The organism is Pseudoalteromonas sp. 20-92 (genome assembly GCF_030847595.1).
Classification (GTDB): domain Bacteria; phylum Pseudomonadota; class Gammaproteobacteria; order Enterobacterales; family Alteromonadaceae; genus Pseudoalteromonas; species Pseudoalteromonas fuliginea.
Window position 1 is genome coordinate 57,672 of sequence record NZ_JANJGQ010000017.1, and the last position, 42,251, is coordinate 99,922.

Annotated in this window: 42 protein-coding genes (1 of these 42 only partly in view); 26 read left to right on the forward strand and 16 right to left on the reverse strand. The window is 38.6% G+C overall.

The window, feature by feature from the left end:
* From NRL14_RS14275 to NRL14_RS14330, 12 genes are all read left to right on the forward strand, one after another.
* Positions 1 to 3,345, forward strand: partial view of an RHS repeat-associated core domain-containing protein gene (locus NRL14_RS14275; RefSeq protein ID WP_306724949.1) — the 3' portion only. Its footprint begins 1,413 nt before the window's first position; only the last 3,345 of its 4,758 coding nucleotides appear in the window; the start codon falls outside the window, past its left edge; its stop codon occupies positions 3,343 to 3,345.
* Positions 3,346 to 3,354: 9 nt separating this feature from the next.
* Positions 3,355 to 3,741 carry a hypothetical protein gene (locus NRL14_RS14280; RefSeq protein WP_306724950.1) on the forward strand — a complete coding sequence of 129 codons (387 nt, stop codon included), beginning with the start codon at positions 3,355 to 3,357 and terminating at the stop codon, positions 3,739 to 3,741.
* Between the two features lie 202 nt (positions 3,742 to 3,943).
* Positions 3,944 to 4,300 carry a hypothetical protein gene (locus NRL14_RS14285; protein WP_096794304.1) on the forward strand — a complete coding sequence of 119 codons (357 nt, stop codon included), beginning with the start codon at positions 3,944 to 3,946 and terminating at the stop codon, positions 4,298 to 4,300.
* 263 nt (positions 4,301 to 4,563) lie between these two features.
* Entirely contained in the window at positions 4,564 to 5,436 is an 873-nt protein-coding gene (locus tag NRL14_RS14290) for a hypothetical protein (protein WP_306724951.1), read from the forward strand.
* Positions 5,433 to 6,158, forward strand: a complete 726-nt coding sequence (locus tag NRL14_RS14295; protein WP_149605995.1) for a hypothetical protein — start codon at positions 5,433 to 5,435, stop codon at positions 6,156 to 6,158. Before NRL14_RS14290 ends, NRL14_RS14295 begins: the two co-directional genes overlap by 4 nt.
* A gap of 322 nt (positions 6,159 to 6,480) precedes the next feature.
* Positions 6,481 to 7,254: a ChaN family lipoprotein gene (locus NRL14_RS14300; protein ID WP_007377077.1), complete on the forward strand. Its 774-nt coding sequence runs from the start codon at positions 6,481 to 6,483 to the stop codon at positions 7,252 to 7,254.
* A complete protein-coding gene (locus NRL14_RS14305; RefSeq protein WP_149605994.1) occupies positions 7,248 to 7,826 on the forward strand; it encodes a hypothetical protein in 579 nt (192 codons plus the stop codon). The genes NRL14_RS14300 and NRL14_RS14305 overlap by 7 nt, the downstream gene beginning before the upstream one ends.
* A gap of 257 nt (positions 7,827 to 8,083) precedes the next feature.
* On the forward strand, positions 8,084 to 8,842 hold the full coding sequence (locus tag NRL14_RS14310) for a ChaN family lipoprotein (RefSeq protein ID WP_306724952.1): 759 nt from the start codon (positions 8,084 to 8,086) through the stop codon (positions 8,840 to 8,842).
* 4 nt (positions 8,843 to 8,846) lie between these two features.
* Positions 8,847 to 9,431 carry a hypothetical protein gene (locus NRL14_RS14315; RefSeq protein WP_007377074.1) on the forward strand — a complete coding sequence of 195 codons (585 nt, stop codon included), beginning with the start codon at positions 8,847 to 8,849 and terminating at the stop codon, positions 9,429 to 9,431.
* 60 nt (positions 9,432 to 9,491) lie between these two features.
* Positions 9,492 to 9,758 (forward strand): hypothetical protein, encoded by a 267-nt coding sequence (locus NRL14_RS14320; RefSeq protein WP_306724953.1) that lies wholly within the window; start codon positions 9,492 to 9,494, stop codon positions 9,756 to 9,758.
* 321 nt (positions 9,759 to 10,079) lie between these two features.
* Positions 10,080 to 10,598 (forward strand): DUF6795 domain-containing protein, encoded by a 519-nt coding sequence (locus NRL14_RS14325; RefSeq protein ID WP_306724954.1) that lies wholly within the window; start codon positions 10,080 to 10,082, stop codon positions 10,596 to 10,598.
* 27 nt (positions 10,599 to 10,625) lie between these two features.
* Complete coding sequence (locus NRL14_RS14330) at positions 10,626 to 11,792, forward strand: lipase family protein (RefSeq protein ID WP_008134123.1); 1,167 nt, start codon at positions 10,626 to 10,628, stop codon at positions 11,790 to 11,792.
* 543 nt (positions 11,793 to 12,335) lie between these two features.
* On the opposite strand, the gene soxR is transcribed toward NRL14_RS14330, so the two are convergent.
* Complete coding sequence (soxR, locus tag NRL14_RS14335) at positions 12,336 to 12,818, reverse strand: redox-sensitive transcriptional activator SoxR (protein WP_149613837.1); 483 nt, start codon at positions 12,816 to 12,818, stop codon at positions 12,336 to 12,338.
* Between the two features lie 74 nt (positions 12,819 to 12,892).
* Between soxR and NRL14_RS14340 the strand changes: the two genes are divergently transcribed.
* The 6 genes from NRL14_RS14340 to NRL14_RS14365 all read left to right on the forward strand — a co-directional run bounded on the left by NRL14_RS14340 (position 12,893) and on the right by NRL14_RS14365 (position 17,931).
* Positions 12,893 to 13,366, forward strand: a complete 474-nt coding sequence (locus NRL14_RS14340; RefSeq protein WP_149605988.1) for a flavodoxin family protein — start codon at positions 12,893 to 12,895, stop codon at positions 13,364 to 13,366.
* Positions 13,367 to 13,638: 272 nt separating this feature from the next.
* On the forward strand, positions 13,639 to 14,148 hold the full coding sequence (locus NRL14_RS14345) for a DsrE family protein (RefSeq protein ID WP_306724955.1): 510 nt from the start codon (positions 13,639 to 13,641) through the stop codon (positions 14,146 to 14,148).
* Positions 14,148 to 14,771 (forward strand): SGNH/GDSL hydrolase family protein, encoded by a 624-nt coding sequence (locus NRL14_RS14350; RefSeq protein WP_306724956.1) that lies wholly within the window; start codon positions 14,148 to 14,150, stop codon positions 14,769 to 14,771. Before NRL14_RS14345 ends, NRL14_RS14350 begins: the two co-directional genes overlap by 1 nt.
* Positions 14,772 to 14,859: 88 nt before the next feature.
* Positions 14,860 to 16,398, forward strand: coding sequence for an EAL domain-containing protein (locus tag NRL14_RS14355; protein WP_306724957.1), 1,539 nt, complete (start codon positions 14,860 to 14,862; stop codon positions 16,396 to 16,398).
* 75 nt (positions 16,399 to 16,473) lie between these two features.
* Positions 16,474 to 16,992, forward strand: coding sequence for a hypothetical protein (locus tag NRL14_RS14360; RefSeq protein WP_373462535.1), 519 nt, complete (start codon positions 16,474 to 16,476; stop codon positions 16,990 to 16,992).
* Positions 16,993 to 17,241: 249 nt separating this feature from the next.
* Entirely contained in the window at positions 17,242 to 17,931 is a 690-nt protein-coding gene (locus NRL14_RS14365) for a helix-turn-helix transcriptional regulator (protein ID WP_306724958.1), read from the forward strand.
* A 65-nt stretch (positions 17,932 to 17,996) separates the two neighbouring features.
* On the opposite strand, the gene NRL14_RS14370 is transcribed toward NRL14_RS14365, so the two are convergent.
* Genes NRL14_RS14370 through NRL14_RS14385 form a run of 4 tightly spaced genes read right to left on the reverse strand, consistent with a single transcriptional unit; the run spans position 17,997 to position 21,124 of the window.
* Complete coding sequence (locus tag NRL14_RS14370; RefSeq protein WP_007378428.1) at positions 17,997 to 18,770, reverse strand: CsgG/HfaB family protein; 774 nt, start codon at positions 18,768 to 18,770, stop codon at positions 17,997 to 17,999.
* The gene (locus NRL14_RS14375) at positions 18,770 to 19,192 is read right to left on the reverse strand and encodes a curli assembly protein CsgF (RefSeq protein WP_033015061.1); all 423 of its coding nucleotides are present in this window, start codon (positions 19,190 to 19,192) and stop codon (positions 18,770 to 18,772) included. The genes NRL14_RS14370 and NRL14_RS14375 overlap by 1 nt, the downstream gene beginning before the upstream one ends.
* Positions 19,182 to 19,583, reverse strand: coding sequence for a curli production assembly/transport protein CsgE (locus NRL14_RS14380; protein ID WP_149605981.1), 402 nt, complete (start codon positions 19,581 to 19,583; stop codon positions 19,182 to 19,184). The genes NRL14_RS14375 and NRL14_RS14380 overlap by 11 nt, the downstream gene beginning before the upstream one ends.
* Before the next feature lie 38 nt (positions 19,584 to 19,621).
* Complete coding sequence (locus NRL14_RS14385) at positions 19,622 to 21,124, reverse strand: curlin (protein ID WP_007378425.1); 1,503 nt, start codon at positions 21,122 to 21,124, stop codon at positions 19,622 to 19,624.
* Between the two features lie 582 nt (positions 21,125 to 21,706).
* Here NRL14_RS14385 and NRL14_RS14390 point away from each other — a divergent pair.
* Complete coding sequence (locus NRL14_RS14390; protein WP_306724959.1) at positions 21,707 to 24,211, forward strand: S8 family serine peptidase; 2,505 nt, start codon at positions 21,707 to 21,709, stop codon at positions 24,209 to 24,211.
* Between the two features lie 102 nt (positions 24,212 to 24,313).
* Here NRL14_RS14390 and puuE read toward each other — a convergent pair whose 3' ends face one another.
* From puuE to xdhA, 8 genes are read right to left on the reverse strand one after another with little or no spacing between them, the layout of a single operon-like run.
* Positions 24,314 to 25,246, reverse strand: coding sequence for an allantoinase PuuE (gene puuE, locus NRL14_RS14395; RefSeq protein ID WP_306724960.1), 933 nt, complete (start codon positions 25,244 to 25,246; stop codon positions 24,314 to 24,316).
* Between the two features lies 1 nt (position 25,247).
* A complete protein-coding gene (locus NRL14_RS14400) occupies positions 25,248 to 26,459 on the reverse strand; it encodes a urate hydroxylase PuuD (protein WP_306724961.1) in 1,212 nt (403 codons plus the stop codon).
* Between the two features lie 5 nt (positions 26,460 to 26,464).
* Positions 26,465 to 27,829, reverse strand: coding sequence for a guanine deaminase (gene guaD / locus NRL14_RS14405; RefSeq protein WP_306724962.1), 1,365 nt, complete (start codon positions 27,827 to 27,829; stop codon positions 26,465 to 26,467).
* Positions 27,830 to 27,831: 2 nt separating this feature from the next.
* Entirely contained in the window at positions 27,832 to 28,182 is a 351-nt protein-coding gene (gene uraH, locus NRL14_RS14410) for a hydroxyisourate hydrolase (RefSeq protein WP_007378419.1), read from the reverse strand.
* Complete coding sequence (gene uraD, locus NRL14_RS14415) at positions 28,179 to 28,679, reverse strand: 2-oxo-4-hydroxy-4-carboxy-5-ureidoimidazoline decarboxylase (protein ID WP_007378418.1); 501 nt, start codon at positions 28,677 to 28,679, stop codon at positions 28,179 to 28,181. Before uraD ends, uraH begins: the two co-directional genes overlap by 4 nt.
* Positions 28,676 to 29,566: a xanthine dehydrogenase accessory protein XdhC gene (xdhC, locus tag NRL14_RS14420; protein WP_007378417.1), complete on the reverse strand. Its 891-nt coding sequence runs from the start codon at positions 29,564 to 29,566 to the stop codon at positions 28,676 to 28,678. The genes uraD and xdhC overlap by 4 nt, the downstream gene beginning before the upstream one ends.
* Entirely contained in the window at positions 29,559 to 31,898 is a 2,340-nt protein-coding gene (gene xdhB, locus NRL14_RS14425; RefSeq protein ID WP_306724963.1) for a xanthine dehydrogenase molybdopterin binding subunit, read from the reverse strand. The genes xdhC and xdhB overlap by 8 nt, the downstream gene beginning before the upstream one ends.
* On the reverse strand, positions 31,885 to 33,384 hold the full coding sequence (gene xdhA, locus NRL14_RS14430; protein ID WP_306724964.1) for a xanthine dehydrogenase small subunit: 1,500 nt from the start codon (positions 33,382 to 33,384) through the stop codon (positions 31,885 to 31,887). Before xdhA ends, xdhB begins: the two co-directional genes overlap by 14 nt.
* Before the next feature lie 225 nt (positions 33,385 to 33,609).
* On the opposite strand from xdhA, the gene NRL14_RS14435 reads away from it, so the two are divergent.
* Together NRL14_RS14435 and NRL14_RS14440 are read left to right on the forward strand one after the other, a co-directional pair.
* On the forward strand, positions 33,610 to 33,852 hold the full coding sequence (locus tag NRL14_RS14435) for an ATP-binding cassette domain-containing protein (RefSeq protein ID WP_306724965.1): 243 nt from the start codon (positions 33,610 to 33,612) through the stop codon (positions 33,850 to 33,852).
* Between the two features lie 43 nt (positions 33,853 to 33,895).
* On the forward strand, positions 33,896 to 34,492 hold the full coding sequence (locus NRL14_RS14440) for an RDD family protein (protein WP_306724966.1): 597 nt from the start codon (positions 33,896 to 33,898) through the stop codon (positions 34,490 to 34,492).
* 284 nt (positions 34,493 to 34,776) lie between these two features.
* Here the strand turns inward: NRL14_RS14440 and NRL14_RS14445 are convergent, their stop codons facing one another.
* The gene (locus tag NRL14_RS14445; RefSeq protein ID WP_306724967.1) at positions 34,777 to 35,985 is read right to left on the reverse strand and encodes a hypothetical protein; all 1,209 of its coding nucleotides are present in this window, start codon (positions 35,983 to 35,985) and stop codon (positions 34,777 to 34,779) included.
* 315 nt (positions 35,986 to 36,300) lie between these two features.
* On the opposite strand from NRL14_RS14445, the gene NRL14_RS14450 reads away from it, so the two are divergent.
* The gene (locus NRL14_RS14450; RefSeq protein ID WP_007378411.1) at positions 36,301 to 36,936 is read left to right on the forward strand and encodes a trimeric intracellular cation channel family protein; all 636 of its coding nucleotides are present in this window, start codon (positions 36,301 to 36,303) and stop codon (positions 36,934 to 36,936) included.
* Between the two features lie 2 nt (positions 36,937 to 36,938).
* Here the strand turns inward: NRL14_RS14450 and NRL14_RS14455 are convergent, their stop codons facing one another.
* Positions 36,939 to 37,373: an N-acetyltransferase gene (locus NRL14_RS14455; RefSeq protein WP_306724968.1), complete on the reverse strand. Its 435-nt coding sequence runs from the start codon at positions 37,371 to 37,373 to the stop codon at positions 36,939 to 36,941.
* A 97-nt stretch (positions 37,374 to 37,470) separates the two neighbouring features.
* Positions 37,471 to 38,937 (reverse strand): DASS family sodium-coupled anion symporter, encoded by a 1,467-nt coding sequence (locus NRL14_RS14460; protein ID WP_306724969.1) that lies wholly within the window; start codon positions 38,935 to 38,937, stop codon positions 37,471 to 37,473.
* 284 nt (positions 38,938 to 39,221) lie between these two features.
* Here NRL14_RS14460 and NRL14_RS14465 point away from each other — a divergent pair, with 284 nt between their 5' ends.
* The 4 genes from NRL14_RS14465 (at position 39,222) to NRL14_RS14480 (ending at position 42,107) form a co-directional block, all read left to right on the forward strand.
* Complete coding sequence (locus NRL14_RS14465) at positions 39,222 to 40,061, forward strand: DUF417 family protein (RefSeq protein ID WP_306724970.1); 840 nt, start codon at positions 39,222 to 39,224, stop codon at positions 40,059 to 40,061.
* Positions 40,062 to 40,077: 16 nt separating this feature from the next.
* Positions 40,078 to 40,329, forward strand: coding sequence for a Rho-binding antiterminator (locus NRL14_RS14470; RefSeq protein ID WP_306724971.1), 252 nt, complete (start codon positions 40,078 to 40,080; stop codon positions 40,327 to 40,329).
* Positions 40,330 to 40,703: 374 nt separating this feature from the next.
* Positions 40,704 to 41,621 carry a hypothetical protein gene (locus tag NRL14_RS14475; RefSeq protein WP_306724972.1) on the forward strand — a complete coding sequence of 306 codons (918 nt, stop codon included), beginning with the start codon at positions 40,704 to 40,706 and terminating at the stop codon, positions 41,619 to 41,621.
* Between the two features lie 102 nt (positions 41,622 to 41,723).
* Entirely contained in the window at positions 41,724 to 42,107 is a 384-nt protein-coding gene (locus NRL14_RS14480) for a DUF6678 family protein (RefSeq protein ID WP_306724973.1), read from the forward strand.
* Positions 42,108 to 42,251: the final 144 nt, after the last annotated feature.

A 42,251-nucleotide genomic window follows, 5' to 3' on the forward strand; every position in this document is an offset into this window, starting at 1 on the left:
GCGCAAGGGCAAAAGCTCAGTGAAATAAAGCCCGACAGCAGCACAACGCGCTATAGCTACACACCTTTCGGCCAATTAGAAACAATAACGCAGCCAGATGGTAGCCAAACCCAATTTGCCTACAACCAACTTGGGCAACGTGTATTAACTACCCTATCTGATGGCCAAACCATTACGCGTAAATACAGTGTGGCTGGCTTATTACAAAGCGAAACCTTTGGTGATGGCCGCACCACATTATACAGCTACGATAAGCTCGGCCAGTTAACTCAGCATATAAATAAAAATGGCCAAATCACCAAGTTTATTTGGAACGAACAAGGTGAGCTATTAGCAAAACACCTTAACGATGAGCTAATACGTTACAGTTACGACAATTTAGGTCGCGTAAATGCCACACTTAATAACGCAGGTTTACTCACTCAATATAAGTACAATGAGCACGGCCAGCTTACACAAACCATTGCCTTTGATGAAAAAGAGCCTGAAAATAAACAGCATCAATATTTTAGTTACGACGAAGCAGGGCGGTTAATTAGCTCGCAAAACAGCAAAGGCGACACCACAGAGCAACACTTTGAAGGGCTAAGCCAACCGCATTGTGTTATTCAGCCCGATGGCAGCGCACTGCATTTAACGTACGACAAAGAGCGAAACTTAACAGCCATCGAGCGAAGCGACGGCCACGTATACCGCATAAGTTACGACGCGAACGAAAACCCAACACAAATAACCGGGTTTGATGGCACGCTACAGCAATATAAATACGATGCCTGTAACCGCTTAGCCTCTGTAACGCAAAGCAACAAACGCCACGTAAAAATAGAGCGCGACAGCCTAGGCCGTGTAACTGCGCAGCATGCAAGCCTTGCCAGTGACTCACATATCGTTAATAACGCCAATTATTACAGCTACACAAAGCAAGGTAAAATAGCGCGTGCACATAATGCGCAATCAACTTTAAAGCAGCAGTTTGATAAAGGCGGGCGGTTACTGCGTGCTGAGCAAGTACATAACCAGCAACAAGCGCATACCTTACAATACAGCTACGATGACTACGGCAGAAGGCAATCACTGACCTTGCCAGATTCAACCACGCTTAAATACAGCTACAACCAGTTTGGCCAGCTAAGCGGTATTAACTTACTGCAAACCAACAGCAAAGAGGTTGAACTTGCACAGCCGCTCGTAACATTAAGCTACGACAGCCAAGGTAATATTAAAACCCAGCAGTTTGGTAACAACATTACGCTTACTCAACGGTTTGATGTATTTAACCGTTTAACGCAGCAACAGCTTACACACCCAGCGCAAGTATTATTTGATACCTGTACATATAATTATGACAGCGTAAACCAGCTGATTGCCCGTAAAAACGAAGGTGTAAGCAGCAAAAATATCAATTTTGAATACAACAGCCTCGGCCAGTTAATACAACAAACACTGTCAAGCTCACGTGCTGATACAACCACACACTACCAGTGGGATAGCTTTGGTAACCCGCAAAGCCAAACAGTTCAATCAAACACAAACGATGCAGACAGTAATGAGCAAAATACTACAAATACAGATGCTAGCACATCTATTGATTTAACACGCGCCAACCATAGCGAATACAGCGATTTAGCGCCAAATAGTAGTAAAAATAATAGTAAAAATAGTAGCAACGCTGACTCTGTAGTAAACAATGAAAGCACTAGCAACACCACAATAAACAGTGCCACCGACGCCGACCGCCTAACACACTTTGGCGACAGCGACTTTTACTACGACGAATTTGGTAACCAAATACGCGAAACCGGCAAAGGCATAAAAACCCGCCGCGAATACAACGCGTTTAACCAGTTAAGCTGTTTTAACAACAACGGCACGCTCACCCAATACGACTACGACCCACTAGGTCGTCGTATCGCCAAGCACACCGAGCACGGTAAAATTGACTACATTTGGGATAACGACCAGTTAATCGGCGAATGCCAACACGGTGAATATACCTGGTATATCAACCTACCAAATCAATTTCACCCAGTAGCACTAATTAAAAAAGGTGAGGTGTACTACTACCACCTAGACCAACTGAATACCCCACGTTTTGTTACCAATAACAAAGCAGAAGTCGTGTGGGAAAACCAAGCCGATGTGTATGGCTATGAGGAGCCAGAAGCAGAGTCTGACTTTAATAAAGAAAGCAGCTTCACGCAGCCAATACGCTTTCAGGGGCAATATTTAGATGAGGAGAGCGGCTTACATTACAACCGCTACCGCTACTACAGCCCTAAACAACAAAGATTTATAAACCAAGATCCGATTGGCTTAGTGGGTGGCATAAACCACTATCAATATGCGCCTAACCCGGTTAATTGGGTGGATCCGTTTGGGTTGAGTTGTAAAGACGGTCAGAAGAAAAATGTATTTGCAGGACACGGTTCGATAGATGTTACAAAGCCTGCGACCGTTCCGATGGGAACTAGCTTAACCGTTTATTCATGGGATGGTGCAACTATTACCGATGATTTGGGCAGCAAAATTGAAGATGGTAGTGTTTCAAGTGGTGTTTTCAAAAAAGTATACACTGAAGGTGATGTAATCCCAGGGTATATGCTGCATCCAAATTGTGGAAGTTTGAATATATCATCTAATTCAATTCAGGTTACTGAAAGTAAGCATATATCTGAACTGCTCGCTGAGAATATGGGTGAATACCACTGGGCTGCTTGTACTTACATTGATGGGCATGAAAATTCGAATGTTATTCATGATGAAGAAGGCATATTTAAAGAAGAGTCAGGACAGTATTCACAGTTGAATGGTGATAAATGGGATGCATTAACTGAAGAAGGCGATGCAGAAAAAAGGAACTTTAATGAGCGTTCAGGGACAGAAAGCATAAGTGATTTAGAACGCACTAATATTGATATGAATATCAATGCATCAAAAGCGGTTGCTAATATAACTGCTCCTATAGACTTTGATGGGCATATTTTAAATGCTGAAGTTAAGCGTAAAGGGTCAAGAATTCAAGTCGTGGGTGGACATTCGGTTTGCAATGGGAGTATTCGAGTAATATCAGGGACTAAGTCAGTTCCAAATGAACATGGTGTATATAAAGCAGAAATAGAAGTACTTGACCCTTCTAATGAAGGTCAATATCTAGCTAAAACAAATGGTGGGGGGGTATCTACAATGTTTCCAGATTCATGGACTGCTGATAGGATCAAAGTAGAAGTTGATATTGCTTATAAAAATAAAGTTATCGATGGTGAAATGTGGACAGGAACAACGCCCAGCGGAATTAAAGTAAAAGGGTGGTTAGAACCAAAAACTACTGTTTATCCATTATATTAAGGTTTAATTATGAAAATAAGTTTTTCTTGGAAAAAAGACGTTGATTCTATTTATCCAGTTTGCTCTTCAATCACAGAAAATAACGATGGTAAAAGTATCCTATCTAGTCTTCTCATGGATGACGGTGGATTACCATACAATGATACTATTGCTTGGGTTGATGAAGGTATAAAAAGAATAAACTCTGTTTTAACTAGTGAATTTGCTGTTCTTGACTGGGATCGCGAAAGATGGGGATCTGAATTTACTATTGAGAACGCACAAGTTTATGCTTTACTTGATGATAGCTACTTTCAAATTTTAACTACGCAACAGCTGAAAAAGGCCCTTCTTGAATGGAAGTTATTTTTAGAATCGACCCCAAATTTACAAAATATAATTGAAGTAGATTTATAGTGTTGAGGTTTGGTAATTAAAATAATCAGGAGATATTTTACCTTTTTCATAGAAACTATTACATTTTTATAAGAAAAGAATTTTTCAACTAGAAAGATAGCATTCCCTTTATTGGATTACTTATTTATAAGTTTTATTCAAAATGTAGTGGCATTGTACTGGTGAAATAATACCGTTTAGATTTTCAAATGAGGTATGGAATATGATTTCACGTAAGCCAAATGATCGTAAAATCAATTTAGATTTAATGAGTAATGAGTTTAAATCAAATTCAGAGAAAGACGCTTTTTTGAAATGGTTTTTGGATGCTCTAGGTAAGACAGAGGTAATTAATAAAAGGCGCCATATAGCAATTTGCCCTATATGTAATGAAAAAAATTTTTTATTACATGAGGAAAATAAAGTCATATCCAAGTATGAGTACAGAATACCCAATGGAGAAATAAATTTTATTGTGGACTCATCTATTCAGCATCTAGTTTCGGTACATTCCTTAGTGCCGGATCGGTCGCTGATTGCAGCCCTAGAAAATTTGTATTGCAAGTCACCTGAAAATTAGCTGTTCATTATGGTATGTATAAATATCACAAATTTAACACTTCAAGACGTTGTTTCATCTACGCTAAAAAACAACCCCAGCAAGCAATTTAAAGAAAGGTGGGGTGACGAGTATTTAAGTCGCGCAATGAAATTATGGGGCGGAGTTAAGGAGTGTTATTTAAAAAGAAAAATAATTAAGACACCCACTTTAATTAATGGGTGTTAATTTACTACTAACACGCTGCACTTAAGCAACATAATACTAAAGAAAAGGACTCTTCGATGCCAGCAATGAAATTAATCCAATCCGTAGGGATTGTCGACGCAAATAAGCCAGACGATGTAAAAGCAGTACAAACTGCTTTAAATTCACTTCTTTCCCTTATAGCACCTACTAGAAAACTTACTGTAGACGGTCGTTTAGGCTCACGTCCTGAGAACTCTAAAACCGTAGCGGCTATTAAGTTGTTTCAAAGCAAAGTGGTAAATATGGTACGTCCAGATGGAAAAATAGATCCAAATGGGCGCACTCATAAAAAAATTAATGAAAAGCTAGCGAGTGCTGCAGCGGTTGCGGTTATATCAATATCTGGCAATTTAAAAACGAAACTAAAACAAAGTATGGTGAAATATGAAGGTAATGTTCCTCATATGTATTTAGATACAAAAGGCTATGTAACCGTTGGCGTAGGTCATTTATTAAAAGATGTTGAAGCTGCAAAAAAAGTTCCTTTCACCGTTCGAGATACGGGAATTATTGCATCAACGAAGCAAATTGAAGATGAATTTAAACTAATTAAATCAAGACCGTTTGGTAAGGATGAAGGCTTTGGTCGTTTCAAACCTTTTACTAAGTTAATAATTACTGAAGCTGTAGCAAACGCTCAAATTGATCAGCATATTAAAACGTTTGAAAGTGAGCTTAAACGTATATATGGCGCATCTGAATTTTCAAGTTACCCAGATGATGTTAAGTTAGCTCTGTTTGATTTAATATTTAATTTAGGGATGACAAAACTTAAAGACACTTTCCCTAATTTTAACAAGCATATGAAAGTCCATGATTTTAAAAAGGCGGCTATTGAATCAAATAGAAAAGATGTATCGGCTGAGCGCAATACTTATGTCCGCAATTTACTGGTGAATGCAAAATGATAAAGAAATTAATTTTACTTGCATGTATTAGTATCTCAAGTACAGCATGTGCAGAAATAGACAAAAACAAAATAACTCCGACATATAGCTCGGAAAATAAAACCAATAGATACTTTACAGAGGCTATAGCATTAGAGCAGCAGGAACAGGTTAAGACTCTAATTTATAAAAAGTGGTATTTTGAAGAAAGTCTTCTTAAAAACGGTAACCCTAATAAAGTAGTTACTAGCTGTAATACTTTATTTAATGCTTTGGATGAAGGTTTTAACGCATTTAGTTATCGAGAGCAGGGCGTTATAAAAGCTATGAATAAAGTGTGTTTAATATGGTCACATATGGGGGAGTTAAACGCTTCTGATGCTAGTTTTTTGACTGACTTTGAACATGGATCAGCACTACCAAAACAAATGCCTCCAGAGCTCGCTTTAATTATTTCAAATGACGATGAGCGCCGCTTAGCAAGTGCAAGTAGCTGGGAAGAAATGAGCCGTGTTAAAGAAGTGCAGTCATTAAATAAGGACCAAGCTATTTATTACGACAACAGCGGCGGTATTCAAAAGCTAACTGTTATGGCTAAAGGCGATTATAACAACGACGGCATAGAAGATATGGTGTTGTATATGGATAATAGTGTTGAAGAGGGGAGTTACGGCTCTACTTATGGTTATGTGGTAACACGGCTAGCCGCTGATGCGCCATATACGCTAATTAAGCAGTTCTAATTACGTCAAGTTTAAAGTAAATAAGCGATCAGCAGCTAAATAAAATATCCACTTTAAATCGAGGGTGTTTTATTTAATTGCCGCTTTAAATGATTGAAACGAAAAATAACACAAACCTCATTGCAAATAACAAATTACAGTGACCCCATCATGTATTGGTATTGGTATTGGTATTGGTATTGGTATTGGTATTTGTTGTTAAGCTTACTTTTCAGGGCTTGAGTAAACTTTGATCTAGCTTCACTGCTCGTAGTTAGAAGACATTTAAATATAGAGTATGGATTTAATTAATCGACTAAGTTTTAAAAAAAAAGGATAGGTAATGAATAAAATAAACACGGATGTAAATTATAAAACAATGGCTGGTAATGCGCGCTTAGTGATGCTTGGTGAATCAAGCCATAGCACTGCTGGATACAAATATGAGGCTATAAAGGCTATTAAGCAGTTAAAATCAGCCGGTTTTACACATTTTGCTATGGAAATGCTCCCGCGTTCAATGCAGGAGAAAATAGAGTTTTATCAAAGAACAGGCAAGGGCTTTGATACCATACAGCAGTTTTTTGATAAGTATTGGACCCATGGTTATTTAACACCATATGCGTATGGTGAACTTGTAAAGGCTTCACGTGATTTTGGATTAAAAATTGTAGCGTTAGATGTTTATATTGAAACTATGGAGGTAATGGATAGTGTATGTCCACCAGCTAAAGCTCTTACTGGAAAATGTTTTGATGCACATACATTTAGAAACGCTCTTTGGGCTTATAATTTAGCTAGAATCCTTAAGAGTTCTAAGCAAAATAAGGTTGTTGCTTTTATGAGTCGATGGCACGCGGTTAAGAATTTAAAGTACCAAATAGGAGTTGATTCATTAATTAAAGAACATGGTATTCAAAATGTTCGCTTTATAGATTTTATTGGTGGTTTATCTTGTTACAGTGATAGGCGCTGTGAGGGCGTGTCTAGCCAAAAGGAGGCCTTAAAAGATAAATATTTTTACAAAGATGGCTTCCCATATGAAAATACAGTTAAATCTTTCCAAGTACACTTACCCGAAAAACGTATAAATAGTGATGGGTCTTTCCAATGGTAAAAGGATTAACTTCGTTTGTGTTCGCATTATCTTTATTGAGTTTTGTAGATGCTAACGCATCTATGTTTCCAGATATAGATATTAATGATTCAAGTTTGACATCAGATACGGCTGCAAAGCAATGTGCAAAAAGTTTTATGCATGCCCCACATAAATTATTACTTTGGTGTGAAAAAGCTTATGTAATGGGTCACTGGGAGTCCTTGTATTATATTAGTATGTATACTGGGGATGGTTCTCGTTATTTAGATGAATTAAATACGCGAATGAATCAAGGTGACGCTAATGCTATAAATACATTAGCTTGGCTATACCAAAGTGGTCGCTTTGTTAATAAAGATATAAGAGAAGCAGCACGCTTATATGAACTTTACTTGTCCCAAGAGAGCAACCAAGTAATCTTTCTTAAATCTTCTACCCATTATGAATTGGCAACAATATATGAAAAACTGGGTATGTGGGAAAAAGTAATAACCCATACACAATATGTCATAGATAATGCCGACAGAGAGGGCCGCATAGCAGTTGCAAAAGACTTACAAAAGCAAGCCAGAAAAAAAATTAAACTTTAAATATATTCACCTAAATATTAAAGCGTTATAGAAGTTATATGGAACAACAATAACAAATCACAGTGATACCCGTCCTAATTTTGGCGGGGGTTATAAATGCTATAAAAGTTTCATCATATATTGGTATTGGCTATTAAGTTTACTTTACAGGGCTCGGATAAACCTTGAACTAGCTTAACTGCTCGTAGTTAGCAGATATTTAAATATAGAGTATGAGTGTAATTAACCGACTAAGTTTTAAAACATAAGGAAATACAGTGAATAAAATAAACATGGATGTAAATTACAGAACAATGGCCGGTAATGCTCGTTTGGTAATTATTGCAGAGTCAAGTCATAGCCCTGTCTCATATAAATATGAAGCTATAAAGGCTCTTAAACAACTCAAAGCTGCGGGCTTTACTCATTTTGCAATGGAAATGCTACCTGTAAAAATAAAAGAAAAAATAGATTTTTATCAGCGTACAGGCAAGGGGTTTGATGTAATCAAGCAACACTTTAAATCAAAATGGAATTGGACTAATGCTTCAAGTACAGGATATGGAGAGTTAGTAAAAGCGGCTAATTCTCTTGGAATGAAAATAATTCCTTTAGATATGCCTATTGAAATGATGGATGAAATTGATGGGCGTTGTAATTGGGAGCAAGCAGACACCGGTTCATGTACTGACTCTCATATTGAACGAAACCATATGTGGGCAGATATTTTAAGTAAAAGCTTAAAATTAGAAAAAGGCTCTCGAATTGTTACATTTATGCATAGGTATCATGCGTTTCATGCTGGCAACAAGCATATTGGAATTGACTCTATTATGCTAAATTTAAAAGTTAGTCGTATTAGTATCATAGAGTACATAGGTGGAGTTACCTGTAATGACAATGGAGTTTGTAAGGGGGAAGCTGATGCCGAAAAACCACTAAGAGAAACTTATTTTTACAGAAAAGGAACATATATACCTTCACTACTACCTTCTTATACAGTGCATATTCCTGAAAAAGCTATTTTAAGGAAATGATGATATGACCAAAATATTATTATTGTTGATTATAATGGCGCCTTCCATTTATGCCGCAGGTCCTCGGTGGGATAATTCTATAGATATAAATGACCCAGATTTAACTGTAACAACCGCCGCACAGCAGTGCCATAAAAGCTTAATTAACGCGCCTGAGTATCTTGAGGAGTGGTGTGAAAAAGCTTATTCAATGGGATACTGGAAGGCATTGATTACATTAAGCCTTCACACTGGAGATGGAACTCGATTATTAAAGGAAGCCAGAAAGCGGGTTGCGGCAAAAGAGATAGAAGCTTATTCAACGTTGGCTTGGTTATATGGAAGTGGCATGTTTGTGGGGCAAGATATTAATAATGCAATTTCCCTTCACAAAGAATTTTTAGCATTAGATGCAGAATTGCCAAATTCATTAGTTACATCGGCGCATTTTGAGTTAGCAAGTTTATATAAATCGCAGCATAATTGGCTTGCAGTAAAAGAGCATGCGCAATATGTTATTGAACACAGCGCTTTAGCTTATGACAAAGAGCAAGCTGTTAGTCTATTGCAGTTAGCAAAAGAGAAAGCTCAATTAAAAATGAATCATTAAATAAAAACTGAAATATAAAGGAGCTATTAACGCTTTAATTTAAAGCGCTATAGAAATTACATGGAACAACAAAAACAGAACACACTAACCAACCTCGTTTACGATATATACGAGACCCCCACTTTAATAGAAGAGCATCGACCGCTTATTCAGCCTTTACTTATTGATTTATTGGCTACAGCGCCAGATGGGTTTGAGGGTATGGCGACGATGATTAATACCCATATTTCAAACGGTTTTAAGTTTAAAAATCCTAAAATACAAAAGTTTGAACTTGAATCTGGGTTATTAAAACTTAAAACTTACTTTCAAAAAATAAACCGTTAACGACTTATTTTTTAACGTTGAGCACTTAAATCAATGGTTGTTATAGGTCGGTATATTCATTCATTAAACAGTATAAAAACATACTTTTAAATCAGAGTTAAATCTACGATTTTGCTCTGATGTATAGCGCAGTGCGGATAAAAAACAAACTGGTTGTTTTTTGTTCCAAATGCATGCAGTATAATTGTATTTTATTAGAGTTTTTAGTTTTAATAAGTTTGATTATCGCTTTTTATTTAAAATAAAAAGCACTTAAAGAGTGTAATTAAATAGAAATATATATTACGTAATGTATAGCTAAAACTTGGGAGATAGTTTGCTTTGTTATTATCACGTTTAAAGATTTTTTTACTGGTAGTAGTGTCTATTACCGTTATTTTTTTTACTACAACACAGGCTTTTGCAGATATGTTTGGCTTTTCAAAAAAGCAGGATTTTACTTTATCAGTTCCGATTAGTGGTCAACTGCTAAATGATGGTAAACCACTTGCGAATATTACCATATTTAAGTCATTCACTTTTGGTGATGAGTATTTAGATGAAACGACGTCAGACGAAAATGGTAATTTTTCTTTTCCTGAGCGAGTTATTAAAACCTCTAAGCCAGCGAATATGTTCGATAATGGGTCTCTAATTCAGCACATCTACATAAAAAAAGATAACTCGAAAGATATTGTTTTATGGTTTGTCAGAATTGGTCTACATAAGCAAAGTAAAACTTTGAATGAGTATTTAAATAATCTAGTGTGCGACATTGCAAAAGAGCCTCAAACTTACGATATACCGGTTGTTGAAGATAAAGAACACGTTTTTACAGTTTATACAGCCTGTAAAATTTAGTTTATAAACAATTTAAAAGGATTTAGCATGAATACATTAACACCTGCACAAGCGGTACAACTCGCGTTACTTGCTTATGATGCCAAAGACATCAAAAGTACGGATCTAATTAATAACTCTTTATCTCCAGCTTTACGTGGAAAGTTTGATTTTTCTGTAAGTCCTAGTTCAGTACAAGGTGTGTCAGGCGGCTTTATTTCGCACCTATTTGGATTAAGTTCTGGTTTTGGCCTAGTTGGTCACGGAACGGGGGCTTTTAAAGGGGAGTCTGTAATTGCTATTAGAGGGACCGATACAATACGTGATGGCTTAACTGATGCTCATTTTGGTTTAAGCGGTGGTTCAAACGGTAGTATGGTGCATGCGGGGTTTAATAAAACATTTTATACTATGAAGCCTAAGCTACAAGAGTTTGTCACTGCTAATATTAAGAATAAAATGACGGGTGGTGTTCATGTTGTTGGCCATAGTTTAGGTGGTGCTTTAGCTACGTTATCCGCTGATTGGATCAAAGCGGAATATTCATTACCAGTAAAGCTGTATACATTTGGCTCACCGCGAGTAGGGCTTGAAGGTTTTTCAAGGGCAGCGACATCGAGAATTGATAAAATTTACCGTTGTACCCATGGCGCTGATCCAGTTGCTAAAGTCCCTTTATGGCCATTCTCACATGCACCGTATAATGGGCAAGAAATCCGTTTAGATAATGGGCAAGGCCTTAAAGGTGCTGCTCATAAGTTGGACGGAACGCCTGGTTATATTAATACGGCAAACAGCAGTGATTGGAATAACTTAACCGTAAAAGCTAATCATTTTCTAAGCACACCAGTGCGTTTAAAGTTTGAAGATAGAAACCAAGCTTCATTTAATGCGCATTGGTCTGATAAATTAAGTGCGGCATTAATCACCTTGTTAAAAGATGCGGGCTATTACAGCGCTGTCGCTGCACAAGCAGCTATTGGAACCGGATTAACGTTTTACGATATGCTTGCTCGTACTATCGATAAAATAGCAAAGGCGTCTGCATCATTTGCAGTACAAACGCTAGGCTTATTAGGGCATATGTTAGTGTTTGCCGGTAAAGTTATTAATAAAGCTGTAGAGCTTACTTACAGCTTTATTAAATGGGTGTTTGATTCTACGTTAGGTGCTTTATACCGAGCTGCTAGAGATGGCTTAAATGGTTTAGGTTAAAAGAGATAATTTAGTTAACGCTGAAAATAGCTGCTCGAGATTGATTTATTATCCAGTGTTCAGGTTAGTTACTACTCTCTAGGCTTGTTTATCTTTTGGAGTTCAATTTACACCAGTATGTTTTATTTTTAGACAAGGCAGAGCCTATGCAATGTGGTTATTTCCCACAAATAGGTGATAAAGTAATATAAATGCCAAGCATGCGTTTCTCCTTGGGTTCGTCCTAGGGGTATTTGCTTACATAAATGCAGGTAAGGGCGTGAACAGGACGCGGAAACTTTGCTCTATTTTTACTTACTCTTCCATAGATGTAAGAATAAGTAACGCATGAGCAGTTACCGAGCTCACTCGGTTACAAGCCTCGCGGTGCGATTAAATAGCCCCAGTGGTTTAAAGCACTGACAAATAATTTCAAACGTTTTACCCTTGCTATACCAACCCGCAAAAATACTTAATCAATTTGAGGGATTAAATCTGATGCTAACTGCGTTAAAAATTTCTGTCTTGTTATCAACACGATTTTCTTACTTCAAAATAGCTCACTTAATTAGGTGCATTGGTATTATCAACTTTATCTAACAATACAGCACCACTTTGTTGCTCTCCTAAATGGTCATCCTTATTGTAAATAGGGCAGTTTTTAAGTGATAAACAGCCACAACCAATACAGCCATCTACTTTGTCACGTAAACGCTGCATATAAGCAATGCGATCGTCGAGCTGTGCTTGCCAATGCTTAGAAAGCGCTGACCAGTCTTGCTTGGTCGGGGTTCTGTTGTCTGGCAGTGTGGCTAGCGTGTTTTTAATTTCCTCTAGCGTAATTCCCATTGTTTGCGCTGCTTTTATAACCGCCACACGGCGAAGTACATCGGGTTTATATCTACGCTGATTACCACTATTTCGCCAGCTTCTTATTAAATACTTAGTTTCGTAAAAATGTAGGGTTGATACTTTTACACCACTTCTTTTTGCCACATAGCCGACGGTTAGGTTAGCTTCTGTTAATTTTTTTTGTTCTGTGCTCATTTTAAATCCATATATTGACCTCAATAATGGTTGAGGTTTTAAGCTGCTCCCAACATAAAAAAGGAGCGAGTTAAATGCAATATAAAATTAAAAAAAATTCAGTAATAATTTATTCAAGTGCACGTAGAGAAGGAAATACATCAGCACATGCTAATAGTTATGCAGAGCAAAATGATATTCGCGTTATTTGTCTTGATGACTATAAAATACCGCCATACTGCTATAGTAAGAACTATAAAAATGATGATTTTTATACTGTTTTTGAGTCGTTACTCGATTATGAACATTGGATTTTTGCATCCCCCGTGTATTGGTATAACACCACGGTACAAATGAAATCATTTATCGATCGGATCACAGATTACATGGACGACGAAAACTTAAAGCCTAAGTTACGCGCGTTACGTACAAAAGAGTTCTCGTTGCTATCAAATGCCTCTTCTTTTGAAGCCCCTGATGCCTTTGTACAGATGTTTAAGCAAACCTTTGGTTATTTAGGTATGCGCTTTGTAAATCATAGCCATAAAAATACGCAATCGGTAGCATAATAAACAACCTATTCCTCGACGGGGTGTTTATTTTTAGATGTTAACACGCAGGCAATATAGCGGCTGCGTGTTATTACTCCTTTATAGAAATAACATCCCATAAACGCTGTTCGAGCAGAGCGAAGGTGTTGCACTTCTTTCATTTATTGATTACAAGTTTTGCACCGTAATTAAACAGTCTTTAATTTGAACGAACTTTATCCAAAAAGATCAACACGCCCTGCTTTTGGTAGTATATTAAATAGGCTTGATTACTTAAAAACACAGGATTTATGAAATACTTACTATTACTTTTACTTATTAGTCCGCTTTCACAAGCTAATGACCTCCCGATCAAAGGGTTTGGCAGCTTCTATAATGTACCAAAACACGAGCCAATTAGTGCTTCTACCTCGTTTAGAATAGCTTTTGATGTTGCTGATGGCGCTAAAGAAGGCGCGCAAAATAATTCAATAAACTCGTTAGCGCGTTTTATTAACATGCATGTAGCGCATGGTGTAAAGCCTGAAAATATACAACTCGCTTTAGTTGTGCACGGTAGCGCAAGTGTTGACGTGTTAGCTAATAGCGAATATAAAAAACGATTTAATATTGATAATAAAAACCGGTACTTAATTGAACAATTACTCGTAAATAATACACAGGTTTTTGTGTGTGGTCAGTCAGCTACACATTTTAAAGTTACTCCTGAACAGCTTATTTCTGGCGTTAAAATGTCACTTTCTGCGATGACTGCTCATGCCCAACTACAACAGCAAGGCTATACGTTGAATCCATTTTAATGATAAAAAACATTTTATGCTTTGGCGACTCTAATACTTGGGGTTTAAACCCCGTTACAGGAGGGCGTTTTGACGAAAGTATTCGTTGGACATCACAATTAGCCACAAAATTAGGGTCAGGCTTTAATATTATTGAAGCAGGGCAACCCAATCGTACCTTAGTAAACCATCCGCCGTATAACGGTTCACTTTCGGGTGTTAGTTATTTAAAACCTTATTTGGAAGAGTATGCGCTCGATGTAATTATTATTGCACTTGGGACAAACGATCTGAAAAAGCGTTTTAATTTAGCTCCAGAATGCATTGCTCTGGGGCTAAATAATTTAATTAATGATATTTGTGATTTTTATAGTTTAAATAATCAACATGATGAAAAGCCAAAAATAATTATTTTGAGCCCGGCCTATGTACGTTGTAGAGGCCCTTACAAGCACATTTATGAAGGTGCGGAGTGCAAAAACGTTGCGCTGAAAGAGCAATTCAAAAATATTGCACAAAATAAAAAAATTATATTTATTGATCTTCAATCTTTAGTGCACGTATCAATAGAAGATGGAATTCATATTTGTGAAAGTCAGCATCAAGTAATAGCCAAAGCGCTTTACGATGTTGTGAAAAAGTAAACTTGGTTAAGCCATTTATTTATTTTTTAAGTCATTATGTATTTATAAAATGTGTATTTAAAGCACACACTATATTAGTAAGGATACGATGAAAAAAGGCCATAAGAAATCAATAATAGCACTGCTAACTGGCATCTTGGTTTTTGTGACAGGGAGCTTGATACTACTTTATTTTGCAGGCCAAAAGCTAGCAGCTACAATAAGTGAAGACGCTACACACCTAGTTAAGCATATCGATACCGCAGTACAAGAACGGCGCAGAATTCTTACTCCATTAAATAACCTCGGTTTTAAACAATGTGACCAAGCAACGTTGCTTGAGATGCGTCGTGCTTTATTTGATGCAAAATATGTAATAGATATAGGTTTTTTTAAGAACGATCAGCTTGTATGTACTACAGGAGCTGGGTTGTTAGATAAAGTTATTAATGATAAAAGCCCAGATTATATTATTGTAGATGAAAATATTCGAGTACGCTTTGAACCTCAATTGTATTTATTGTTGTTTAGTGACCGCCTTATGGAAGTTATTATAGTGCGTCAAGGTGACTACAACCTAATAATAGATACTAAAGTATTCAATGATGACGTAATTAGCTCACTCATGTGGGAAGTTGTTTATAAACATAAGCGTTCTATTAATCATTTGGCAGGGCAAAGTGGTGTTTACGATACGTTAGTCAATAATGTTTATCTTCCTTATGAAAGGCAGCTGATATGCAGTGAACAAAATAGCAATTACTGCGTTGCACTTCATATGCCTTGGAATAAATTTTTTGCTAAAAATCACTTTTTACTAATTATATCCCTCATTTTAACCTGTTTGGCTGGAGTATCGAGTGCATTACTTGTTGATAATCTGATTGCCGATCGTCGTTCTACATTTAATCGTATTCGTTTAGGTTTAAACAAAAACTCTTTTTATTGGACCTACCAACCTATTATTTGTTTGCAAACAGGCACAGTAATAGGTTGTGAAGTACTTGCTCGTTTTAAAGATAAATATGGAACACTCTACCCAGATCAGTTTATTCCGTTACTCAGAAAAAATAATTTAACTTGGAAATTCACTGAAGCAATGATTGCAAAGGTGCTTAAGGAACTTACAGCCATTGATATTTTACCTGAGGGTTTTAAAGTATCGCTTAATATATTTCCATGTGATGTAGAGCAAGGAAATGTATCATCTTTAACGCAAGTTTCTGAACTTACTAATTCTCGATTTATTATTTGTCTTGAAATTACCGAAGATGAATACCTTGATACCAGTATTGCTCATGCACATTTTAGAACGTTGGTTAAATCGGGTTTTAACTTGTCATTAGACGATTTTGGTACGGGTTATTCTAATTTAAAAAATTTACAAAATTTGAGCTTTCATCAGTTAAAAATAGACCGTACATTTGTGCAAGATATAGCAACTGAGGGTTTAAAGGCTTCTATGATCCCGAACATTATGGAGCTTGTGACAAAGTTTAATTATACCTGTGTTGCAGAGGGCATCGAAACTAGTGAGCAAGAAGCTATTTTAAAAACTGCGGGTGTGCATTACGGGCAAGGTTGGAAGTACGGCCGACCAATGAAGGTTGATAAGTTTCATGAATATATGGCAAAACAGAGTGTTTGAACTTAGAGATTTGTAATTTATAAAACATATAAACCAACGTTATTATAAAACTAAAATGTTAGGAACTTAATCATAATGAAATCAATACTAAGTATTTTTGCTTTTGTATTACTGAGCGCATGTACATCGCAGTACCCAAATCAGCAAGTTACAGGTAAGCAGTTTCCCAATATTAGCGGCGCAAGCTTAGAGCAAAACATAGTGACTATACCCCGCGACTTTAAGGCAGATAAAACACTGCTGCTTATTGGTTACAAGCAAGACAGCCAGTTTGATATAGACCGTTGGTTAATTGGTTTAGATATGGCGGGTGTAACGCTTCCAACTTACGAACTACCAACCATTGCAGGTATGGCACCACGTATGTTTAGCACATTTATAGACAGCGGTATGCGCAAAGGCATACCTAAAGAATTATGGGGTGGGGTAATTACTATTTATAAAGATGGTGAAGCGGTACAAAAGTTTACAGGTAATCAAAGCCCAAATAACTCACGTGTGGTACTTATAAATAGCAGCGGCGAAATTTTATATTTTTATGACCGAGGTTTTTCGGTTGATGCGTTAAATAAATTAAAAGCGAGTATTGAGTAATCAATCCTAAAGGTTAGTTTACGCTCATGTATATTTAAGGCTTTATGGGTTATTAAGCCACTAATCCGATCTGTTATTTATCTTATAAAAGCAATTTCGAAAACAAAGTTAATGAAGGTTATATATTGATTTAATTGGTTCTTATCTATCTTAGGATGAGAAAGAATAACAGTGTTTTAATACCATTATCGGATTGTATGTTACCTATAACTTAGGTAATGTTGCATAAACGTTTCATGGATGAAATTTATGTCACATAAAAATCACGTGTTTGTAAGAACAACTTTTCAGTCATCTTTCCACTCTCATAGTTACACCGCTATATTAAGAACACTACAAGCGCTGTTTACCGATATAAAAATGGATGACACAGTACCTCAGCTAGAAGAACGATCGCATTATGATTTGTTTTTGATTGATGGCACTAAAAATAATTGGCAAGACCTTATTCCCACTGATTTAATTTGCTTAGCGAAGCACTGTAACGTTGTTGTCTTTAATGTTGAGCGAGAAACGGTATGTGAAAAGAACTTACTTCTCAATCATTTCAATGGCGTATTTTATAAATCGGATCCTCCAGAAGTTATTTTTAAAGGGTTAGTTAGAATAAATGCTGGTGAACTCTGGTTTGCACGAAAAATTATTTCAATCGCATTCAATGATATTTTGGCTGTAGCATCATCATTTAACAGTTTGTACGATGGTATAGAAATAAAAAAAGATGATTATGATCATTTAACTAAACGAGAAAAATCGGTTATTTATCTCATAGCGCAAGGTGCCAGTAATAATGCTATTGCCGATAAACTTAATATAAGTGATCACACAGTAAAAACCCATTTATACAGTGCGTTTAAAAAAACTAGTTCGCGTAATCGAGTAGAGCTAGCTAATTGGGCACAACGTTATATTTCTGTTTTACTGCCAATGGCTAAATAACCTTTTCAGGATCAAATTTTTGTATAAATAAGGCGACTTAAAAGTAGCCTTATTTATCTTAATTATTAACTTACTTTTTTGGCCCATAACCCTTTATCAATGCCCTTTGTTATTAGGTCTGTAAGTGCTTTTTCTATTGCTTGGGTAACACAAATACTCATAGGTTCGTTATCACTAAAGCCAGCTTCTGCTTCAGCTAATCGTTTGTAACTTACGTACCTAAAAAATCCGGCACGCATTTCTTGGCTCAGTACTTTTTTGCTGGTTGCTACCGATAGTAATACTTGCCCTGTTCGTACATCAACAGCACGTAAGTATATTGAAATAGCATCTTCACGGTAAAGCTCTGATGCGCCTATTCCAAAGTATTCCATACCTAAACCACCTGTTTTTACATTGGTGTCGTAGCTAATAATACCGCCTTCTAAAATTATTTTGGCGGTTGTTAATGGGGGTAAATCTGGTTGATTTGGATTATCTGATTGAGCCGCCCGAATGATTTTTCGCTCTGTTAGTATATTTTGCAGACCCTCACGTTCAACCGGTGTAAACCAATCCGACTCATGTAAGGCTTGTATTAGTATTGAATTAGCCCCCTGAGTTACAGCGGTAGAAAATGAGCTCACATTTGTTTGCGGTTTATATTGACCTGTTTGATCTCTAAATGAATAAACTGAAACAGGAATACTACCCATGGGTTTGGGTAGGTTTTTTAAATCAGAAAAAATTTCTGTTGGTTCTAAGCTCATTGCTTGCTGCTGCTGTGGTGGTATTAAATTTCCCAAACTTGCGCAGCCCGTTAAGCTAAGAACTACAATTGTTATAAGTAGTTTATACATTATCCAAACCTCGGTACTTCAATGATCACCACGGTGTCATCAATTATATTTGTTATTCTTACGGTAATGCTATCTGTGGTACTGGTTATAACTTCTATTTGGTAATCGCCACTCATAAATATGGAATCTTGATTGAAAATACTGTCGTCTATGTTTTCACCAAACGCCATATCTGTTATTTCTCTTACCATTCGATTTAAGTAAGTGCGTTCTAAAGAATCTTGAAATTGCTCGGTGTAACTTTTTTCTATTACTGGCGCTTTATGTTTATTTTGAGCTTGTGCTTTGCTAAGTAGCATATTCGCATTGAGAGGATTACCGCCAAAGCTTGGGTTAATTGGGGTATAAATTATTTCAGTCGCGGCGGCTGAAAAGCTTAATGTTGTTATTATAAATATTATTATTCTCATTTTACCATCCATTTATGGCCATATCGGGAGACGACACTGCCATATTTTCACGAGCCATTGCATCAATTACGGTATACACGGCTTGTTCAACACGTTCATCTAATGGCTCTAACCTTCGGCCTAAGTATGTTGCATACACCAGTCTATTGTTCATTATTAAAGAAAGTTTAGTGCCTGCTTTTGGGATTACTGTTTCTTTAATTTCAATATTAAACCCTGCAGTTGAGGGTAAGTCTCGCCAGTAATTTGAGAACTCGTAATAAAATTGATGACCAAAGCGACTAATGCTTCTATCGAGTAATAAACCGTCTATTTCCAACTCATCAGCTGCATAACCTGCAGTGCTAAAAGATAATGAAATTACGAATAAGAAACCAGCGAAGCTATTTTTTTTATTGTTCATAATTAAAAGGGGAGAGTTACTCTCCCCAACCTTTGCAATTACATTTGTGTAATTGTTGCCGTATTACCATCACCCATTTGAGTAACAGATACTGTACTGTTAAAGCCAATGACAGCGCCTTCAACAATATTATCGTTACCCAGCTGAGTTACGCTAAATGATACGTTTTCACCGCCAACTAAAAAGGCTGATTGCTCTGTTCCGCCAACCCAGTTATTTTCACCTTGTTGTGAAATATCAATGCTGTGGTCGTTGCCTTCAACCATTAAATCAATAACATTCATTTCGCCAGTTTGAGCAATATCAATTTGACTACCGTTACTGTCTAAAATGCCAGCAAGTGTTAGCATTGTTTCATTTAGAGAACCATCTTGAACAATATCAATATCGTTATCGTTTGAAGTAAGTGAAGTGTCTGGGTAAGACGACTCCACAACAGCGGTATTATCTTGGCCTGTTTGTGTTAGATTTATGTCGTTATCAGAGCCATTGAAGTTAACTAAATGTGCTGAGTTAAATTCACCTACCTGATCAATCGTAAATTCATTATCAGAACCTAACACGCCCATGTAAGCGTCATTGAACAAACCATTTTGATTACTTGTTAGCTCATTATTATCACCAATAAGTTCAGCGGTAGCAGTGTTGTATGTATCTACTTGAGTAATGGTTACTTCATTGTTTTGACCTTCAAATAACGCTGAGTCTGCGGTGTTGTTACTGCCTTCTTGGTCAATGTCTATTTCGTTATCATTACCCACAACCGCTGCAAATGTTACAGCATTTGTATTGCCATCTTGTTCAATGGAAAACTCGTTAGCGTCGCCAGAAATAGCACTGAGTGTTACCGCATTACGATCGCCATCTTGCTCAATATCAAGCTCGTTGTCGTTACCTTGTAAAGAACTGACTTTAAAGGTGTTCCAGTAACCTGCTTGCTCTAAATCGAGTGTATTTTGATCGCCAGTGAGCATTGTTATTTCAGCTTCATGCCATTCACCCGTTTGCAGCGAAGTTATTTCGTTGCCATTACCTTGCATATCCATGTTGTAGAACCAATGACCGCCAGTGCCTTGTTCTACTTCAATCAAGTTGTCATCACCAGTTACTGTATTTATAGCTTCGTTATTGACCAAAACACCTTGGCCAACCTGTGTTACAAGTAAGAGGTTATTATTACCAGTAACTTCGGTTATTAATCCATTCGCAGTACCATCTTGAGCGTATGCTTGTGAGTTGCTATCACCAATTGTAGTTACTTCAGCATAGTTACCAAACTGTGCTTGGGTTACTTCTGTATCGTTATTATTGCCTGTTGTTGTGACAAGCATGGTATTGCTATCGCCATTTTGTATTAACAATGCCGTATTGTTGTTTAATGTTTGAGCAAGTGTCATTGAATTAGCTGTACTTGCAATAGATACCTTGGTGTTAAGTTCAGAGCTAGATACTGATTTATTACCTGTTTCAGCATATGAGGCAAAGCTAGTACTCATTGCAATTGCAACCGCGCAGCTTAGAATTGATTTGTTCAACTTCATTATTTTTCTCCTTGAAATGATAAAATCAAACACCTTAAATGTTATAGGTTTTAATAAGGTATTTGCTGTCTCAGCATGCCGTGCCGATATAATGTTTTGTGATCCGCTTTAGTTACTTATGTAAGTGAGTGAAGCGAAATATATGATTATTGAGTAAAAACGAGTCTTGTCATAAAGCTAACACTGACAAAGTTTAAGCTTAAATTCATAATCAAGTACTAACTGTATTCCTCAATATGAATTTCTTAAATCATCATTTTTTACCAATTTTTTTTATTTTATATTTCAAATGGTTAAGCTTATAACCTTGCTTTTTTAGATTTTATTCGAAAAAAGCAGTAAAAAAACATGACCCTATATTGGGTAGAGGTAAGTGTAATAAATTCATTATAATGACTGTATTAGGTGTTTTTTTTTGCCAATTCTAGTTAAAAATAATGGTTTTTTGTTATTTTTAATCTTTATTACTTGTTTAATTTGGTGTTTGGTTGTTTGCTTATATCTTGCCATGTGATCCCTTGTACTTGAAGTAGTGAAAAACTTGCTTAGTGTTTCTAAGCCTTCCCTACTATGGATAGAACAATGAAAACAAAATTATCTATTATTACGCTCGCGCTACTACCTTGTTTAGCTTCTGCAAAGTTACCTGATGCAGGTGCACTGCAACAAGTTACTGCAAGTAGTGACTCTATAATTGTTAAATATAAAAAAAATACAACGCCACAAATGCGTAAACAAGTACGCGCTATGGTTAAAGCTAAAATATCGGATTTAAATAATGATGAGGTTGATGATAACTTTACGTCATTATTTTCGGGCCGTTTAGCTAAGTTTAAAGTGTCTGGTATGAGTACCAAAGAAGCTATTGAGCGTTTGAAGTCAAATCAAGCTATTGAATATGTAGAGCCAGATTACCGAGTGAGTATTGCTACAAGCTCTCCTAATGATCCTCGTTTTGATGAACTATGGGGTTTAAATAATGAGGGCCAAACAGGTGGTGTTACAGATGCCGATATTGATGCACCTGAAGCGTGGGACATTTCTATCGGTAGCCGCGATGTTGTAGTGGGTGTTATTGATACAGGTGTTGATTATAGTCATCCCGATTTAGTTGATAACGCATGGGTTAATGCGGGCGAAATTGCTGGTGATGGTATTGATAATGACGGCAATGGTTATATTGATGATATTCATGGTATTAACGCGATTACAGATGCTGGCGACCCAATGGATGACCAAGGACATGGTTCTCATGTGTCAGGCACAATCGGTGCAAGCGGTAACAATTCAACGGGTATTGTAGGTGTAAACCAAGAAGTATCTATTGTTGGTTGTAAGTTTTTAGATGCGGCTGGTAATGGCTCAACATCAGATGCAATTAAGTGTATTGACTATATGGTTAACCTTAAAAATTCAGGTGTTAATTTACGTGTTCTAAACAATAGTTGGGGTGGTGGTGGTTTTAGCCAAGCTTTAGCTGATGCAATTACAGTAAGTGAGCAAGCTGACATTTTATTTGTTGCCGCTGCCGGTAATGATGCAGTTGATAATGATGCAAACCCGCATTACCCATCAAGCTATGAACACGAGAGTGTTTTTTCTATTGCGAGCACTGATAGCAGCGATAATTTATCTGACTTCTCACAATGGGGTTTAACCAGTGTTGATATGGGGGCACCCGGTAGTGCTATTTTATCAACAGTCCCGGGTAACGGTTATGCTAGTTACTCAGGCACTTCAATGGCAACACCTCATGTTGCAGGTGTTGCTGCACTTGTGTTGTCAATCAACCCAGATTTAACAACCACAGAACTTAAACAGTTATTGATGAGCAGTGGTGATGTAAATACTGCATTACAAGGTAAAACGGTTGCTGGCACTCGACTCAATGCAAACCAAGCATTACTTGATGCAGACCCAACCCCGAGTTTTATAATGTCTGTGACACCTGTATCACAGCAAAAAACAGTAGGCGAAACTGCATCGTATACATTTGAAATAGGTTCTATTGCACAGTGGGATGGTGAAGTAACACTTGATCTAACATCTAGTCTTGGTGGTGCATATTTATCTGCATTAACAGCACGTCCAGGCGAAACAGTACAGCTTAGTGTTGAGACCGATGAAAATACGCCATGGGGTGATTATGAGTTTACTGTTACAGCAACTTCAGATGATATTGTTAAAGAAAAAACAGTAAGTTTAATGTTACAACCTGCTGGTTTAAATGACTTTACGTATAGTAATGAAGAAAATCTACCGATCCCTGATAACGATCCATTAGGCGTTAATTCGGTTATCACAGTTGCTGATGATTTAACTATTTTTGGTACTTCAGCAGATGTAAATATCACACATACGTGGTCTGGCGATTTAGTACTTACACTTATTTCACCGCAAGGCTCTGAAGTCACTCTACAAAGTAATCAAGGTGGTAGCGAAGACGATATTGTTAAAACGTTTACATCAAGTGTATTTAATGGCGAAGTAGGAACCGGTGATTGGACATTAAATGTTGTCGATACGGCAGGTATAGATACAGGCAATATTAATAGTTGGTCACTTACGTTCAGTGCTATTGGTGAAGTAGGTTCACAACCACCTCTTGCTAGTTTCACTGTTGATACACAAGGGTTAACCGCTGCATTTGTAGACACAAGCAGTGATGCTAATAATGATATAACACAGTGGAGCTGGAACTTTGGTGATGGTGCAACATCAACTGACTCAAGACCAGTACATGCCTATGCCCAATCAGGTAGTTACGATGTAGAGTTAACGGTTACAGATAGTGAAGGTAATACTGATTCATTTACTCAAACGGTTGTTGTAAGTGACGTGACCCTTGAGCTGAACTTAAAACGCGCTAACAAAACACGTTTAGGTACGATGCGTGTAGAACTTAGCTGGGAAGAAGTGGGTGCAGAGTCATTAAGCGTTTACCGTAATGGCGAGTTAGTTGATACCGTTCCAGATAACGGTCGTTACCGTGATTACGTGCGTGGAGCTACGTTACCATCGTACGATTACCAATTATGTGTAACAGAAAATGTGTGTTCGAATATCATCACCGTTTCTTTTGAATAAATTTTATTACATCTAAAGTAATTTAAGCCCAGCAAAGCTGGGCTTTTTTATGTTTACGATGAGGGTAATAAGTAATTAGAATTTATTTTTAATGGATTACAGCTATGCTTTTTTATACGGGTGGGTTTTAAGCCAGTGCTCGGCTATTTGTTCACGCGTGGCAAACCAAACTTGCTCATGCGATCGGGCATATTCTAAAAACCGTGCTAATGCTTTTATTCTTCCTGGTCTGCCAATTAGGCGACAATGCAAACCTATCGACATCATTTTTGGGGCGTTTTCACCTTGTGGATCGCCTTCCTCGTATAGTGTATCGAATGCATCTTTTAAGTAATTAAAAAATTGATCCCCGGCATTAAAGCCCTGCACGGCAGCAAAGCGCATGTCGTTTACATCGAGCGTGTAGGGCACAATGAGTTGTGGCTTACCTTCTTTAATACTGTAAAAAGGTAGGTCGTCGCTGTAATCGTCGGCATCATATAAAAAATTACCATTTTCAACTACAAGTGCTGCGGTATTTGGGCTAGTTCGGCCGGTATACCAGCCTTTGGGCTTTTTACCTGTGAGCTTTTTAATGACGTCAACGGCTTGTTGCATATGCTCGCGCTCGGTTTGCTTATCTATATTTTGATAATTAATCCAGCGCAGGCCATGGCTTGCAATTTCGTGCCCTGCTTCAACAAAGGCTTTAGCTACATCGGGGTGGCGCTCAAGGGCCATCGCCACTGCAAAAATGGTGACCGGTATATCGTATTTTTTAAATAAACGCAGTAGCCTCCACACGCCAGCGCGTGAGCCATATTCGTAAATAGACTCCATGCTTATATGGCGGTCTTCAACATGCGGGGCAGTGACTATTTCTGATAAAAACGTTTCAGCGGCTGCATCACCATGCAGCACGCAGTTTTCGCCGCCTTCTTCGTAATTTAATACTACTTGCACGGCAATACGTGCTTTATTGGGCCAATTTGCATGAGGTACATCTGGTCCATAACCAATTAAATCGCGCGGGTAGTGTTTAAATTGCTCACTCATTTTATTGCTCCTTTTTAAGTGCTGTGAGCCAAGACCCGAGCGTTTCGCGCTCTGTGTCAGTCATTTTGGTCATATTGGCCAGTGGCATATCTTTGGTTATAACCGCGCGGGTATGAATAAGCGTGCTGGCTTTTTTTACATCACTAATAGAGTTGAGCTTAAAGCCTAGCGGCGCTGTTTGAAAAAGCTCAGAGGTGGGTGTTTCGCTGTGGCACTGCGTACAGTGCTTACTAATTATATCCCACGCTTGTGCGTCGGTAATACTTGCTTGTAAAGGCGCGCTTTCGCCTGCATTTGTTGGTGTACTGGGCCAAGGGGCTATGGCGAGCATAAGAGCAAAAAAGGCTGCAATACCGCTTACAAGTACTGAGGGCTTATTAACGCTTTGATGCTTTAAGTTAAAGTAATGGCGTATCCACATACCAATACCAAACAGCGCAATTAAAATAAGCCAGCTAAAGTTGTGGCTATACGTGTAAGGAAAGTGATTGCTAAGCATAATAAATACCACAGGTAACGTGGCGTAGTTATTATGTATAGAACACAGCTTTGCCTTTAAACCTGGCGCTGAATCAGGGATTCTACCCGCTTCTACTTCACTCACCATATAGCGCTGGCCTGGCATAATAATGTGATACACATTACCCACCATACACGTGCCAATAAGTGCACCTACATGAATATACACAGCGCGGTCGCTAAATAATTGATCAACCCCAAAAGTCCACAGAGCTAATAAACCAATAACTACAGCAATAAACACTTTGCCGTTTTCGACCAGTGGGCTTTTACACAATAAACGATAAACACCATAGCCTAAGCCAATAAAACCAAGTGATGCGCCAATAGCTACAAATTTACTTAGCTCACTTTTGCTGTTATCAATTAAATACACATCGGCGCCAACATAATAAAGTAAGCTAAATAGTAATATACCGGTGATCCAGGTTGTGTACGCTTCCCACTTAAACCAATGCAGGGTATGAGGCATTTGTTCAGGGCCATTTTGATACTTAGCCACTTCGTAAAAGCCACCGCCATGCACGGCCCATAAATCGCCTTTTATGCCTTTATCTATTTTCCATTGCGGTGGTGTTTGTAGGTTGTTATCAAGCCATGCAAAATAAAATGAAGCGCCAATCCAGGCTATACCAGCAATAACATGAAAATAACGCAGTACTAAATGAGCAAGCTCAAATAAATAGTTTTCCATAACGGTTAAGCCTCTTCTAATACCGGTGAGCGGGTGTCTGAAAATTGATTGTTATCATCGCGCTTATAGACACTTTTACCCATAATGTAGGTTTGCTCAACGCAGCGGTCGTCGCCTAACATCATCATTGCAAACAGTTTTTCATGCAGGGTTTTGGCATGCTGTATTCTAAATTTTAAAAATGGGGTTGCTGAACAATCCATTACAATAAAATCGGCTTCACAACCGGCTTCAAAATTACCAATTGTCCCTTCTAAATCAAGTGCTCTAGCACCGCCGAGTGTTGCTAAATACAACCCTTTAAATGCTGAAAACTTTTGACCTTGTAATTGCTGAATTTTGTACGCTTCGTTACCTGTTTGTAGCATAGAAAAGCTTGTTCCTGCGCCTACATCGGTACCCATGCCTACGTTTATGCCGTGCTCTTCACAGGCTTTTAAATTTAAAAGTCCTGATCCTAAAAATAGGTTTGAGGTAGGGCAGTGCGATATTGCCGCATTGTTATCTGCAAGGCAGCAAAGCTCGCGCTCAGATAAATGAATACTATGGGCAAATACTGAGCGTTTACGTACCATTTTTGCTTGCTCGTACACGCCTAAGTAATCATCAAACTCTGGAAATAACCCTTTTACCCATTCGCACTCGTCTTTGTTTTCAGATAAGTGTGTATGCAGGTAGGTGTCTGGGTATTCTTCAAGCAACTGAGTACATTTTTGAAGTTGCTCAGGGGTTGATGTAGGAGCAAAGCGTGGTGTAACTGCGTAGCTTAACCTATCAACATTGTGCCATTTTTCGATGAGGGCTTTAGATTCGTCATAACTTGTTTGCGCGCAATCAGATAAGTCGTCAGGGCAGTTACGATCCATCATTACTTTACCGGCAATCATGCGTAAATTGCGTTTTTGTGATTCTTTAAAAAACGCATCAACCGATTGCGGGTGCACAGTGCCAAATACAAGAGCAGTGGTTGTGCCATTGCGCAGTAGCTCGTCTAAAAAGCGGTTAGAGATCTCTTTTGAATAATGCTTACATGTAAACTTTTTCTCTGTCGGAAACGCATACTCGGTTAACCAACTTAGCAGTTGCTCGCCGTACGCACCCACCATTTCGGTTTGTGGTAAATGTATGTGTGTGTCAATCATACCAGGCATAACGAGTTTGCCATCGTGGCGGATAACACGTGCTGATTTATCAATTGTAGGTAATATGTCTTGCTCATAGCCAAGTTTAACTACCTTGCCGTGCTTGATAACTAATGCGCCCTTTTCAAAAAAACGATGGGCGTTTTCGCCAGAAATGGCAGGGTCGTCAACAAAGTCGAGTATATCGGCACAAACTACTGTTAAGTCATTATTGTTTTGTGTGCTCATAGTTAGCTACCTCTGTATGTAGAGTAGCCAAACGGGCTAAGCAACAATGGGATATGATGATGTTTAGTATCTTGTAATCTAAATGTTATTTGCGCCTCTGGGTAAAACGCAGGGGTAGGTTGGTTTTGGTAATAGCTATCTAAATCAAATACTAGCTTATAGGTTGCAAATTCTACTTCTGTATTTAGCCAATCAGTAATACGCCCATCGGAATCGGTTTTGCCTTGGGTTAGTTGTACCCATTCGTTATTTGTAAGTTTAAATAGCTTAACAGCAACATTTGCTGCTGGCTTTCCGGTGCTGGTATCAAGTATATGGGTGGTTATAGGGCTTTTGCTCATACTTTTATTCATAGCAGTGACTCCAATCTTATTTTTGTTATTTTGGCTTGTTCGCCCGCGGCTATATTTAGCTCTGTACTGCGGGTGTTGTGTATGCGCTGCTCTATGAGTTCGAGCATTTGTTCGGCCGTTTTACCGGTGGCGCACACAATAAAAATAAAGCCAAACTTGTTCAGGTACTCTTTATTAAGGGCAATCATTTTGGTAAGTACGGCTTCGTTTGCTTTACTCATACCCGATTGCTCATGCCCCGCTTTTTGTGCGGTAGCAGCGTATTTTTTGCTAAGGGTTGATAAGTCGCCTATTTGCGGGTGGCCTTCGAAGGCAGCTAAATAGTCGCTCTCGCCAAGGCTATCCCATATGCTTTGTGCGCATTCAAACAGCTGTTGAGCACTTTTAAATGGCATTGCTTTTATCATGCCCGCTACCCAGTTAGGGGCCGCGCAGCAATGCTCAAGTGCTTGTTTTGCTTGTGCATCATTTAGCGTATTTATTTGTAAACTGCTCATGCGTCTACTTCCTCCTGCGTGGTGCTAATTAAGGCATTTTTTAGTGTGCGCCATTGCAAGCCTTGGCGTTTTGGCGCTTGGGTTTGCATAGCCTGATAAAGGCCAATTAGCTGTCCACTAATCGAAATAGCCACTTCCATTGGTAATTTGCCCGTAATATTTTTAAGCCCAACAGGGCAGGTCATTTGTTGTATTTGAGCGGCTGTAAAATCGCGATGTGCTAGGCGTTGTTTAAAACGTTTTGCTTTAGTGTCAGAGCCAATAACGCCCAGCCAATTGGCATCAGCGCGTTTAATAATGGCTTGGGTGAGTGCAAAGTCGAGCTGGTGGTTATGGGTCAATATTAAGTAGTTGTTAGACTTAGGTGCACGCTTTACTTGTTCTGTGGGCTCTTCATCAACCACTTTTACTACGTTATTTGGAATAGTCTGTGGGAATACATCTGCGCGGCTATCTATCCAACGTATGCGCATAGGCAGCTGTGCCAATATACCAATAAGCGCTTGTGCTACATGGCCTGCGCCATAAATGTCGAGGGTAAAGCGCTCGCATTGCATGCATTCAAGCATAACGGTGGCAGCTCCGCCGCAGCACTGGCCTAAATTTGCACCTAGGTTAAATTGCTCAATTACTTGGGCGGCTTCGCCTTTGGCAAGTAGTTCGCGGGCTTTTTCTATTACTACGTATTCAAGGTGGCCACCGCCAAGAGTGTCGTAAATATGCTCGCCGCTTATTACCATTTTTGAGCCTGTGCCGCGTGGGGTTGAGCCATTGGTGCCAAGCACCGTGGCAATTACATAGTTAGTGCCGCTTTGTTCATGCTCGTTTATAGCCTGCGCCCAATTTTGTGTATGAAAACCCTGAAACGACTCATTTAAATTAGTCATGTTGATGCTCCTTAAACCAGCTCGCGGTTTGCTCAATTGCACTCAATACTCGCTCTGGGGTTGCAGGTGTATCCAGTGGGGCGGTGTATTTGCAATCAGCCACACTGCTTATTGCATTACGAATAGCGCTCCATACACTAAAGGCCAACATAAATGGCGGCTCGCCTACGGCTTTTGATCTAAACACGGTGGTTTCTGGATTTGCTGAGTTATAAAGATTGACGTTAAATTCGGCAGGGGTATCGCCAATGGCTGGTATTTTGTAGTTGGCTGGGCCAAAGCTTGCAAGCTGGCCTTTATCATTCCATTGTAAGTCTTCGGTTGTTAGCCAGCCCATACCTTGCACAAAGGCGCCTTCAATTTGCCCTATATCAAGTGCTGGATTAATTGAACTGCCTACATCGTGCAGTATATCAACGCGGGTTACCGTGTTTTCGCCCGTAAGCGTATCTACTTCTACTTCACTCAGTGCTACGCCGTGAGCGTAGTAAAAAAATGGCCGGCCTTCGCCTTTAGCTCTATCGTAATGAATTTTTGGTGTGGCGTAATAACCCGTTGATGAAAGCGATATACGATTCATGTAAGCAAGGTTTGCAAGTTCGCTAAAGCTAATTTCCCCTTTACTAAAAGTAATGAGGTTATCTTTAAATGTAATACTTTGGCTGTTTACTTCAAAGTGCTCGGTAATAAAGTTTATTAAGCGCTCTTTTATTGTGTTTACTGCATTTAGCGCCGCCATACCGTTTAAGTCGGTACCGCTTGAGGCCGCTGTTGGTGAAGTGTTTGGCACCTTGTCGGTACGGGTAGCACTAATACTTACCGCGTTAAAATCGACCCCAAAGCCATGGGCTACAATTTGCGCAATTTTGGTGTTTAGTCCTTGGCCCATTTCGGTGCCGCCATGGTTTAAATGTATAGAACCATCGCTATATACATGTACTAATGCACCAGCTTGGTTTAAATGTTGTACCGTAAACGAAATACCGTATTTAACCGGCGTCATCGCAAGGCCTTTTTTGATAATAGGTGACGATACGTTAAATGCTTTAATAGCCTCTTTACGTGCCCAGTAGTCACCCGACTCCTCAAGCTGGTTTATCATATCTTTTAAAATATGTTGCTCTACGGTTTGATGGTACGGCGTGGTGTCGCGGCCTTTTTTGTATAAATTGAGTTTTCTGATCTCAAGCGGATCTTTACCTAATTTGGCTGCTATATCGTCCATTATTAGCTCGCCCATAATCATTCCTTGCGGGCCACCAAACCCTCTAAATGCGGTATGGCTTACGGTATTCACTTTACAGCGATTACCTTTAATTGTGGCGGCTGGGTAGTAGTAGGCGTTATCGGCATGAAACATGGCGCGGTCTACAATTGCATCTGATAAATCGGGGGAGTAGCCACAAAATCCGTTTACGGTAATGTCGGCACCTTCTATTAAGCCATTTTCATCAAAACCAACATGATAGTGATTATAAAAAGGGTGGCGTTTACCGGTTAATTTAAAATCGTCGCTACGGGCTAGGCGCATTTTTACTGCGCAGCCAAGGTGGTAAACCGCAAGAGCAGCAAGGCATGCCCATGGTGCGCCTTGGGTTTCTTTGCCGCCAAAAGCACCGCCCATACGGCGGGTTTCTACGTTTACAAAATTAAATGGCTTTTTTAAAATTTTAGCGACTAAGTGCTGCACCTCAGTAGGGTGTTGCGTAGAACACTGAACATGAATGCCCCCGTCGTTATCAGGTTGCGCCAGCGCTATTTGACCTTCTAAATAAAAGTGTTCTTGCCCGCCTATGTTTATTTCGCCTTTAAGCTGGTGGGCTGCGTTATTAATGGCGTTTTCGCTGTTACCACGGTTAAGTGAATGTGGCGGCCTTACCCAATGCTCTTTGCTAATGGCTTCTTTAATATCAAGTATGGGTGTGGTTTGCTCGCACTCTATAACCACTAAACGCGCTGCGCGACGTGCTATGGCGTAGCTGCCGGCAACGACAATTAATACAGGTTGCCCGTGGTATTGAATTTCATGACTAGTGAGTAATACGTCACCTGGAAATACCGGGCCAATATCTAATTTACCCGGTACATCTTCGGCCGTTAAAATACGTTTAACGCCTTCAACTGCCAGTGCGTGACTTGTATCTATTGATTTAATAAAGCCGCTTGTAACAGGGGCGAGCACTGGGTAGGCATGCAGGCAACCGTAAGGCTCCGGGTTATCGTCGGCAAAATTTGCACTGCCACAAACTTGTTTAATAGCGCTTTCGTGATATTTAGATTGTCCAACGCTACCACCTTGGGCTTTTAGTTTATCCATTTCAAAGTGACGCATGTGAGATCCTCGTAATGGCAATGTTGTTATTGTTGCGTGCTTGCGGCTCACAAAACTCAATACCAATGCGTTGTAATAAGTTTTTGCTTACCGTGGTGCGGTAATGCGCACTGCTTCTTACATCGCTCATAGGCGTAAAGTCATCGTTAATAGCCGTTGCTGCGTCTATAAAACTACTTACTTGTAATGATTGAGATATCAGCTTTTGCTCAATATGCTGCGCGCGCTTAGGAATAGCAGCCATACCGCCCATAGCGCAGCGGGCTTGAGTAATCATGTTTTGTGAATGCTCTATAGCAAGTACCAAACAAACGGTAGATATATCGTCTTCAAAGCGTTTTGATATTTTATGACACGCCAGTTTTAGTGACTCTGGGCGCTTTGGGATGGTGAACTTGCTAATTACTTCATCGCTTTTAAGAACTGTTTTTTTGTAATCAATAAAGTAGTCGGCAACTTTAATAGTGCGCGTACCAGCGCTGCTTAATAAATCCATTGATGCATTAAGAGCGATTAAAAGGGGAGCGGGATCGCCAATAGGAGAGGCATTCCCTATGCTGCCACCAAGCGTGCCGCTGTTACGTACTTGGCTTGATCCTAAGCGTTCAAATAGCTCTTTTGACTCTGGGTAATGGTTATAAAATACCTCAACAAATTGGTTATAAGGTAGTGCTGCACCAATGTGTAGCTCACCGTTATTATCTGCCAAGGTGCAAAGCTCCTTTACTTGGCTAAGGGAAATAATTACATCCGGTAAGAGCATGTTTTGGCTAAGCTCAATGGCAAAGTCGGTGCCACCAGCAACTAAATGTGCATAAGGATAAAGCGCTTTTAGCTCAACAAGTTGCTGGGCCGTTTGTGGTAAGTAAAATTTGCGAGGACCATTTTTTAAAAATGGAATATTGTCATCATATTGCGTATTAAGTGATGCTTTAAATTGAGCGGCCATTGCTGAGTACGGTTCAGCTTTACGTTCATAGCTATAGGCTTTTTCGGCTGCAAGTAATATAGGGCTATAACCTGTACAACGGCATAAGTTACCGCCAAGTGCATGAATAACCGCTTTTTTACCAGGGTACGTTGGTTCATTAATATAAAGAGCCAACAAACTCATTATTATACCAGGCGTGCAAAAACCACATTGCGAACCATGGCACTCTACCAGTGCACGTTGCACGGGGTGTAAATCGGTTAAGTTTGGGTATAAACCAGTAGTCACAGTCTCTACCGTTACTATATGTTTTGCATGCGCATTACCTAATAACAATAAACAGCTGTTCATGGTTTTGTATTGCCAACTAGCTTGCCCGTTTGCATTTATACGCTCTTCACCCACTAAAATTGTACACGCGCCACAGTCGCCAGTTGCACACCCTTCTTTGGTGCCCACTTTCCCTTTTTTGGTGCGTAGCCAGTCCAAAATGGTGAGACTTGGCGAACATTCTTGTACTTCAATTGGCGTGTTATTTAATAAAAATTGAATCACACAGACCCCCTTAATTTTTATAAAGCCCTGATACATAAAGGCTTGGCGTATGTTTTTTCTTGTTGTTTGCGCACGGGTAACAAAAATACTTTTTCATCTTTAGTTAGCTTATTGCAGTTACTATGCCATTGTTGACCGCTTGGTCAGTTAATGATTCGAAGCGGCAAAATTGTCGAGGTGTAGGTAATAACGGCGTAGCCTTAAAAATAAAGATCGGTAAAGTGAATGCTTTTAATATGTGGATCCAAAGGTGAAAATGGTGCTGGTAAAAACACATTTATGAAAATGCTTTATGGTGTGATTAAACCTGACCAAGGGGACATGTTTTTTATAATGGATATAAAAGAATTTGCTGATACGCGCGATTTAGCAAGATATAGCAGCACGCTTGCGGGTCGAGTTATAACAACGTCAACACGTTATGGTATGTTATTAAAATCACATAAACATTTGAATAACTTAAATTAATTGTGTTAAATTACGATTAAATGAAAATGCGGACTTGATTTAAATGGACTCTCAAATTGATTTTTCTACCTACACTTTAGATGAGCTTTACTCATCAGCGAAAGCTATAGATCGCGAAGCCTACCCAGATCGAGCAAAGGAAATAGACAACTTAATTAAAACGCGAGAAGCGCAGAGCCCATCTGTAAATGTTGTATCAAAAGTAGCAGGAGAAAAAGCAACGCGCTCAGATAGGTTAGTGGCTGCTATTGTTGATGGCGTTTTAGGTGTTGTTTGTTTTATACCTGTATTCATGCTCGTAGGGTTTGATAATTTAAGCCAACCAACACTTACTTTATCTGCAGGTTTGCTAGGTTATGGCATATTAAGCACGTTAGTGCTTCATGGTTACCTTATGTACCAACGCGGACAAACAATTGGTAAATCTTTAATGTCTATCCGTATTGAAAATTTAGATGGTACACAAGCAAGCTTTACTACAATTTACTTTAAACGCATGCTTTCTATGCAACTATTATCACTTGCACCTTCGGTAGGTCAGTTTATAGCAGGTCTTGTTAATCCATTATTTATACTTGGAAAAGATAAACGATGTTTACATGATCATTTAGCTGGAACAAAAGTGAGTTATGTAGATTAATTATGGCGACTTTATCTAGGGGCCGTTGACCTTTCAGAATTAAATTTGCTCTATTTTGAGGCTGTTTAATCACGACACGAGGTGTACTAGTGGATTCAGGTAACTCTCCTGCGTTACTCTACATCCATGTAGGTAACATAACCGTAAATTGCTCCTATAAATAGGAGCAAGATGTTTTGTCGTTAATTTATATTGCCTACGAATTAGCCGTAATCACTACATAGGGTCTGCGCAGTCTGCAAACCAAGCATCACTGTAAATTCAACCTCGAAATATAAGCACGTTTAGTTATTTTCAAGTAAAGAAGCGCCATTAGGCCTTTCGTAAGCTTCATAACTTTGATTTTTGTTTATTCTGTTTTCTATTTCTAGCATTATTTCCATTTCATCTATGCTCATATACCCATTTTTTTGAGTTGTAGACCACGTCATTGCAGCGCCTGCATCAGTAATTTTTCGCGTAAATCGGTAAGCTTGTTCTATTTCAAATATAAGCTCAGTTTTTGCTACGCTCCACCTTGCTCTTATAGGAAACCATGCATGTTTTAGTACGCTATTTTTACCCTTATAATTATCCCAAGGCGCGCTGACCATATCTGGAATGGTATATTCTTCATAAGCCCAAGAGTTAGGTGGGGCACCACGGCCTAATGGCGTGATATGACCACTGGTAAAGTCTTCGAATTTATTGGTTGCTGCGTATTTTATTATTTTATAGTCTCTTTCATCTTTGTCATCAATGCTATCGCTATTAACATAAATAAAATCATCACTTTCATTCTTAAAATATGTTTTGGTTTTATTTACAGTAATTGCAAGAGTTGAGTCAACACTGCGAAGCATGGCAACAAAATCTGATACCTTACCAGGTAACTTATTTACATTATCTAACCAGTAACCATCAACTAAACCATTAAATCGCTGAGCATAGCCTAATACTAAATCACGCCAAGCGGCGCCCTCGTTGCCGTTCCATTGCGAATTATAATAGCCTTCCCACGCCTTTTTAATCGCTCTTTCATTATCAGGATCCGTGTCGGTTATCATCGAAGGTCCCGCAGCATTTAAGTATAAAATGACTTTTTTACCAGCGCGACGATATTCTTTAATCACGTCAAAAATAATATGTTCGTTTTCAATAGAAGGCACCATATCTGGATGAATAGCCGCTACATCAAGATTGTTGTTATCTCGCAGAGTAAAAAGATAGGCATGGGCAGGGTGCGTAAATGATGTAATAACATGACTCGTCGATGGTAAATTTTTAACTATTTCTTTTGCACCTGAAACCCAATCAGATGTATTAACTGTTTTATCTAGTTTATAACCACCATCAATTCTTTGAGTTACGCCCCAAGAACCTGCTAACCAGCTAGCATTATGACTGTTGTATTGATCATCATTAGTTGTTTCTTTTGCTAATTGATTTCCACAAGCAAGCACACTTGTCATCGTGATAAATAGCAATAAAAAACATTTAATAAGGTTTCCCATTATTGTTAGTACCTATATCAGTTAAATTGGCCGCAATCTTAAAGTACCAATAAAATTTAAACAATAAGCAAATAGTATGGTGTTTGGTGAGCATACCATTGAGCGTTTAAATCGGGTCAAACATCGTTCTAACAAATGTGTAAAAACTACACTCACATATAATAATTTCGTTTATTACTTTATAAGGTACGATAAATTTTTTATTAATATACTATTTTTAAATCGTAACCTTTTGATTTACTTGCTTGTAAGTGTCATTTTTATTTTTGGCATGTAAGTTGAACTAATTGCTCATACTTTTAAAAAGGAATTACGATGACTGCTGAATACTTTATGGTACTAGGATTACTCGGTGTCGCATTTTTTGCTGTTGCAGGCGCGTTGCTTGGGTATGAGAAAAATATTAGCGGCTTTGGTGTCGTAGTGGTGGCAACGGTTACTGCATTAGGGGGCGGCACCCTCAGAGATATACTTTTAAACAAACCGGTATTTTGGATTGCTACCCCAGAGTATTTATATTCGACCTATGGGGCCGTTATAGCTGCGGTTGTATTTATTCGATACTTACCGCGCGTTAATAACTACTACTTTTTGTTGGTAGATGCTGTTGGTATGGCGCTATTTAATATTATGGGGATAGAAAAAGCACTCATTAATGGCTCTGGCATGGTGGTCGCAATTACCATGGGTATCACTACAGGTATATTTGGTGGTTTAATACGTGACGTAATTTGCCGTGAAGTACCAACTGTTATGCGCAGCGAACCTTACGCCTCTGCGTGTTTAGCGGGTGGCGCAGTTTATGCTGCTTTATTTAGCCTTAATGTAGATTACATTTGGTGTATTTTAGGCTCATTTTTCACGACTATCTTTTTAAGATTAGGCTCTTTGCATTGGGGTTGGCATTTAACTATTTTCAGAAAAAAAGACTTCAGAGATCAAAGCGACTAATTTTAGCTACGAATAGCCCGCGTTTGCATGTGGTACTCGTAATTATCCTCATCCGTTATAGTAAAACCCAGCCGCTTATAAAGTCCTAATGCTGGGTTGTTTTTAAGCACTGTGAGTTTAATGGGTTTTGACTGCGCATTTGTAATAACTTGTTCAATAACCGCTTTCCCATACCCTTTGTTTTGGTGCAATGGATGTATTTGTAATTGCATTATTTCAACGTGTTGAGCGTGTGTTTGGTATTTTAAAGTACCAATTGGTACCTCATTTATAACTATAAGATGGGAGCAGTCATATTGATCATCAAGCCTTAAAACATGCTGTTGATCTGTTAAAAATAACCCGGCATTTTCTAAGTGTTCAATCATAGTTAGTTTTCTGAGGCTTAATAAGTAGTCTCGGTCTGAATATGCTGCTTTTATGAATTTAAAAACCATAGTGCTCCCTTGCAACAGCCTTAATGTTTATATTTGTAGAACGAACCAAAATAAGTGCGCAGTATTAAATGTGCAAGCCAAGCTAACAAAGGCAATACTACCAATACCCAAGTGCTTTCCACCAAAGCCCGCCAATAATTCCCCACACACTTAAATTAATAACGCTCATTATAAGGCCCATTACCCACCAGTCTTTTAACGATACATAGCCTGAGCCAAACACTATGGGTGATGTGCCTGTTGCGTAATGCGTTAACGACATCATGAGTGATGAAGCGCCAGCTAACAGTAAACCTAAAAATAAAGGCGGAGCGCCAAGCGCTAAACCTGCGGCGTAAAATGCGGCAAACATAGCAGTAATATGTGCTGTGGTACTGGCAAAAAAGTAATGAGCGTAAAAATACACAGCTACCAATATAATCGCCGATACAATCCAGTCAAAGCCTAGTTGCGTAATATTGCTCTCAACAAGTGTTGAAAACCACGTTACCAAACCTAGTTTATTTAAAAAAGTGGCCATCATTACTAATGCTGAAAACCAAACAACGGTATCCCACGCAGACTTTTCTTTAAGTACATCGTCCCAGCTTAATACACCAGTCATTAATAAAACCGACAAACCTAAAAAAGCCACTGCGGTAGTATTAACCGCGTACTCAGCTCCTAAAATCATTGCAGGTACGCCGGCCCATAAAACAAGCAGCATAGCAAAAACACCCACCATTATTTTTTCGCCATAACTCATTGGGCCCATTTCAGTTAATTTAGATTCTGCGTAGGTTTTAGCGTCGGGTGTACTTTTAACTTCAGGTGGGTAAATGGCATAAACAACCAAAGGCACAAGGGCAATACATAGCAAACCAGGAACAAGCGCTGCCAGCGCCCATGTACCCCAAGTGATACTAATATTTGCACCGGTGGCATCAGCAATCAGCTTTACAATTAGCGGGTTTGGCGCAGTTGCTGTAATAAACATAGCTGATGTAATAGGGTTTATATGGTAGCTCACTAAAGCAAGGTAGTGCCCAATTTTACGAGATGTACCTTCCTCAGGAGACGAGCCAAAACTTGTTGCTATCGACTTCATTATTGGGTGAATAATAGCGCCGCCTCGCGCGGTATTACTTGGCGTTACAGGCGCTATAACAAGTTCAGAAAGTGCGAGTGCATAGCCAATACCAACTGTTTTTTTACCAAAAAGAGAAATAAAATTATAGCCAATACGATTTCCCAGACCAGTTTTAGCTAAACCCCGAGAAATAATAATGGCAATACCAATCAACCAAATTAATGAATTAGAAAAGCCACTTAATGCATCTCTAATAGCGCCAGATGGGCTGTCATTAGTTACGCCGGTTAACGCAACAGAAGTAATAGCTAAAATAGCAATGGCGCCGATAGGCATTGCTTTACCAATAATGGCAACTACAGTACCAATAAATAAAGCGAGCAAATGCCATGCGTTTTCGGTAACACCTTGCGGAGGCGGTACAGCAAACCAAAGTAGTAAAACAATGGCTATAGAAATCAGTCCAGAGGTAACTCGAATATCAGTACCCTTCATTAAAAATGTCCCTAAGTTTTAGAAATGCATGCATTCTGTTTATTGAAAAGGCGACGTTATTCTACTTCATTTAATAATAAAAAAGATGACGCACATCATATGAATATTAGACTTATTTAATTTTATTAATAAAGAGGAAATAAACTATAAACTAAAGTGATTGATTACATTACCCGATAAGAGCTTACAGTGTGCTTAATCAACTATGATTTTTAAGAGTTAGCTTGAATTGTTTTATAGGTTCGTAAGGTCTTTATGAGTCTTAACGAATACTTGGAAATACAATGAACTTAAAACTAACCAATAACGTGATTACTTTTTTATTAGGGAGTAGCTTTTTGCTACTTGGCTTATCCTTTGCGTTAGGAGCAAATCCTAATACGTTAACGGCTACGTTTAGTTTTTATAGCGTTGATTCGCTAATGTCTGTATCTGCGTTAGGTTTAATTAGTGGCTCATTTATGATTGCTTTAGCGTTTGCCACCGTGCTCGCTCGTTTTAAACTAATGAAACCTACACCAGCACTTTTACTTGCAGCAATTATAAGTTTAGTTGCATTACTTACCTTATTTGCCAGCAACCGTTGGATGGCGCAACTTGGCGGCTTTCCAATCATTGGTAGCGGGCAGGGCATAATTAAATACTTTGCTGTAGTGCCTTTATATTTATTTTTGTTTTATAAAGAAAAACTTACCGACAAACAACACGTACTTTTAAACTTTATACCGGTTGCTATGGTTTTACTGTGGATCGGCGGCATGAAGTTTTATGAGTTTGAAGCAAAAGGCATTGTAAGTTTAGTAGAAACCTCACCGTTTATGTCGTGGTTATACACGGTATTTAGCGTACAAGGCGCGTCTAACGTGATTGGCGGATTTGATGTATTATTTGTTGTGTTATTAGGCTTAGGGCTATTTTTAAATAATAAAAAGCTAATTATTGTAAGTGGCTTAGCGTGTTTGAGTGTATTTTTAATGACTCAAACATTCTTAATTACCGCAACCGGTGCATTTAGTGCCGCCACTTTATTAGATGGTCTCGGTATGTTTGTAATTAAAGATCTTTGGTATATAGCCAACCTTGCAGTAATTGCTAATTTAATGCTTTTTCAATCAGCTAAGTAATTTATAACGAGGCTTTATGATCAGTTGCCACCAATATGACTACATTGAAATTGCCTGTATGCACAGGCTGAATATTGAGCTTGTATTAAAAAATGGTGATGGTGTATGTGGTGTAGCCACTGATACAAAGCGCAATGCAAATAAAGACGAATGCATAGTTGTTAACGTAAATAACGAACTGCAACTCATTGCGCTCACTACAATCAGCGTACTTAAAACGCGTGAACAAAATCCATACTTTGACCACGTGAATTTTGATATAAAGTAAACACCTCACTCATTCGTTTTATTATAAACACCTCAACGAGCCTGTATCATTAATATGTTAAGGCTCGCTTATCTCACCAATGCTTTAGCTAATTACGCGCTAAATGCACAAAGCCAAAATTTTTCTTCAGACTGAACTATTCATATAAACAGCTATTTTACTTTGTCCAATAACATTATTAAAAGTCGTTTTGGTGCAAAATAATAAAGGCTTTTCATTACATGCCTAATTACTTGTTTACATTGAAGTTACTTAGTGGAATTATTGAACAATGTAATATACGCCGCTTTGGGGTGTTATAACCCCCCAAAGTGGTGTTCAATAAGAAGTGGTGTTCAATAAGATGTTAAATTTCTGCAAGCTGTGGAGTATATATGGAAGAGAATAAACACCTTATAGCATTTGCTTTACATTCAAATAGCTGGCTTTATGAGGTAGGTTCAAAAGAACAACTAGAGGCAGAGTCTACACAAGTGTTGCCAGAGGATTTTACAGCAGCAATGAAGGGAAAAGTATATTGCCCAGTTTGTACAACTCCGTTATCTAGAACCCCAGACCTAAAAAATATAACAACCAATGCTATAACTGCCCATTACAAGCACAAGCCGTCTTTTTCTCATGTTAATTGCCGCCTCAAAGTTCAAAAGAAGCAGGGGCAACTGTATAAGAATGAAGAAGAAGCAAAAAAAGCGATTGAAAATGAAGAGTTAGTTATTGTCTCTAGCTGGCAGCTTGATCCACCAGTAATCTCAGATGAAGACGACAAGCTAAAGGAATATGAACGTACGCCTGTCGAAGATGAAAATGGTCCTGAAACTGATGTTGCAATAGGTCGACACAATGGAGAAGAGTTTAAGCTGCCTAGTAAAATAAAGAATATTGGTGCGCTTTGTAGGGACTTCGATAAAAATGTTCATCGAGCATATATTCTACCTGAATCAAAAAACTTGAGAATTCTGAGGGATGCTCTTAATCCTGCAAGCATAGTTGTTGATGGCTTTGATAAGTTACCTCGGTTATTTTTTGCAAAAATTTCAAACTATAGAAGATTGACATATCGCAATATCATTTACGTCGAAACCCCTAACTTCGAAGAGTTTAAGTTATATACTTATCCCAAATTTGATGAAAGAAAGAACATTGATTCTTCGAAAATTGGACGATATATACTGTTCCATTCAGACATAGGGTGGGAGGGTGTGGATACCCCTAAAAGCTTCTTGGATGCATGGGGGCAGTATGGGTTACTTCCAGAAAAATATGAAAAGTACCTTCCTAAAAAAGAAATTTAACAAGTGCCTAAACCAAAGGACGCAAAACAGCAGGCTTGCGCTCCTTCGTCGCTAATTTTAGCCTGCTATTTTGCGCTGGTTAGGCAAGCGTTAGGTATACACATGAGTCTTCTACCAATGGCTGATGCAGTGTCCGATGAAAAGGACGTGAAGCAAGCTAAAAGGATTATTGCTGAAAAGCAATTAGTTGGTGCTGCCAACAACACAAAATGGAATGAACTCATCTCGGAAATGCGAGAACTACCCAATCCACCTTGCTACCGAACTAAGGTAGTTAATGACTACATATCAGGTTGGGATAGCGAATGGTATTATCATTTACCGTTCCCACTACTTTGCGTTGAATGGATTGATATTGAATTAACCGATAATGTCTTATCTATAGTGAGTAGTATTGGATTTGAATTCGAAAAAACTGAATCAACAATCAGGATTTGGGGTTACTTTCCAAAGTGTTACGAGAGCTTTGGTGAAAAGTATACCTAATCGGGTAGCCGGAGGTCTCTAACCTCCAGCCCCCACACCACCCATCATGCGGGTCCGCAATGGGCGCTTCATCTCCCGTAATGAATATTGATCCAAATATCTCTCAATGACACTAAACCTTGTGACGCTAAGTAGTCATTGCCT

What these genes read in the sequence shown, in the direction of transcription:
- NRL14_RS14280 (WP_306724950.1), top strand. Translation starts at nt 3,355, where the DNA reads ATGAAAATAAGTTTTTCTTGGAAAAAAGACGTTGATTCTATTTATCCA.
- NRL14_RS14285 (WP_096794304.1), top strand. Translation starts at nt 3,944, where the DNA reads ATGATTTCACGTAAGCCAAATGATCGTAAAATCAATTTAGATTTAATG.
- NRL14_RS14290 (WP_306724951.1), top strand. Translation starts at nt 4,564, where the DNA reads ATGCCAGCAATGAAATTAATCCAATCCGTAGGGATTGTCGACGCAAAT.
- NRL14_RS14295 (WP_149605995.1), top strand. Translation starts at nt 5,433, where the DNA reads ATGATAAAGAAATTAATTTTACTTGCATGTATTAGTATCTCAAGTACA.
- NRL14_RS14300 (WP_007377077.1), top strand. Translation starts at nt 6,481, where the DNA reads ATGAATAAAATAAACACGGATGTAAATTATAAAACAATGGCTGGTAAT.
- NRL14_RS14305 (WP_149605994.1), top strand. Translation starts at nt 7,248, where the DNA reads ATGGTAAAAGGATTAACTTCGTTTGTGTTCGCATTATCTTTATTGAGT.
- NRL14_RS14315 (WP_007377074.1), top strand. Translation starts at nt 8,847, where the DNA reads ATGACCAAAATATTATTATTGTTGATTATAATGGCGCCTTCCATTTAT.
- NRL14_RS14320 (WP_306724953.1), top strand. Translation starts at nt 9,492, where the DNA reads ATGGAACAACAAAAACAGAACACACTAACCAACCTCGTTTACGATATA.
- NRL14_RS14330 (WP_008134123.1), top strand. Translation starts at nt 10,626, where the DNA reads ATGAATACATTAACACCTGCACAAGCGGTACAACTCGCGTTACTTGCT.
- soxR (WP_149613837.1), bottom strand. Translation starts at nt 12,818, where the DNA reads ATGAGCACAGAACAAAAAAAATTAACAGAAGCTAACCTAACCGTCGGC.
- NRL14_RS14340 (WP_149605988.1), top strand. Translation starts at nt 12,893, where the DNA reads ATGCAATATAAAATTAAAAAAAATTCAGTAATAATTTATTCAAGTGCA.
- NRL14_RS14345 (WP_306724955.1), top strand. Translation starts at nt 13,639, where the DNA reads ATGAAATACTTACTATTACTTTTACTTATTAGTCCGCTTTCACAAGCT.
- NRL14_RS14350 (WP_306724956.1), top strand. Translation starts at nt 14,148, where the DNA reads ATGATAAAAAACATTTTATGCTTTGGCGACTCTAATACTTGGGGTTTA.
- NRL14_RS14355 (WP_306724957.1), top strand. Translation starts at nt 14,860, where the DNA reads ATGAAAAAAGGCCATAAGAAATCAATAATAGCACTGCTAACTGGCATC.
- NRL14_RS14360 (WP_373462535.1), top strand. Translation starts at nt 16,474, where the DNA reads ATGAAATCAATACTAAGTATTTTTGCTTTTGTATTACTGAGCGCATGT.
- NRL14_RS14365 (WP_306724958.1), top strand. Translation starts at nt 17,242, where the DNA reads ATGTCACATAAAAATCACGTGTTTGTAAGAACAACTTTTCAGTCATCT.
- NRL14_RS14370 (WP_007378428.1), bottom strand. Translation starts at nt 18,770, where the DNA reads ATGTATAAACTACTTATAACAATTGTAGTTCTTAGCTTAACGGGCTGC.
- NRL14_RS14375 (WP_033015061.1), bottom strand. Translation starts at nt 19,192, where the DNA reads ATGGATGGTAAAATGAGAATAATAATATTTATAATAACAACATTAAGC.
- NRL14_RS14380 (WP_149605981.1), bottom strand. Translation starts at nt 19,583, where the DNA reads ATGAACAATAAAAAAAATAGCTTCGCTGGTTTCTTATTCGTAATTTCA.
- NRL14_RS14385 (WP_007378425.1), bottom strand. Translation starts at nt 21,124, where the DNA reads ATGAAGTTGAACAAATCAATTCTAAGCTGCGCGGTTGCAATTGCAATG.
- NRL14_RS14390 (WP_306724959.1), top strand. Translation starts at nt 21,707, where the DNA reads ATGAAAACAAAATTATCTATTATTACGCTCGCGCTACTACCTTGTTTA.
- puuE (WP_306724960.1), bottom strand. Translation starts at nt 25,246, where the DNA reads ATGAGTGAGCAATTTAAACACTACCCGCGCGATTTAATTGGTTATGGA.
- NRL14_RS14400 (WP_306724961.1), bottom strand. Translation starts at nt 26,459, where the DNA reads ATGGAAAACTATTTATTTGAGCTTGCTCATTTAGTACTGCGTTATTTT.
- guaD (WP_306724962.1), bottom strand. Translation starts at nt 27,829, where the DNA reads ATGAGCACACAAAACAATAATGACTTAACAGTAGTTTGTGCCGATATA.
- uraH (WP_007378419.1), bottom strand. Translation starts at nt 28,182, where the DNA reads ATGAATAAAAGTATGAGCAAAAGCCCTATAACCACCCATATACTTGAT.
- uraD (WP_007378418.1), bottom strand. Translation starts at nt 28,679, where the DNA reads ATGAGCAGTTTACAAATAAATACGCTAAATGATGCACAAGCAAAACAA.
- xdhC (WP_007378417.1), bottom strand. Translation starts at nt 29,566, where the DNA reads ATGACTAATTTAAATGAGTCGTTTCAGGGTTTTCATACACAAAATTGG.
- xdhB (WP_306724963.1), bottom strand. Translation starts at nt 31,898, where the DNA reads ATGCGTCACTTTGAAATGGATAAACTAAAAGCCCAAGGTGGTAGCGTT.
- NRL14_RS14435 (WP_306724965.1), top strand. Translation starts at nt 33,610, where the DNA reads ATGCTTTTAATATGTGGATCCAAAGGTGAAAATGGTGCTGGTAAAAAC.
- NRL14_RS14440 (WP_306724966.1), top strand. Translation starts at nt 33,896, where the DNA reads ATGGACTCTCAAATTGATTTTTCTACCTACACTTTAGATGAGCTTTAC.
- NRL14_RS14445 (WP_306724967.1), bottom strand. Translation starts at nt 35,985, where the DNA reads ATGGGAAACCTTATTAAATGTTTTTTATTGCTATTTATCACGATGACA.
- NRL14_RS14450 (WP_007378411.1), top strand. Translation starts at nt 36,301, where the DNA reads ATGACTGCTGAATACTTTATGGTACTAGGATTACTCGGTGTCGCATTT.
- NRL14_RS14455 (WP_306724968.1), bottom strand. Translation starts at nt 37,373, where the DNA reads ATGGTTTTTAAATTCATAAAAGCAGCATATTCAGACCGAGACTACTTA.
- NRL14_RS14460 (WP_306724969.1), bottom strand. Translation starts at nt 38,937, where the DNA reads ATGAAGGGTACTGATATTCGAGTTACCTCTGGACTGATTTCTATAGCC.
- NRL14_RS14465 (WP_306724970.1), top strand. Translation starts at nt 39,222, where the DNA reads ATGAACTTAAAACTAACCAATAACGTGATTACTTTTTTATTAGGGAGT.
- NRL14_RS14470 (WP_306724971.1), top strand. Translation starts at nt 40,078, where the DNA reads ATGATCAGTTGCCACCAATATGACTACATTGAAATTGCCTGTATGCAC.
- NRL14_RS14475 (WP_306724972.1), top strand. Translation starts at nt 40,704, where the DNA reads ATGGAAGAGAATAAACACCTTATAGCATTTGCTTTACATTCAAATAGC.
- NRL14_RS14480 (WP_306724973.1), top strand. Translation starts at nt 41,724, where the DNA reads ATGAGTCTTCTACCAATGGCTGATGCAGTGTCCGATGAAAAGGACGTG.